This window comes from Cupriavidus sp. 2KB_3 (genome assembly GCF_052115685.1).
GTDB classification, from domain to species: domain Bacteria; phylum Pseudomonadota; class Gammaproteobacteria; order Burkholderiales; family Burkholderiaceae; genus Cupriavidus; species Cupriavidus campinensis.
In genome coordinates, this window is record NZ_JBFRHD010000019.1 from 57,672 (window position 1) to 115,342 (window position 57,671).

The 57,671-nt window shown below is 65.1% G+C and carries 48 protein-coding genes and 1 tRNA gene (2 of these 49 cut by a window edge); 40 read left to right on the plus strand and 9 right to left on the minus strand.

Translation table 11 applies throughout. The annotated features are described in order from the left end of the window. On the plus strand, positions 1-174 hold the final stretch of the coding sequence (locus AB4120_RS20150) for an adenylosuccinate synthase (protein WP_144200854.1). The gene continues 1,170 nt to the left of window position 1, outside the view; only the last 174 of its 1,344 coding nucleotides appear in the window; its start codon lies off the left edge, out of view; it ends in the stop codon at positions 172-174. 148 nt (positions 175-322) lie between these two features. Beyond that, positions 323-892 carry a phosphoribosyltransferase gene (locus tag AB4120_RS20155; RefSeq protein ID WP_144200852.1) on the plus strand — a complete coding sequence of 190 codons (570 nt, stop codon included), beginning with the start codon at positions 323-325 and terminating at the stop codon, positions 890-892. 47 nt (positions 893-939) lie between these two features. Here the strand turns inward: AB4120_RS20155 and AB4120_RS20160 are convergent, their stop codons facing one another. The 3 genes from AB4120_RS20160 to AB4120_RS20170 form a co-directional block, all read right to left on the minus strand. Beyond that, positions 940-1,551, minus strand: a complete 612-nt coding sequence (locus AB4120_RS20160) for an NAD(P)-dependent oxidoreductase (protein ID WP_441642742.1) — start codon at positions 1,549-1,551, stop codon at positions 940-942. A 62-nt stretch (positions 1,552-1,613) separates the two neighbouring features. Continuing rightward, positions 1,614-2,051 carry an Rrf2 family transcriptional regulator gene (locus AB4120_RS20165; protein WP_441642743.1) on the minus strand — a complete coding sequence of 146 codons (438 nt, stop codon included), beginning with the start codon at positions 2,049-2,051 and terminating at the stop codon, positions 1,614-1,616. 305 nt (positions 2,052-2,356) lie between these two features. Beyond that, a tRNA-Leu gene (locus tag AB4120_RS20170) sits at positions 2,357-2,443 on the minus strand. A 69-nt stretch (positions 2,444-2,512) separates the two neighbouring features. On the opposite strand from AB4120_RS20170, the gene rnr reads away from it, so the two are divergent. The 3 genes from rnr to AB4120_RS20185 are packed head-to-tail and all read left to right on the plus strand — an operon-like array spanning position 2,513 to position 6,650. Further along, positions 2,513-5,119, plus strand: coding sequence for a ribonuclease R (gene rnr / locus AB4120_RS20175; RefSeq protein WP_149135725.1), 2,607 nt, complete (start codon positions 2,513-2,515; stop codon positions 5,117-5,119). A 42-nt stretch (positions 5,120-5,161) separates the two neighbouring features. Then, positions 5,162-5,905 carry a 23S rRNA (guanosine(2251)-2'-O)-methyltransferase RlmB gene (gene rlmB / locus AB4120_RS20180; RefSeq protein ID WP_149135726.1) on the plus strand — a complete coding sequence of 248 codons (744 nt, stop codon included), beginning with the start codon at positions 5,162-5,164 and terminating at the stop codon, positions 5,903-5,905. 16 nt (positions 5,906-5,921) lie between these two features. Further along, positions 5,922-6,650, plus strand: coding sequence for an SIR2 family NAD-dependent protein deacylase (locus AB4120_RS20185; RefSeq protein ID WP_187645131.1), 729 nt, complete (start codon positions 5,922-5,924; stop codon positions 6,648-6,650). A gap of 18 nt (positions 6,651-6,668) precedes the next feature. Here the strand turns inward: AB4120_RS20185 and tal are convergent, their stop codons facing one another. After that, positions 6,669-7,625, minus strand: coding sequence for a transaldolase (gene tal, locus AB4120_RS20190; protein WP_441642744.1), 957 nt, complete (start codon positions 7,623-7,625; stop codon positions 6,669-6,671). Between the two features lie 145 nt (positions 7,626-7,770). On the opposite strand from tal, the gene rpiA reads away from it, so the two are divergent. Further along, complete coding sequence (rpiA, locus tag AB4120_RS20195) at positions 7,771-8,457, plus strand: ribose-5-phosphate isomerase RpiA (RefSeq protein WP_144200840.1); 687 nt, start codon at positions 7,771-7,773, stop codon at positions 8,455-8,457. Positions 8,458-8,556: 99 nt separating this feature from the next. Here rpiA and AB4120_RS20200 read toward each other — a convergent pair whose 3' ends face one another. Beyond that, positions 8,557-8,829: an oxidative damage protection protein gene (locus AB4120_RS20200; protein WP_144200838.1), complete on the minus strand. Its 273-nt coding sequence runs from the start codon at positions 8,827-8,829 to the stop codon at positions 8,557-8,559. A 127-nt stretch (positions 8,830-8,956) separates the two neighbouring features. After that, complete coding sequence (argA, locus tag AB4120_RS20205) at positions 8,957-10,426, minus strand: amino-acid N-acetyltransferase (protein ID WP_441642745.1); 1,470 nt, start codon at positions 10,424-10,426, stop codon at positions 8,957-8,959. A gap of 23 nt (positions 10,427-10,449) precedes the next feature. On the opposite strand from argA, the gene hrpA reads away from it, so the two are divergent. From hrpA to AB4120_RS20235, 6 genes are all read left to right on the plus strand, one after another. Then, positions 10,450-14,472: an ATP-dependent RNA helicase HrpA gene (hrpA, locus tag AB4120_RS20210; RefSeq protein ID WP_441642746.1), complete on the plus strand. Its 4,023-nt coding sequence runs from the start codon at positions 10,450-10,452 to the stop codon at positions 14,470-14,472. A gap of 128 nt (positions 14,473-14,600) precedes the next feature. Then, the gene (locus AB4120_RS20215; RefSeq protein ID WP_149137494.1) at positions 14,601-15,587 is read left to right on the plus strand and encodes a YVTN family beta-propeller repeat protein; all 987 of its coding nucleotides are present in this window, start codon (positions 14,601-14,603) and stop codon (positions 15,585-15,587) included. Positions 15,588-15,600: 13 nt separating this feature from the next. Beyond that, positions 15,601-16,419, plus strand: a complete 819-nt coding sequence (locus AB4120_RS20220; protein WP_149135728.1) for a polysaccharide deacetylase family protein — start codon at positions 15,601-15,603, stop codon at positions 16,417-16,419. Then, a complete protein-coding gene (locus tag AB4120_RS20225; protein ID WP_149135729.1) occupies positions 16,419-17,411 on the plus strand; it encodes a sterol desaturase family protein in 993 nt (330 codons plus the stop codon). Before AB4120_RS20220 ends, AB4120_RS20225 begins: the two co-directional genes overlap by 1 nt. Before the next feature lie 80 nt (positions 17,412-17,491). Continuing rightward, positions 17,492-18,367 carry an EI24 domain-containing protein gene (locus tag AB4120_RS20230; RefSeq protein ID WP_149135730.1) on the plus strand — a complete coding sequence of 292 codons (876 nt, stop codon included), beginning with the start codon at positions 17,492-17,494 and terminating at the stop codon, positions 18,365-18,367. 12 nt (positions 18,368-18,379) lie between these two features. Next, a complete protein-coding gene (locus tag AB4120_RS20235) occupies positions 18,380-19,180 on the plus strand; it encodes a competence/damage-inducible protein A (RefSeq protein ID WP_149135731.1) in 801 nt (266 codons plus the stop codon). Positions 19,181-19,448: 268 nt separating this feature from the next. On the opposite strand, the gene AB4120_RS20240 is transcribed toward AB4120_RS20235, so the two are convergent. Further along, positions 19,449-19,913: a rhodanese-like domain-containing protein gene (locus tag AB4120_RS20240; protein WP_144200824.1), complete on the minus strand. Its 465-nt coding sequence runs from the start codon at positions 19,911-19,913 to the stop codon at positions 19,449-19,451. Positions 19,914-20,425: 512 nt separating this feature from the next. Between AB4120_RS20240 and AB4120_RS20245 the strand changes: the two genes are divergently transcribed. From AB4120_RS20245 to ntrC, 4 genes are all read left to right on the plus strand, one after another. Continuing rightward, a complete protein-coding gene (locus AB4120_RS20245) occupies positions 20,426-21,841 on the plus strand; it encodes a 3-hydroxylaminophenol mutase (RefSeq protein ID WP_149135732.1) in 1,416 nt (471 codons plus the stop codon). Between the two features lie 202 nt (positions 21,842-22,043). After that, positions 22,044-22,571, plus strand: a complete 528-nt coding sequence (locus AB4120_RS20250) for a DUF4124 domain-containing protein (protein WP_149137495.1) — start codon at positions 22,044-22,046, stop codon at positions 22,569-22,571. Positions 22,572-22,581: 10 nt separating this feature from the next. Continuing rightward, positions 22,582-23,721, plus strand: a complete 1,140-nt coding sequence (glnL, locus tag AB4120_RS20255) for a nitrogen regulation protein NR(II) (RefSeq protein WP_441642747.1) — start codon at positions 22,582-22,584, stop codon at positions 23,719-23,721. Positions 23,722-23,832: 111 nt separating this feature from the next. Next, positions 23,833-25,407, plus strand: a complete 1,575-nt coding sequence (gene ntrC / locus AB4120_RS20260) for a nitrogen regulation protein NR(I) (protein WP_144200818.1) — start codon at positions 23,833-23,835, stop codon at positions 25,405-25,407. A gap of 64 nt (positions 25,408-25,471) precedes the next feature. Here the strand turns inward: ntrC and AB4120_RS20265 are convergent, their stop codons facing one another. Next, complete coding sequence (locus AB4120_RS20265) at positions 25,472-26,269, minus strand: HAD-IIB family hydrolase (protein ID WP_149137496.1); 798 nt, start codon at positions 26,267-26,269, stop codon at positions 25,472-25,474. A 237-nt stretch (positions 26,270-26,506) separates the two neighbouring features. Between AB4120_RS20265 and ugpB the strand changes: the two genes are divergently transcribed. The 18 genes from ugpB to AB4120_RS20355 all read left to right on the plus strand — a co-directional run bounded on the left by ugpB (position 26,507) and on the right by AB4120_RS20355 (position 47,297). Beyond that, positions 26,507-27,817, plus strand: coding sequence for a sn-glycerol-3-phosphate ABC transporter substrate-binding protein UgpB (gene ugpB / locus AB4120_RS20270; protein ID WP_441642748.1), 1,311 nt, complete (start codon positions 26,507-26,509; stop codon positions 27,815-27,817). 117 nt (positions 27,818-27,934) lie between these two features. Beyond that, positions 27,935-28,816, plus strand: coding sequence for a sn-glycerol-3-phosphate ABC transporter permease UgpA (gene ugpA / locus AB4120_RS20275; RefSeq protein WP_149135734.1), 882 nt, complete (start codon positions 27,935-27,937; stop codon positions 28,814-28,816). An 18-nt stretch (positions 28,817-28,834) separates the two neighbouring features. Next, complete coding sequence (gene ugpE / locus AB4120_RS20280) at positions 28,835-29,683, plus strand: sn-glycerol-3-phosphate ABC transporter permease UgpE (RefSeq protein ID WP_144200811.1); 849 nt, start codon at positions 28,835-28,837, stop codon at positions 29,681-29,683. Between the two features lie 30 nt (positions 29,684-29,713). Then, positions 29,714-30,835 (plus strand): sn-glycerol-3-phosphate import ATP-binding protein UgpC, encoded by a 1,122-nt coding sequence (locus AB4120_RS20285; RefSeq protein ID WP_441642749.1) that lies wholly within the window; start codon positions 29,714-29,716, stop codon positions 30,833-30,835. After that, positions 30,832-31,605 carry a glycerophosphodiester phosphodiesterase gene (gene ugpQ / locus AB4120_RS20290; protein WP_441642750.1) on the plus strand — a complete coding sequence of 258 codons (774 nt, stop codon included), beginning with the start codon at positions 30,832-30,834 and terminating at the stop codon, positions 31,603-31,605. Before AB4120_RS20285 ends, ugpQ begins: the two co-directional genes overlap by 4 nt. 302 nt (positions 31,606-31,907) lie before the next feature. Then, positions 31,908-34,760, plus strand: a complete 2,853-nt coding sequence (locus AB4120_RS20295; RefSeq protein WP_144200805.1) for a 2-oxoglutarate dehydrogenase E1 component — start codon at positions 31,908-31,910, stop codon at positions 34,758-34,760. An 87-nt stretch (positions 34,761-34,847) separates the two neighbouring features. Further along, the gene (odhB, locus tag AB4120_RS20300) at positions 34,848-36,104 is read left to right on the plus strand and encodes a 2-oxoglutarate dehydrogenase complex dihydrolipoyllysine-residue succinyltransferase (RefSeq protein ID WP_092289624.1); all 1,257 of its coding nucleotides are present in this window, start codon (positions 34,848-34,850) and stop codon (positions 36,102-36,104) included. Between the two features lie 93 nt (positions 36,105-36,197). Then, positions 36,198-37,622 (plus strand): dihydrolipoyl dehydrogenase, encoded by a 1,425-nt coding sequence (gene lpdA / locus AB4120_RS20305; protein WP_149135737.1) that lies wholly within the window; start codon positions 36,198-36,200, stop codon positions 37,620-37,622. A 110-nt stretch (positions 37,623-37,732) separates the two neighbouring features. Further along, the gene (gene zapE / locus AB4120_RS20310; RefSeq protein WP_149135738.1) at positions 37,733-38,830 is read left to right on the plus strand and encodes a cell division protein ZapE; all 1,098 of its coding nucleotides are present in this window, start codon (positions 37,733-37,735) and stop codon (positions 38,828-38,830) included. Positions 38,831-39,098: 268 nt separating this feature from the next. Next, complete coding sequence (locus AB4120_RS20315) at positions 39,099-41,642, plus strand: heavy metal translocating P-type ATPase (protein WP_149135739.1); 2,544 nt, start codon at positions 39,099-39,101, stop codon at positions 41,640-41,642. A gap of 2 nt (positions 41,643-41,644) precedes the next feature. Beyond that, positions 41,645-41,791: a cbb3-type cytochrome oxidase assembly protein CcoS gene (ccoS, locus tag AB4120_RS20320; protein ID WP_092289615.1), complete on the plus strand. Its 147-nt coding sequence runs from the start codon at positions 41,645-41,647 to the stop codon at positions 41,789-41,791. A gap of 158 nt (positions 41,792-41,949) precedes the next feature. Then, positions 41,950-43,410, plus strand: coding sequence for a cytochrome-c oxidase, cbb3-type subunit I (gene ccoN, locus AB4120_RS20325; protein ID WP_149135740.1), 1,461 nt, complete (start codon positions 41,950-41,952; stop codon positions 43,408-43,410). An 18-nt stretch (positions 43,411-43,428) separates the two neighbouring features. Next, positions 43,429-44,094, plus strand: a complete 666-nt coding sequence (gene ccoO / locus AB4120_RS20330; protein ID WP_441642751.1) for a cytochrome-c oxidase, cbb3-type subunit II — start codon at positions 43,429-43,431, stop codon at positions 44,092-44,094. 5 nt (positions 44,095-44,099) lie between these two features. Beyond that, a complete protein-coding gene (locus AB4120_RS20335; RefSeq protein WP_441642752.1) occupies positions 44,100-44,270 on the plus strand; it encodes a cbb3-type cytochrome oxidase subunit 3 in 171 nt (56 codons plus the stop codon). After that, positions 44,267-45,181, plus strand: coding sequence for a cytochrome-c oxidase, cbb3-type subunit III (ccoP, locus tag AB4120_RS20340; RefSeq protein ID WP_149137498.1), 915 nt, complete (start codon positions 44,267-44,269; stop codon positions 45,179-45,181). The genes AB4120_RS20335 and ccoP overlap by 4 nt, the downstream gene beginning before the upstream one ends. A 55-nt stretch (positions 45,182-45,236) precedes the next feature. Next, positions 45,237-46,787 carry a cytochrome c oxidase accessory protein CcoG gene (ccoG, locus tag AB4120_RS20345; RefSeq protein WP_149135741.1) on the plus strand — a complete coding sequence of 517 codons (1,551 nt, stop codon included), beginning with the start codon at positions 45,237-45,239 and terminating at the stop codon, positions 46,785-46,787. 40 nt (positions 46,788-46,827) lie between these two features. Next, complete coding sequence (locus AB4120_RS20350; protein ID WP_149135742.1) at positions 46,828-47,055, plus strand: hypothetical protein; 228 nt, start codon at positions 46,828-46,830, stop codon at positions 47,053-47,055. Continuing rightward, positions 47,052-47,297 carry a hypothetical protein gene (locus AB4120_RS20355; RefSeq protein ID WP_149135743.1) on the plus strand — a complete coding sequence of 82 codons (246 nt, stop codon included), beginning with the start codon at positions 47,052-47,054 and terminating at the stop codon, positions 47,295-47,297. The genes AB4120_RS20350 and AB4120_RS20355 overlap by 4 nt, the downstream gene beginning before the upstream one ends. 28 nt (positions 47,298-47,325) lie before the next feature. Here the strand turns inward: AB4120_RS20355 and fnr are convergent, their stop codons facing one another. After that, on the minus strand, positions 47,326-48,051 hold the full coding sequence (fnr, locus tag AB4120_RS20360; RefSeq protein ID WP_144200782.1) for a fumarate/nitrate reduction transcriptional regulator Fnr: 726 nt from the start codon (positions 48,049-48,051) through the stop codon (positions 47,326-47,328). Between the two features lie 84 nt (positions 48,052-48,135). Between fnr and AB4120_RS20365 the strand changes: the two genes are divergently transcribed. From AB4120_RS20365 to infB, 6 genes are all read left to right on the plus strand, one after another. After that, positions 48,136-48,894, plus strand: coding sequence for a sulfite exporter TauE/SafE family protein (locus tag AB4120_RS20365; protein ID WP_149135744.1), 759 nt, complete (start codon positions 48,136-48,138; stop codon positions 48,892-48,894). A 637-nt stretch (positions 48,895-49,531) separates the two neighbouring features. After that, positions 49,532-50,455: an SMC-Scp complex subunit ScpB gene (scpB, locus tag AB4120_RS20370; protein ID WP_441642753.1), complete on the plus strand. Its 924-nt coding sequence runs from the start codon at positions 49,532-49,534 to the stop codon at positions 50,453-50,455. Between the two features lie 28 nt (positions 50,456-50,483). Continuing rightward, positions 50,484-52,445: a 23S rRNA pseudouridine(2605) synthase RluB gene (gene rluB, locus AB4120_RS20375; protein ID WP_149135746.1), complete on the plus strand. Its 1,962-nt coding sequence runs from the start codon at positions 50,484-50,486 to the stop codon at positions 52,443-52,445. A 339-nt stretch (positions 52,446-52,784) separates the two neighbouring features. After that, positions 52,785-53,273: a ribosome maturation factor RimP gene (rimP, locus tag AB4120_RS20380; protein WP_144200913.1), complete on the plus strand. Its 489-nt coding sequence runs from the start codon at positions 52,785-52,787 to the stop codon at positions 53,271-53,273. Next, positions 53,270-54,745: a transcription termination factor NusA gene (gene nusA, locus AB4120_RS20385; RefSeq protein WP_144200774.1), complete on the plus strand. Its 1,476-nt coding sequence runs from the start codon at positions 53,270-53,272 to the stop codon at positions 54,743-54,745. Before rimP ends, nusA begins: the two co-directional genes overlap by 4 nt. 82 nt (positions 54,746-54,827) lie before the next feature. After that, positions 54,828-57,671: the 5' portion of a translation initiation factor IF-2 gene (gene infB / locus AB4120_RS20390; RefSeq protein WP_441642754.1), read on the plus strand. The gene runs 51 nt beyond the window's last position; only the first 2,844 of its 2,895 coding nucleotides appear in the window; it begins with the start codon at positions 54,828-54,830; its stop codon lies off the right edge, out of view.

The following is a 57,671-nucleotide window of genomic DNA, read 5'->3' on the forward strand; positions in this document are numbered from 1 at the left end:
CCGGGCTGGAACGAATCGACCTTCGGCGTAAAGCAGTGGGACGCGCTGCCCGAGGCGGCCCGCGTGTACCTGAAGCGGATCGAGGAAGTGGTCGGCATTCCGATCGACATGATCTCGACCGGCCCGGACCGCGACGAAACGATCCTGCTGCGCCACCCGTACCAGGTGGCCTGACGTATCGGTATTACCTGTGAGCATGACCGCGGCGCCACGAGTGCCGCGGCCTCACCAAGCCAATCGGCCCGCGGAATGCGGGCCGAAGCTTTATCGGCTTTGTCTATCGGTCATCGACCAGAGACCTGACCTGAGAGAAGAACAGATCATGAACCTGCCTACCAATGACGAAGAGAACCTGTGGGTCTCTTGGGATGATTACCACCGCCTGATCGCGCGGCTGTCGCTGAACGTGCACGAGTCGGGCTGGAAGTTCGACAAGATCCTGTGCCTGGCGCGCGGCGGCCTGCGCGTGGGTGACCAGATGTCGCGGATTTTCGACGTGCCGCTGGCCATCCTGGCCACCAGTTCGTACCGCGAGGCGGCCGGCACGCAGCAGGGCGATCTCGACATCGCCCAGTACATCACGATGACGCGCGGTGAGTTGTCAGGCAAGATCCTGCTCGTGGATGACCTCGTCGATTCCGGCGTGACCCTGGAGCGCGTGGGCCGCCACCTGAAGGAGCGCTACCCGGCCGTGACCGACGTGCGATCGGCCGTGCTCTGGTACAAGGCGTGTTCGAAGGTGGAGCCGGATTACCACGTGACGTTCCTGCCGTCGAACCCCTGGATCCACCAGCCGTTCGAGGAATACGACACGCTGCGTCCGCACAACCTGGCCGCCTGGCTCAAGCGCGGCAAGCGCGCGTCGCTGCTGGACGACGACTCGGCGGCCTGAGCCGGCCGAGCCATCGACACGTCGGCTGCGCCGTCCGCGAACCGGGCTCAGTAGCCGACTGTGAAGCGCTGGCGCACATGTGCCGGTGCTTCGATCTCGTCGAGCATCGCGATCGCGTAATCCTCCATCGAGATCGAACTCTTGCCGGCCGCATCGGCCAGCAGGTCCTCCCCGCCGAGCCGGAACTTGCCCGTGCGTTCACCCGGCAGGAACAGGGCGGAGGGTGACAGGAACGTCCAAGCCAGCGCGGTCTCGCCGCGCAGCGCATTCAGGAAGTCACGACCCGCGGCGGCCTCGTCCTTGTACTGGGCCGGGAACGTCGGCGTATCGACCAGTTGCACGCCGGGCGCCACGAACAGGCTGCCCGCGCCACCCACCACCAGCAAACGCTCGACCCCAGCGGCCTTCACCGCATCGACGATCTGCGGCGCCTTGGCCTGCAGGAACCGCACGGTGCTGATGACGGCATCGTGGCCCGTCAGGGCGGCGGCCAGGGCGGCGCCGTCGGCCACATCCACATTGCGTGTTGTCGCGCCGGCGCGGTCCGGCAGGCTGCTGGCCTGGCGGGCGAGGGCGGTCACGGTGTGGCCGCGGCGCAGCGCTTCGTCGATCAGGCGGATGCCCACGTTGCCGGTGGCGCCGATGATGGCAATCTTCATGGTTGTTGCTCCTTCGCAGTGGCGATATGAAACCAAAGTGGTTACATATCGAGGTAAAAAAATCAGCGCTTGCGGCGCTGCGCGGTGGCGTGTTCGACATCTTCGAGCATGCCGGCAATGGTGATATCCGCGAGCGTGGCGTCCATGGCGGCTTGCGCCCGGTCTGCCACCTGACGTAACGCCCCGGTAATTTCGCGGCCGACCATGCAGGCCGGGTTGGGCGCGCTCTGGTGCAGCGTGATCATCGACGGTGTTTCCACGGCCCGGAACACTTCGAGCAGCGTAATGGCCGATGCGGGCCGCGCGAGCGTGGCGCCGCCGATGCTGCCCATCGTCGTGGCCACGAAGCCAGCGTCGGTCAAGGCGCCGATCATGCGCCGGATCAGCGCCGGGTTCGTGCCCACGCTGCCGGCGATCATCGACGACGGCACGGGGCCGTCGCTCTGCGCGAGCAGGGTCAGGATATGAACGGCGACGGCAAACCGGCTGCTGGTACTCATGGGGGGAATCTCAATGTGAAACCATCATAGTTACAGATACCCGGGCTGTCAACGCGGTAAATGGCCATTGTTGCCGTTTGTTTTTCGCCAAGGGTGGCCGAATCGTGCCGGATAATGCTGGAATCGGCACTGAAACTGATACACTCATCGACGGCGCCATGCCGCCAATGAATTCACAGCCGGTAAGGCATAGAGGGGAGTGCGGATTTGCAGGTTTCTCGGATCAGCGTCGGCAGCGCGAAAAACAAAGCGATGCCGCAAAACAAAAAGCCCGCAACTTGCGTTGCGGGCTTCTCGCTGAAACCTGGTGCCCAGGAGAGGACTCGAACCTCCACAGTGTTGCCACCGCTAGGACCTGAACCTAGTGCGTCTACCAATTCCGCCACCTGGGCAGGTGTCGAAACAACCGAAGCCGCCATTATAGCGACCGTAAAACGTTTGTCAAATAGTTTCCAGAAAAATTGAATCAGAACAACTATCCGATCCCTAGCCGGGAAGAAATCCTCGGCGTGCTGAGAACTTCGGGGTCGCCGCAATCGGCAGGCGATATCGCCAAGGCCCTGGCCGTTACGCGCAAGGAGCACGACGGTTTCCAGAAGCGCCTCGCCGCCATGGAGCGCGACGGCCAGATCGAACTGAACCGCAAGGGCCGCTACGAGTTGGCCCATCAACCGAATTTCATCGTCGGCCGCGTGCAGGGGCACCGCGACGGTTTCGGTTTCCTGATTCGCGATGACGGCGAGGACGACATCTTCCTGCCCGAGCGCGAACTCCAGAAGGCGATGCACAACGACCGTGCGCAAGTGCGCGTGGTGGGCTACGACCGCCGTGGCCGCCCGGAAGGGCAGATCGTCGAGATCGTCGAGCGCGCCAATCGCTATGTGATTGGCCGCCTGCTGTCCGAGAACGGCGTGCTGGTGGTAGCGCCCGAGGACAAGCGCATCGGTCAGGACATCCTGATTCCGCCCAAGCAGCAGGGCAAGGCCCGCGTGGGGCAGGTGGTCAGCGTGGAACTGATCGAGTATCCGGACCGCTACGTGCAGCCTGTAGGCCGCGTGGTGGAAGTGCTGGGAGATATCGACGATCCCGGCATGGAGATCGAGATCGCCGTGCGCAAGTACGGCGTGCCGCATGAGTTCTCGCCGGCCGCCGCCAAGGAAGCGCAGGGGCTGCCGGACGAGGTGCGCGAGGCTGACCTCGACCATCGCATCGACCTGCGCGACATCCCGCTGGTCACCATCGATGGCGAAGACGCGCGCGACTTCGACGATGCCGTCTACTGCGAGCCGGTCAAGATTGGCCGGGCCAAGGGCTGGCGCCTGATCGTGGCGATTGCCGACGTGTCGCACTATGTGCGACCCGGCACGCCACTGGACGCCGATGCGCTGGATCGCGCCACATCGGTCTACTTCCCGCGCCGCGTGATTCCGATGCTGCCCGAGAAGCTGTCCAACGGCCTCTGCTCGCTGAACCCGCAGGTGGACCGCCTGTGCATGGTCTGCGACGCGGTGATCACGGCCAAGGGCGAGCTGAAGGGCTACCAGTTCTACCCGGCGGTGATGCACTCCAAGGCGCGCCTGACCTACAACGAGGTCTGGGCCGTGCTGTCGAACACCAAGGGTCCCGAGGCGCACAAGCGCGGCGACCTGGTGCCCCACCTGCAGAACCTGTACGAGCTGTTCCAGGTCCTGCTCAAGGCGCGCCGCGAGCGCGGGGCAATCGACTTCGACACCACCGAGACCTACATCGTCTGCAACGCGCAGGGCAAGATCGAGCAGATCCTGCCGCGCACCCGCAACGACGCGCACCGGCTGATCGAGGAGTGCATGCTGACGGCCAACGTCTGCGCGGCCGACTTCCTCGAGCGCTTCAAGCATCCGACGCTGTACCGCATCCACGCGGGCCCGAGCGAGGAAAAACTCAAGAATCTGCGGGAGTTCCTGCGCACTTCCGGCCTGTCGCTGGGCGGCGGCGACAAGCCGCAGGCATCGGACTACGCCGAGGTGATGGACAAGATCAAGTCCCGCCCAGACGCGGCGATGCTCCAGACCATGCTGCTGCGCTCGATGCAGCAGGCGGTCTACAGCCCCGACAACATCGGCCACTTCGGCCTCGCGTATGAGGCTTATGCCCACTTCACGAGCCCGATCCGCCGCTATCCCGACCTGCTCGTGCACCGCGCGATCAAGGCCGTGCTGGCGCACACCAAGTATCAGCCGGCGTTCCCGCCTGGCACCGAACTGAACACGGCGGTCTCGCCCAAGGCGCGCCGCATGAATGCGGCAGACGCCGAGAAGAAGGCGCTGAATTCGGCCGCCCGGGCCAAGCGCAATGAGGCGATCTGGGACGAACTGGGCCTGCACTGCTCGGCGAACGAGCGCCGGGCCGACGAGGCCTCGCGTGACGTGGAAGCCTGGCTGAAGTGCTACTTCATGCGCGACAAGCTCGGCAGCGACTTCGCCGGCACGGTCAGTGCGGTCACCTCGTTCGGCATCTTCGTGCAGCTCGACGAACTCTATGTCGAAGGGCTGGTGCACGTGACCGAACTGGGCAGCGACTACTTCCAGTTCGACGAGGCGCGTAACGAACTGCGCGGCGAGCGCACGGGTATCCGCTACCGGTTGACCGACCGCGTGCGCGTGCAGGTGTCGCGCGTGGATCTGGACGCCCGCAAGATCGATTTCCGCCTGGTGCAGGAGCCGTCGGCCAAGACGCTGCGCGCCCGCACGACGGGACCCGAGGTGCAGCCGCGTGTGCCGGCCGCCCACGCGGTGCCCGCGCGCAAGAAGGGCCGCCAGCTGGCGGCGCTGCTTGGCGGCACGTCGAAGCCCGAGGAGTCGTTCGACGAGACGCTGGACCGCGTGATCGAGGAGCAGCCGGTATTCGAGGCCGTGATGACGCCGCTGAAGCCGCATGTGGGCCATGCGCCGCATGGCAAGACCGGCGGCAAGCCGGCCAAGCACGCGGCCAAGCCCAAGCCCACGCACCTCGAGAAGCCGCGCAAGCCTACTGCCAAACGGACCGCCAAGGCAGCGGCCAAGACCGCCCGCCCGGCACGCAAGCGTTAAAACACGCGGCGCCGGAATGGCCATGGCGGGTACAATCCCGCCATGGCCAAACACAAACTCCTGATCGGCTTTCATGCCGTGAACGCACGCCTTCGCCAAGACGCGAAGAGCGTGTCCGACATCTATATCGAATCCAACCGGCGCGACCGCCGCATGCAGGACTTCATCCGCCTCGCGGAAAGCCTGAACGTGCGCCTGCACCCGGTGGATGCCGACCGCCTGCGCGGCATGGCCGGCACCGATCGCCACCAGGGCGTGGTGGCGCGTGCCGACGACATCTCGCTGGCACTCAATCTGGACGAATTGCTCGATAGCATCGAAGGCACGCCGCTGCTGCTGGTGCTCGATGGTGTGACCGATCCGCACAACCTCGGCGCCTGCCTGCGCGTGGCCGATGGCGCCGGCGCGCACGCGGTGATCGCCCCGAAGGACCGCAGCGTCGGGCTGAACACCACGGTGGCCAAGGTGGCCAGCGGCGCGGCCGAAACCGTGCCCTACATCACCGTGACCAACCTCGCGCGTACGCTGCGCGAGCTGCAGGAACGCGGCATCTGGGTGGTCGGCACGGCTGACGGCACCGAGAAGACCCTGTACGACGTGGATCTCAAGGGCCCGATGGCGATCGTCATGGGCGCCGAAGGCGAGGGCATGCGCCGGCTGACCCGCGAGACCTGCGACGAACTGGTCGGCATTCCGATGGCGGGCGGCGTGGAAAGCCTGAACGTCTCGGTGGCGAGCGGCGTCTGCCTGTACGAAGCGGTACGCCAGCGCCGGCTGCCGCGCTGACATCGGCATATCGGCGATGATTCTGGACGCGGCATTGCTCGCCCAGGCGCGCGACCGGATCGCGGCGGCTAGCCAGATCTTCGTGCTGACCGGCGCCGGGGTCTCGGCGGAATCGGGCGTGCCGACGTTCCGTGACGCGCTGACCGGCCTCTGGGCCCGCTTCGACCCCGAAGAGCTCGCCACCGAGGCCGCGTACCGGCGCCAGCCGGCGTTGGTCTGGCAGTGGTACGAGCACCGCCGGGCGATGGTTTCTGCCACCCAGCCCAATCCGGCGCACTTCGCACTGGCGCAACTGGCCGACCAGAAGCCGGTCACGCTGGTCACGCAGAATATCGACGGATTGCATCAGCAGGCCGGCAGCCAGCATGTGATCGAGTTGCACGGCAACCTGTTCGCCAATAAATGGCTGGATGGCTGCGGACGTTGCGACACGGTGCCGCCAGTGCCGGGCGAGCCGCCCCATTGCGCGCTGTGCGGCGCGATGATGCGGCCCGGGGTGGTTTGGTTTGGCGAGGATCTGCCGCGCGTGGCGCGCTATCGCGCCGAGCACGCGGCGGAAACCTGCGATCTGTGCCTGGTGGTCGGCACGTCGGGGCTGGTGTACCCGGCGGCGGCGCTGCCGGGCATGGCCCGGGAGAACGGGGCGTTCGTGATCATGGTCAATCCGCAGCCGTCGGCGCTGGACGCCACCGCGGATCTCGTGCTGGCGGCGCCAGCAGGGCAATGCCTGCCGGCGCTGTGGTGACCGCGCTGTGGTGACAGGCTAGGCGGCCAGTTCTCCCACCAGCTTTTCCAGCTTCACCGCATCGGCCGCGAACAGGCGGATGCCTTCGGCCAGCTTCTCGGTGGCCATCGCGTCCTCGTTCAGTTGCCAGCGGAAGGCCGGCTCGTCGGCCACGACGCACGCCACATTCGCCGCCTGCGCATGCTCCACCGACAGCTTGCGCTCGACCGTGCCGCGCCCGGCCGCCAGTTGCTCGAGCAGTTCCGGGCTGATGGTCAGCAGGTCGCAGCCGGCCAGGGCCAGGATCTGGCCGGTACTGCGGAAGCTCGCGCCCATCACCTCGGTCGCATGGCCGAAACTCTTGTAGTAATCGTAGATCTGCCGCACCGACCGCACGCCCGGGTCGTTGTCGCCGGCATTGGCATTGGCGTCCCACTTGTCGCCGGCCTGCTTCTTGTACCAGTCGAGGATGCGGCCCACGAATGGGGAGATCAGCTGCGCGCCGGCCTCGGCGCAGGCCACAGCCTGCACCAGCGAGAACAGCAGCGTCATATTGCAGCGGATGTTCTCGCGCTGGAGGATTTCCGCGGCCTTGATGCCTTCCCAGGTGGAGGCGATCTTGATCAGCACGCGCTCCCGCGCCACGCCGCGCTGCTCGTACAGCCCGATCAGGTGGCGCGCCTTGTCCACGGTGGCCTGGGTATCGAACGAGAGCCGCGCATCAACCTCCGTGGACACGCGGCCCGGCACGATGGCCAGGATCTCGCAGCCGAAGGCGATCAGGAGCTGGTCCATCACGGCGTCCAGGCCCGCGCTGCCATGATGGTCGCGCACGGCCTGCTCGAGCAGGGGCCGATATTCGGCCTTCTGCACCGCCTTGAGAATCAGGGACGGATTGGTGGTCGCGTCCTGCGGCATGTACTGCTTCATCAGCTGGAAGTCGCCGGTATCGGCCACTACCGTGGTGAATTGTCTCAGTTGCTCTAGCTCGGTCATGATCTGTTCCATCCGGTTCCGTCAGTTGCCGCCCGCGTGGGAAGTCAGCATTCATTGTAACGGCGCTGGCACGGTTGGAAACACCGCCGTCACACGCCGATCCGCTACACTACGCGTTTCCCCCAAGCAATCAGGCTGTTTTCACATGACGCAGGATGAACTCAAGGCGCTGGTGGCGCAAGCCGCCGCCGACTACGTGAAGCAGGAAGTGCCTCAGGGCGCCGTACTCGGCGTGGGCACCGGCTCCACCGCCAATCTCTTCATCGACGCCATCGCGGCGTTCAAGGAGCGCTTCTCGGGCGCGGTGTCCAGCTCGGAGGCTTCCACGCGACGCCTGCAGCAGCACGGCATCCAGGTGCTGGACCTGAACGAAGTGGACGAGATTCCCGTCTACGTGGACGGTGCCGACGAGATCGACGCCTCGGGCGCCATGATCAAGGGTGGCGGCGGCGCGCTGACGCGCGAGAAGATCGTGGCCGCCGTGGCTGGCCGCTTCGTCTGCATCGCCGATGGCAGCAAGCTCGTGGACACGCTCGGCGCCTTCCCGCTGCCGGTGGAGGTGATCCCGATGGCACGTGCGGCCGTGGCGCGCAAGCTCGCCGCGCTGGGCGGCCAGCCGCGCCTGCGCATGACCAAGGAAGGCGGCATCTACAAGACTGACAACGGCAACGTGATTCTGGACGTCTCGGCGCTGCGCATCAGCCAGCCGAAGGACATCGAGCAGCAGATCAACCAGATCCCCGGCGTGGTGACGGTGGGCCTGTTCGCGCTGCGTGGCGCGGATGTGCTACTGCTGGGCACGGAGCAGGGCGTGCAACGCACGGACTACTAATAGGATGTGTGGCCCGAGCGGCCCGAGCCGCTCAGCCGGTCGCCCATGAAAAAGGGGTGCTTTATCAAGCACCCCTTTTCGTTTTTCCAGACTGGCGAATCAGTTCGCCGGCGGCACGTAGCCGGCGGCAGCATCGGCGCCTTCGCCGAAGAAGTATTTTTCGGTCTGCTTGAGCAGGTACTGGCGTGCGCGGGCGTCGGCCATGTTCAGACGATTCTCATTGATCAGCATGGTCTGATGCTTGAGCCAACCGGCCCAGGCTTCCTTCGACACGCTTTGCCAGATCTTCTTGCCAAGTTCGCCCGGCAGCGGCGGGAAGTCGAGGCCTTCGGCTTCCTTGTTCAGCTTGATGCAATGGACCATGCGGGCCATGTGAAACTCCTTGTTCGTGGCGCTTTTGTGGTACGAGGGGACGCCGAGTCGTGATGCCGGTTCTGGGCGGCTGCGTGGCCGCTATTGTAGCCAAGCCCGGCCAAGGCTGGGCTTGGCCCTGCCGGCGTTACAGTTTCTTCATCAGCACCATCGACTTGCGCTGCCAGTTATAGAGCTTGCGCTTGTCCTCGGGCAGGTCGTCCACGGTGGCGTGCACGAAGCCGCGCTTCAGGAACCAGTGCTCGGTGCGCGTGGTGAGCACGAACAGCCGGTCCAGCCCCAGCGCGCGGGCGCGGCGCTCGATGCGCTTGAGCAGCCGCTCGCCGTCGCCGGTGCCCTGGGCCTCGGACGAGACCGTGAGGCAGGCCATTTCGCCCATGTTCTCGCGCGGGAATTCGTAGAGCGCGGCGCAGCCGAACAGCACGCCATCGTGCTCGATCACCGAGAAATTGCCGATATCCCTCTCGATCAGGTGACGTCCACGTGGCACCAGCGTGCCATCGGCCTCGAGCGGTGCAATCAGTTGCAGGATGCCGCCCACGTCGTCGAGCGTGGCCTCCCGCAGGCTTTCCAGGTCGGTATCGGACACCATGGTGCCCACGCCATCGTGCAGGAACAGTTCCAGCAGTACCGAGCCGTCAAGCGAATAGGGGATCAGGTGCGCGCGCGGCACGCCGCCCTTGAGCGCCTTGACCAGATGTTCGAGGTAATAGGCCACGTCCGGCGGCAGGTGGTTGTTCTGCAACCGCTCCACGGCCGTGCGCAGCGACATCTCCTTCATCAGCTTGCCCACCGGGTCCGGCACGCCGGGCACTTCGGTGATGAAGATCAGCTTGTCGGCCTTCAGCGCGCTGGCGGTGGCGCTGGCCACGTCTTCCATCGACAGGTTGAACGCCTGCCCGGTGGGCGAGAAGCCCAGCGGCGACAGCAGTACTACCTTGCCGTGCGAGAGCGACATGTGCATCGAGTCGTAGTCGATCTTGCGCACCAGCCCGGTGTGCTGGTAATCGACACCATTGACGATGCCCACCGGCCGCGCGGTGATGAAGTTGCCGGAGACCACCGACAACTGCGCGCCGGCCATCGGCGTATTCGGCAGGCCCTGGCTGAAGGCGGCCTCGATGTCCAGCCGCAGTTCGCCGGCGGCCTCCTTGGCGCATTCGAGCGCGGCGTTGTCCGTAATGCGCACGCCGTCCGCGTACTGGGATTCCACATGGCGCAATGCCAGCTGCTCTTCCACCTGCGGGCGGGAGCCGAAGACCAGCACGATCTGCATGCCCATGGCGTGCAACAGCGCCACGTCGTTGACGAGCGCGTTGAGCACGCCGGCCTTGACCATCTCACCGCTGAAGGCGATTACGAAGGTCTTGCCGCGGAAGGCGTGGATATAGGGGGCGACGGCGCGCAGCCAGTCCACGAACTGCTGGTGGTCCGGGCCGCTGGCCTCGGTCAGCTCGGCGGCGGCCGTGGCAGACGGGATGGGCGTGGCGGGTTCGGCGACGGGAAGGGGGGCTGCGCTCAGGGCAGCGGGGGCATCTTCGTCGGGGGCGACAGGGGCCGGAGCAGGCGCCTGCGCATTGGAGGTTCTGGCGTTCATGCCGCGGATTATAATCCCGGCCAATGTCAGCACAACGCCCCGTCAAACCTGTTTCCCGGCCGCCACGCCCGCCCCGTCCATCCCATGAGGCGCGCCCGGCGGGCCAGCCACCCGAGCAGCGGCCCCAGGAGCCTTCCGAGCAGCGGCCCGAGCAGCGGCCCGAGCGCGCGCCGCGCCCCCCGCGCGACGCCCAGCCCCCGCGCGAGCCGCGTCAGCCGCGCGCGGAGCGCCCGGCGCGTCCGGTGCGTCCGGTGCGCCTGGCCAATCCGCTGCCCGAGATCACCTTCCCCGAGGCGCTGCCGGTTTCCGGGCGCCGCGAAGAGATCGCCGCCGCGCTGCAGGCCAACCAGGTGGTCATCGTGTCCGGCGAGACTGGCTCCGGCAAGACCACCCAGCTGCCGAAGATCGCGCTGTCGATCGGCCGTGGCCCGGCGCGGGAAGGCAAGGAAGACGGCGGCCTGATCGGCCACACCCAGCCCCGGCGGATCGCCGCCACGTCCACCGCCAAGCGCATTGCCCAGGAACTGGGCACGCCGCTGGGCCAGAACGTCGGCTATCAGGTGCGGTTCAACGACACGATGTCCGCCGGCGCGTCCGTCAAGCTGATGACGGACGGCATCCTGCTGGCGGAGACCCAGAACGACCCGCTGCTGCGCGCCTACGACACGATCATCATCGACGAGGCGCACGAGCGCAGCCTCAACATCGACTTCCTGATCGGCTACCTGCGCCAGATCCTGCCCAAGCGGCCGGACCTGAAGGTGATCATCACGTCCGCGACGATTGACGCCCAGCGGTTCGCCGAGCACTTCGCCCGCAACGGCAAGCCGGCGCCGGTGATCGAGGTCAGCGGGCGGCTGTATCCCGTGGAAGTGCGATACCGGCCGATCCAGTCCGATGCGCCGCCCGACGCCGCGCCGAAATCCGCCCAGGCCCGCGAGCGCGACCTCTACGACGGCATCGTCGAGGCCGTGGATGAGCTGTGCCGGCTCGGTCCGGGCGACGTTCTCGTCTTTCTGCCAGGCGAGCGGGAGATCCGCGAGGCCGCCGAGGCGCTGCGCAAGCACCATCCCCCGCATACCGAAATCCTGCCGCTGTTCGCGCGGCTCTCGGTGCAGGAGCAGGAGCGCGTGTTCAAGCCGTCCAACGCGCGGCGCATCGTGCTGGCGACCAACGTGGCCGAAACCTCGCTGACCGTGCCGGGCATCCGCTATGTGGTGGATACGGGGCTTGCGCGCGTCAAGCGCTACTCGTACCGCAACAAGGTGGAGCAGTTGCAGATCGAGCCGGTTTCGCAGGCCGCCGCCAACCAACGCGCCGGCCGATGCGGCCGGGTGGCCGATGGCGTCTGCATCCGTCTATACGAGGAATCTGATTTCATCGCCCGCGCGCGCTTTACCGATCCGGAAATCCTGCGTTCGTCGCTGGCGGCGGTGATTTTGCGCATGAAGGCGCTGCGGCTGACCGACATCGAATCGTTTCCGTTCATCGAGCCGCCGCTGGGCCGGGCGGTTGCCGATGGCTACCAGCTCCTGCAGGAACTGGGCGCCGTGGACGAGGCTAACCAGCTCACCGGCACGGGCCGCCAGTTGGCGAAGCTGCCGCTGGACCCGCGTGTGGCGCGCATGATCCTGGCCGCGCGCGAGCAGCATTGCCTGCGCGAGGTGCTGATCATCGCCAGTGCATTGTCGGTGCAGGATCCGCGCGACCGTCCGCAGGAGGCGCAGGAAGCCGCCGACCAGGCCCATCGAAAGTTCATGGACGAAAAGTCCGAGTTCCTGGGCTGGGTCAAGCTGTGGAAGTGGTTCGAAGAGGCGGTGGCGCACAAGAAGACCAACCGGCAACTGCAGGACCAGTGCCGCGCCAACTTCCTCTCGCACGTGCGGCTGCGTGAGTGGCGAGATGTTCACTCGCAACTGCTGACGACGGTGACCGAGCAGGGCTGGCGCCTGAATGAGACGGAGCCGACGTTCGAGCAAGTCCACAAGGCGCTGCTGACCGGCCTGCTCGGGAACGTCGGCCTGAAGCTGGACGAGGCCGACGGGCGTGGGCGCGAGTACCTGGGCGCGCGCGGCATCAAGTTCCACCTGTGGCCGGGCTCGCTGATCGCGCGCAAGGTGGGCCGCTGGATCATCGCCGCCGAACTGGTCGAGACGAGCCGGCTGTTCGCACGCACGCTGGCGCGGATCGAGCCGGAATGGATCGAGCAGGTGGGCCGTCATCTGCTGAAGGTGAGCTGGAGCGACCCGCACTGGGAAAAGAAGGCCGGCCAGGTGCTGGCGATGGAGCGCGGCACGCTGTACGGCCTGCCCATCTACCAGCATCGGCGCGTGCACTATGGGCCGATGAACCCCGCCGAGGCGCGCGAGCTGTTTATCCGCCGCGCGCTGGTGGAGGGCGAATTCGACACGAAATTGCCGTTCTACGCCCACAACCAGCGGCTGCGGCGCGAAATTGAGAATCTGGAGCACAAGTCGCGCCGGCAGGACGTGCTGGTGGACGACGAACTGATCTACGCGTTCTATGACCGCGCGATTCCGGCGGACATCCACAACCAGACCAGCTTCGAGACCTGGTACCAGGCGGAGAGCGCGAAGGATCGCAAGCTGCTGTACCTGAACCGTGACGAACTGATGCGGCACGAGGCGGCCGGCATCACGACTGACCTGTTCCCGAAGCTGCTGCCGATTGCCGGCGTGGACATGGGGTTGTCGTACCACTTCGAGCCCGGCAGCCACCGCGACGGCGTGACGCTGACCGTGCCGCTGTACGCGCTGAACCAGGTGCAGCCCGAGCGCACCGAATGGCTGGTGCCCGGCATGATCAAGGAGAAGGTGCACCTGCTGCTGAAGTCCTTGCCGCAGAAGCTGCGCCGCCACTGCGTGCCGCTGCCCGAGTATGCGGGCGGGTTTGTCGACCGCCAGCCGTTTGGCGAGGGCGAACTGATCGACGTGCTGATTGCCGACATCCGCGAGCAGACCGGCACGATGGTACGGCGCGCCGACTTCAAGCTGGAGACCCTGCCCGCCCATCATTCGATGAACTTCAAGGTCATCGACGAGCATGGCCGGCAGCTCGAAATGGGGCGAAATCTGGCGCAGTTGCGAGCCGAGTTCGGCGGACAGGCGCAGCAGTCATTCCAGAACATTGCCGCCCGCGACGTGCCGGCGGCCGAGGCCGGACAGTACGAAAACCTGACGTCGTGGTCGTTCGGCGAACTGCCCGAGCTGCTGGAAATCCGCAAGGGCAACCAGACCCTGTTCGGCTATCCGGCCCTTGTGGATCATGGCGACCATTGCGATGTGGAGGTCTTCGACGACCCGCAGGAAGCGGCGCGCATCCACCATACCGGGCTGCGCCGGCTGTTCGCCATCCAGCTGCGCGAGCCGGTGAAGTTCATCGAGAAGAACATCCCGAATCTTCAGCAAATGGCGATGCAGTACATGACGCTGGGCACGCAGGAGGAACTGCGCAACCAGATCGTGATGGTCACGCTGGAGCGTGCCTGCATGCAGGCGCCGCTGCCGCGCAACGAGGCCGAGTTCAACGCCCGCAAGGATGAGGGGCGCGCGCGGCTGTCGTTGCTGGCGCAGGAGATGGCGCGGCTGGTGGGCGCGATCCTGGCCGAATACGCGGGGCTGCCGCGCAAGCTGCTCCAGGCCAAGCCGTTCGGCTCCGCCCATCAGGACATGGAGGCGCAGCTGGCGCGGCTGATGACGAAGTCGTTCGTGATCGATACGCCATACACGCAGCTGGTGCACTTTCCGCGCTATCTGAAAGGTATGGCGATGCGCGTGGACAAGCTCAAGGGCGACCCCGGCCGCGACAGCCAGCGTACCCAGGAAATGGCGCCGCTGGTGCAGCAGTGGCAGCGCGCCGAGAAGCAGCTCCGCACGCAGGGCAGGGGGGCTGAGGATGCCCGGCTGGACGAATTCCGATGGATGCTTGAGGAGTTGCGCATCGCGCTGTTCGCGCAGGAGTTGCGCACGCCGGTGCCGATGTCGGTCAAGCGCTTGCAGAAGGTGTGGGAGTCGATGCAGCGCTGAAGCGGGGGTTTGTGTCGAAAACCACGATTTGTGTCGGAATGCCCGGCGAAAGATAAATTCGCGCAAACGGTCAGCGGAACCCCCGGCTCAAACGTTAGAATGCCCGATTCCTCATGGTTGACGGTCTTATGCTCTCGTTGCGTCGTGTTGTGGCTAGCGTGGTGTCGGTTGGCGCGCTGGCTTTGGCTGTGGTGTCCGCCCCCGCACGCGCGGAGGTTGTGACGATCCTTAATTCGGGTGATGCAACAGTCACCTTGATCGACAAGGACACGCAGAAGGTGCTGGAGACCTTCCCCGTCGGCAAGGAGCCGCACCACCTGATCGCCACGCCGGACGACAAGTCGCTGATCGTGGCCAACGCGGTCGGCAACGACCTGGTGTTCCTGGACCCGGTGACCGGCAAGGTGCAGCAGCGCGTGCCGAACATCGACGATCCGTACCAGATTGGCTTCTCGCCGGACCAGAAATGGTTCGTGACGACGGGCAACCGACTCGACCGCGTGGACGTCTACCGCTGGGACGGCCGCCAGCTCAAGATCGCCAAGCAGTTTCCGCTGCCCAAGACGCCCAGCCATATCGCGTTCACGGCGGACAGCAAGATCGCCTTCATCACCCTGCAGGACAGCGACCAGATCGCCGCGATCGATCTCAATACGCTGACCGTGCTCTGGACCATGGACGCCGGCTCGGCGCCGGCCGGGATCTGGGTGACGCCGGACCAGAAATACCTGCTGGTGGGCATGACGGGCGCCGACTACGTGGCCGTGATCGACTGGCGCACGCGCACCGTGGTCAAGCAGATCCAGACCGGCAAAGGCGCGCACAACTTCCGTGCAGTGGGCGACAAGCGCCACCTGTTCCTGACCAATCGCGTCTCGGGGTCCATCAGCATCATCGACCAGCAGACGCTGTCGAAGGTGGGCGACATCACCGGCCTGCTGCCGGGCCCGGACGACATGGAGTTGACTGCAGACGGCAAGACGCTCTGGGTGACGTTCCGCTGGGCGCGCTCGGTGGGGCTGATCGACGTGGCGAGCCGCAAGCTGGTCAAGACCATCCGCGTGGGCAAGTCGCCGCACGGCATCTACTTCCGCACGCGGGCGCCGCTCTATTGATGCAGGGTTCGACATGGCTCGGCTGCTGATTCGTATTCTGGCCACGCTGGCTTCGATGCTGGCGCTGGCCGGCGCTGCCTGGGCGGCGACGGACACCGGCGCCAATTGCCGCGCCGGCACGCTGTACCTGACCTTCGACACCGGCAGCATGAGCCAGGCGGAGCTGATTGCCCGCACGCTGCGCCGGCACCATATTCGCGCTACGTTCTTCCTGGCCAGCGAGCCAACCGTCAATCACGACAACTCCCTCGATCCGACCTGGGCCCCTTACTGGAAGGCGTTGGCCGCCGACGGGCACGTGTTCGGCTCACATACGTTCGATCACGTCTACCTGCGCGGGGTGCACGGAGACAAGGTGACGATGCGTCCGCAGTTTGGCGCGCAGGGCGGCAAGGACGTCGCGATGACCGCCGACGCGTTCTGCACGGAGCTGCGCCGCAGCGCCCAGGCGTTCCAGTCGATGACCGGGCAGCCGATGGCGCCGATCTGGCGCGCGCCGGGCGGCCGCACCGCCCCGCAGACGCTGGCCTGGGCCGAGCAATGCGGCTTCCGGCATGTAGGCTGGGCGCCGGCCGGCTTCCTCGGCGATGAGCTGTCGTCCGAGAAATTTCCGAATCAGGCATTGCTGGACCGCGCGTTGCGCGACCTCCGGGATGGCGATATTACGATGGCACACCTTGGCATCTGGTCGCGCAAGGACGCCTGGGCGCCGGGTGTGCTCGAACCGCTGCTGACCGGCCTCGAACAGAAAGGATTCTGCTTCGCCACGCTGCGCGAGCATCCCCGCTACAAGGACTGGTTCCAGCAGCACGGGGCGGAGGGCAGGCGGTAATGTGGGACGCATTCACTAACTGGATCAGCCTCTGGGTGGGCCAGGTGGAAGCTACGGTATTCCAGGACGTGGTGCTGCCGGTGGTCTACCAACTCGGTTTCGGCGGCTACGCCGAGGACGCCTTCACGGGCACCGAATGGCTGCTGGTGGGGGTGGTGCAGATCGCAGTGATGGCGTTGATACTGGGGCCGCTGGAGAAATTGCGACCCGTGGAGCCGGTGACGGACCGCGCCGCCGTGCGCACCGACATGCTCTATACGATGATCCATCGCCTGGGCCTGTTCCGGCTCGCGATGTTTTTCGTGCTCGCGCCGCTGATGGATGGCCTTGAGGGCCATCTGCGCCTGCTGGGCTGGCAGCGGATCAATGTAGAGGACTGGTGGCCCGGCGTGACGTCGATCCCGCTGGTCAGCTTCTTCGTCTACCTGCTGCTGTTCGACCTGCTCGACTACTGGTATCACCGGCTTTCGCATACCTACCGCTGGTGGTGGAGCCTGCACGCCACCCACCACAGCCAGCGCCAGATGACGCTCTGGAGCGACAATCGCAACCATCTTCTGGACGATATGCTACGTGACGCGGTCTTTGCGACCGTGGCGCTGGCGGTGGGCGTGGAGCCGTCGCAGTACGTGTTGCTGGTGGCGCTTTCGCAACTGCTGCAAAGTCTCCAGCATGCCAACCTGCGGCTGCATTTCGGCTGGCTTGGCGAGCGGCTGCTGGTCTCGCCGCGCTTCCATCGCACGCACCACGCGGTAGGGCTTGGCCATGAGCAGCAGACGGCAGGCAAGCCGGTGCGGCTTGGCGGCTGCAACTACGGCGTGATCTTTCCGTGGTGGGACATGCTGTTCCGGACGGCCCGGTTCGTCGATGCCTACCACCCGACGGGCATCCGGGACCAGCTTCCGCCCCCCACCGGCCACGGCCGCGACTACGGCGCGGGATTCCTGTCCCAGCAGTGGCTGGGCGTGAAGCGGCTGCTGCGCCTGCGCTGATCGGGAACGCCGTCGGCGTGGGATCTTTTCGGCCTGTGCTAGGCTCTGAAGGTTTCTCCGACCGCTTTCCTCTTTCCTGAATGAACGATATCTTCCGCTCGTTTGGCCGTGCCCTGATCAGCCAGCTGCATCCGCGCATGCTGATGCTGACGCTGGTGCCATTCGTCCTCGCCACCGTGCTCTGGGGCGGCCTGATCTGGTGGGGCTGGGACCCGATCATGGGCGGCGCGCGCGCCATCCTCGAAGGCTCCGTCTTCACGAGCTGGATCTACTCCGCGCTGGATTGGCTCGGCCTGCAGTCGCTGCGCACCGTGGTGGCGCCGCTGTTCGTGCTGACGCTGGCCGTGCCGCTGGTCATTGCTTCGATGCTGATCTTCATCAGCCTGTTCTCGGTGCCGGCCGTGGTGAAACACCTGGATCGCAGCTACCCGGGGCTGGTCAAGGCGCGCGGCGGCAGCGTCGCCGGCAGTGTGTTCCAGGCGCTCGGCAACACCGTGGTGTTCCTGCTGCTGGTGCTCGTGACGATGCCGCTTTGGCTGATTCCGCCGTTCTTCGCGCTGATTCCGCCCGTGCTGTGGGGCTGGCTCACCTACCGTGTGATGACTTACGACGCCCTGGCCGAGCACGCCACGGCCGAGGAGCGCAAGACACTGATGAAGCGCCATCGCACCTCGCTGCTGATGATCGGCGTGGCCGTGGGCCTGCTCGGCTCCGCGCCGACCTTGCTGTGGGTCTGGTCGGCTGTCATCATCTTCCTGTTTCCGGTGGTGCTGGCCGGCACACTGTGGCTGTACGTGCTGATCTTCATCTTCTCGGCGCTCTGGTTCGGCCATTTCTGCCTGCGGGCATTGGCCGAGTTGCGCGCCGAGCGCGACGCCGCGGCACCCCCGCCGCCGCCAGCTACCGACGTGATCGACCTGGCGCCGGGCGACGTGCGCCGCATTGAACAATCCTGAGCGAGGAACACCATGGGTTTCGGTTTGATTGTCATCGGCGATGAGATCCTGTCCGGACGGCGCGAGGACAAGCATATGCGCCGGACTATCGGACTGCTTGGCGCACGCGGCCTGTCGCTGGACTGGGCCGAGTACGTGGGCGACGAGCGCGAGCGCATCACCGCCACGCTGCGCCGCACGCTGGCGGGGCCAGACGTGGTCTTCTGCACGGGCGGCATCGGCGCCACGCCGGATGACCACACGCGCCAGTGCGCGGCGGCCGCGCTGGGCGTGGAACTGGCGCTACACCCCGAGGCGCGCGAGCAGATTGCGCTGCGCATTGCCGAGACCGCCAACGGCGACCCGGTCAAGGCGGACCTGAACCTGCCCGAGAACCAGCATCGCTTCAAGATGGGCGAATTTCCGGTCGGGGCGCGCATCATCCCCAATAGCTATAACCGCATTCCGGGCTTCTCGGTGGCCGACCATCATTTCATGCCCGGCTTCCCGGTCATGGCGTGGCCGATGATGGAATGGGTGCTGGACCACTATTACGCTCACCTGTTCCACCTGGAAGTGGCGCAGTCACGCGCCTTCTATGTGTTCGAGGCGCCCGAGTCCACCCTGACACCGCTGATGGAGCAGGTGGAGGCCGCATTCGCCGGCATCCGCGTATTCAGCCTGCCATCCGTGGGCGATGTGAGCCGGGGCGACCGCTTCGCGCGGCGCCACATCGACCTCGGGGTGAAGGGGCCGGCAGAACAGATCTCGCCGGCCTATGCGATGCTGCTCGAGGGCGTCCGCGCCATGGGGTACGAGATCGTCGAGCAGTAAAAACCCGTCCAGGCCTTGATCTGGGTCGGATCGAGATCAACGCGACCCGTGACAGCGTGTGCAGCTTTCGACAGTCTGGCTGCTCCGCAGCTCTCACGCATGAACCGTGTCCTTCGAGCGTTCGGCCGCGCAATGCTATGCATGCTGCATCCGCGCATGGTGATGCATGCCATCGTGCCGCTGGTCCTGGGCTGGCTAGTCAATATGGTAGGCATCGGGCCCATGGCAGTCCTCATTCTGCTGCCGGTGGTCCTGTTGATGGCGCCCCTTAGGCCCCGTGCCACGGCAGGTTGCGCTTGCACCAGCCTTCCACGGTCTTGCGGTGGTATTCCTCGTCGCGGGCGCCTTCGAAGCCTTCCAGCACATCCATCGCATACGAATAGCCGGCCTCGGCCGCCAGCCGGGCCGCGTGCTTCGAGCGCGCGGCGCTGCGGCACAGGAACAGCACCGGCGCATCGGTCGGGACGCGGGCCTTGAGTTCCTCGATGAAATTCGGGTTTTGCTTGCCGCCGGGGTAGCTATTCCATTCCACGTGGGCGAATTGCTCGTCCGGCAGGTTCACGCCGCCTACCCAATCCAGTTCAGCCTGCGTACGTACGTCCACGAGTACGGCCTTCGGGTCGGCCTGCAGCAGTTCATAGGCTTGCTGCGGGTCCAGTGCGCCGAAGTACGCAAGCTGGTTCTGTTGCTGGCGCGCGTGCGCTGCCTGAAGGAGGTCGTCTCGGGTAGTCATCTTCTGTGACGGAGTCAATAAGGGAAGCGGGGGAAAAGTGGGTTCGCTGTGCCGGGGCAACAGCGTCGCCCGGCATCTGGCGCGGCACTGGGATGTCGCCGCGTTCGGCGCTATTCTAGCGCGCAGCCACGGCCATCCCCGGAAAATCGGTGCTCGCGGCGCATGCCCGCCTTCGGTGCGCATTTTGGTGCGACAGCACTAAAATAGTGCGTTTCCTTGCTTCGTGCACCGTAATGGTGTTTTATGAAGTCGCTGTATGGCGGTGCGCAAGTGGATCGTTCGCCGCGCCAGCACGGCAAGGTCGAGTTGTATGCAATCTGCGACCCCCGCCACGGTGCGGCGTGACCGATCACTGCACATTTTTCGGGATGGCGAGGGCAAATGAGGGCGTCGGTTGGCATGCTTTCTGCTAACATTCCTCGTCCCTTTTGGGGCGGTTCCCGCGAGGGTTTTCCGGGGCCGGACCCAACAATGGCTTTCCCAGACTCAGCCCGAATTTCCAGGAGATAGGCATGGCCCACAGCGTTGCAGATGTGATGAAGCTCGTGAAGGAAAACGACGTCAAGTTCGTCGATTTCCGTTTCACGGATACCAAAGGCAAGGAGCAACACGTGTCTGTGCCCGTGTCGCACTTCGACGAAGACAAGTTCGAGAGCGGCCACGCCTTCGACGGTTCCTCGATCGCCGGCTGGAAGGGTATCGAAGCTTCGGACATGCTGCTGATGCCGGATTCGAACACGGCCCACATCGACCCGTTCTACGAAGAGCCGACGCTGGTGCTGACCTGCGACGTGATCGAGCCGTCGGACGGCAAGGGTTACGACCGCGATCCGCGTTCCATCGCGAAGCGCGCCGAAGCCTACCTGAAGAGTACCGGCCTGGGCGACACCGCCTTCTTCGGTCCGGAACCCGAATTCTTCATTTTCGACGGCGTGACCTGGAACGTCGACATGCAGGGTTGCTCGGTGAAGATCCAATCCGAGGAAGCCCCGTGGTCGTCGGGCAAGGAATTCGAGCACGGCAACAGCGGTCACCGTCCGGGCAAGAAGGGCGGCTACTTCCCGGTTGCCCCGATCGACACGTTCCAGGACATCCGTTCGGAAATGTGCCTGATCCTCGAATCGCTCGGCATCCCCGTTGAAGTCCACCACCACGAAGTGGCTGGCCAGGGCCAGAACGAAATCGGCACGCGTTTCAGCACGCTGGTGCAGCGCGCCGACTGGACCCAGCTCCAGAAGTACGTGATCCAGAACGTGGCGCACACCTACGGCAAGACGGCGACGTTCATGCCGAAGCCGGTGGTGGGCGACAACGGCTCGGGCATGCACGTGCACCAGTCCGTGTGGAAGGATGGCCAGAACCTGTTCGCAGGCAACGGCTACGCCGGCCTGTCGGAATTCGCGCTGTACTACATCGGCGGCATCATCAAGCACGCCCGCGCCCTGAACGCGCTGACCAACCCGGGCACGAACTCGTACAAGCGTCTGGTGCCGGGCTTCGAAGCCCCGGTGAAGCTGGCCTACTCGGCCCGCAACCGCTCGGCCTCGATCCGCATTCCGTACGTGGCGAACCCGAAGGGCCGCCGTATCGAGACGCGCTTCCCGGATCCGCTGATGAACCCGTACCTGGGCTTCTCGGCGCTGCTGATGGCCGGCCTGGACGGCGTGATGAACAAGATCCACCCGGGCGAAGCTGCCGACAAGAACCTGTACGACCTGCCGCCGGAAGAGGATGCAAAGATCCCGACCGTCTGCTCGAGCCTCGATCAGGCCCTGGAATACCTCGACAACGACCGTGAGTTCCTGACCCGCGGCGGTGTGTTCTCCAACTCCATGCTCGATGCCTACATCGAACTGAAGATGGAAGAAGTCACGCGTTTCCGCATGACGACGCACCCGATCGAGTTCGAGATGTACTACTCGCTGTAATCGCGTCCGGTTGCCAGGTTGTCACCGGGCAACAGTTGCACCAGGAAGGGGCGGCTTCGGCTGTCCCTTTTTGTTTTGCGGGCGGGTTGATCGCTAGAATGGGGCTCCTTCCCTAACCTTCATGCCGATGTTCATGAACGCGATGTCAAATCAGGTCATGCGTAGCCGCCAAGGCGGGCTGTCGCACCAGGGTTCATACCGGATGACGCACCAGATCCGGGTGGGATTCCCCATTCTGGTGATGGCCATGGCGCTGGGGCTTGGCGCCTGGAGCCGGCCCGCGCCGGCGCAGTCATCGGATGTCTATATGTGCAAGGGCCCGAACGGCGTGCCCGAGTACCGCAACGGCAATCCGGGCGGTAGCAAGGACTGCAGGAAGCTGAGCCTGCCTGACGTGATCACGGTGCCGGGCACGCGCACTGCCAGCTCGGGCGGCGGCAAGTCGGCCGCGCCGGCGGCGTCCCCTGCAGCCTTCCCGCGCGTGGACAGCGCCACGCAGAAGAACCGCGATGGCGAGCGCCGCGCGGTGCTGGAGCAGGAACTCCAGAGCGAAGAAGCCAAGCTGGCCGGGCTGCGCGCCGAGTACAACAACGGCGAGCCCGAGCGCCAGGGCAACGAGCGCAATTATCAGAAATATCTCGATCGCACGGCGCGCCTGCGTGACGACGTCGCGCGCAGCGAGGCCAACGCCGCCTCCCTGCGCCGTGAGTTATCGAACCTGAAGGAATAGTGAAATGGCCATGGGTCGCCTGATTCGCGGAGTGTCGCGCAAAGTCACCGGAGCAGACCGCAAGGCGGAAGCTGAGGTTGTGCCGTTGGGCGACACGGCGTTCCACCCCGGCCTGGACGTGGTGGCCAACCCGGTGCTGCTGGTGCGCCAGCCGGGGCTGCAGGTGGTCTACGCGAATCCGGCCGCCGAGGCCAGCTTTGCGCTGTCCCGCCGGGCAATGGTGGAGCTGACGCTGCCTGACCTCTTCGGCCAGATCGATGAGCTGGACAGCATGATCGAGACGGTGATCGCGCGGCAGGTCGATGTGCGGCGCCAGGACCTCGTGCTGCGCCCCCCGCTGCAGGAGCCGATGCATGCCCACGTCGTGATCGGGGCGATCGAAGGTCATGCCAGTACGGTCCTGGTTGAGATTCTTCTGAACGAGCAGAAGGTGCGCAGCGACCGCGAAGAGCGCATCCTCGACCTGACCTCGGCCAACAAGGAATTGATCCGCAACCTGGCCCACGAGATCAAGAATCCGCTCGGGGGCATCCGTGGCGCGGCCCAACTGCTTGAGTTCGAGTTGCCCGAACGGTCCTTGCGCGAGTACACGCAGGTCATCATCAAGGAGTCGGACCGCCTGCAAACGCTGGTGGACCGGCTGCTGGAGCCGCACCGGCACCCGCATATCGTCTCCGACCTCAATATCCACGAGGTCCTGGAGCGGGTGCGCTCGGTGGTGCTGGCCGAATTCCCGAACGGGCTGGAGATCGTGCGCGACTACGACGCAAGCCTGCCCGACCTGCGCGGCGACATGGAGCAACTGATCCAGGCCGTGCTGAACATCGTGCATAACGCTGCCCAGGCGCTGCACGAGCGCATCGCGCGTGGCGATGCCCAGATCGTATTGCGGACGCGGGTGGCACGACAGGTGACGATTGCCAAGCGATTGTTCAAGCTGGCATTGGACTTGCATGTCATCGATAACGGCCCGGGCATCCCCGAGGACATCCGCGAGCGCATCTTCTATCCATTGGTATCGGGCAGGGACGGCGGCAGCGGACTCGGTCTCACACTCGCTCAAACCTTCGTGCAGCAGCACGAGGGCTTGATCGAATGCGAGAGCCGGCCGGGCTGTACCGACTTCCGTATCCTGCTGCCGCTGCACTGACGTCCACGCCTTCTGACCGGCCAGGATGTGCGAGCGGTGCGGGACCTGCCTGATTGGGAACATGGCGGGACAACGGGAGACCACATGACACCGAGCAGACAAGCGACGCACATGAAGCCGATCTGGATAGTCGACGACGATCAATCAATCCGCTGGGTCCTCGAGAAGGCCCTTGCCCGTGAAAGCCTGCTCTCTCGCAGTTTTACCAACGTCCGCGACGTGCTCGCGGCGCTGGAGGATGACGAGCCACAGGTCCTGATTTCCGATATCCGCATGCCGGGCGGCTCGGGCCTGGACCTGCTGCAGGCCATCAAGGCGCGGCACCCGGGCCTGCCGGTCATCGTGATGACCGCGTATTCCGATCTGGACAGCGCCGTGGCGGCCTTCCAGGGGGGCGCGTTCGAATACCTGGCCAAGCCATTCGATGTGGACAAGGCCGTCGAACTGATCCGCCGCGCGCTGGAAGAGAGCCTGCGCGAGGAGGAAATGGACGATCGGCTAGTCGACGCCCCCGAGATCCTCGGCCAGGCCCCGGCGATGCAGGACGTGTTCCGTGCCATCGGCCGCCTGTCGCAGTCGAACGTGACGGTGATGATTACCGGCGAGTCCGGTACCGGCAAGGAACTCGTCGCCCGGGCGCTGCACAAGCACAGCCCGCGCGCCAACGGGCCATTTATCGCACTCAACACGGCGGCGATTCCGAAGGATCTGCTGGAATCCGAGCTGTTCGGCCACGAGCGCGGCGCGTTCACGGGTGCGCAGACGATGCGGCGCGGCCGCTTCGAGCAGGCCGAGGGCGGCACGCTGTTCCTCGACGAAATCGGCGATATGCCATTCGATCTGCAAACGCGGCTGTTGCGCGTGCTGTCGGACGGCAACTTTTATCGCGTGGGTGGCCACAACCCGTTGCGCGCCAATGTCCGCGTGATCGCGGCCACGCACCAGAACCTCGAGACGCGCGTGAAGGAGGGGCTGTTCCGTGAGGACTTGTTCCACCGCCTGAACGTCATTCGTCTGCGGCTGCCGCCGCTGCGCGAGCGGCCCGAGGACATCACGCTGCTGGCGCGCCATTTCCTGCAGAAGAGCGCCAAGGAGCTTGGCGTGGAACCCAAGCGCATGTCCGACGAGGCGCTGGCCTACGTCAGCACGCTACCGTTCCCGGGCAACGTGAGACAGCTTGAGAATCTGTGCAACTGGCTGACCGTGATGGCGCCGGCGCAGACCATCGAAGTCAAGGATATGCCACGGGAGATGATCGGCACGTCCCAGGCGGAAAGCACCGGTTCGTCGATGCGTGCGCCGGGCGGCGAGCCGCGCATGGCGGGTGGCGACTATGACGCGATCGAGACGTCGGACTACGGCATGGGCACGCCGGCAGGCGAGGGCGACACGATGGTTGCCACACGTCCGCCGATGACCGCGACGGCGCCAGGCATGGCGTCCGCCCCGGCCTTCGCAGGCAATGCGGTGTCCGCAAGCTGGGAATCGCTGCTGGCCGGCGAGGCCAAGTCAATGCTGGAAGCCGGCCAACCCGAGGTCATGGATGTGCTGACGCGGCGCTTCGAGAAAGCCGTGCTAGAAGCCGCGCTGGGCGTCACGCGCGGGCGTCGCGTGGAAGCGGCCACCCGGCTCGGTATTGGGCGGAATACGATTACCCGCAAGCTGCAGGAGCTGGGATTCGATTGATGTCCAGGGATTGAGACGTTTCTCTCCTCTCCTGGTGCGGGGGAGGAGAGAAGCAAGAACAATCTCAGCCGTTGCCGCGTACCGCCAACAGTCGCTCCGCCATCTCGGCGAAGCCTTCACCGCCGGCCGCCTCCGTGACGTAGGCGGGCGCCACCGGCAACTGATCGAGAATCTCCCGCACGTTCGCCACGCCCACCGACAATGGGAAGTGGCCGAACATCGCCGCGTCATTGGCCGAGTCGCCAATGAACAGCCATTCGTCGCGCGAGGCGTCGACGTCATCCCCCAGCAACTCCCGCACGCAAAGCCGGCTCATTGACAGCTTGTCATGGTCGCCGAACCAGCCGTTCACATGGATCGAGCTGACCGTGGCCGTCATGCCGGCCTCGCGCATCAGCGCCGCAATGCGGTCCACCGCCGGCTGGGGCAGGGGTGCCACGTCCTCGGCATGGTCGATGGCAAGGTCCGCCGCGTGCCATGCCTGGTCCGAGGCCAGCGCGCAGCCCGGCACTTCCCGCAAGATCCGCTCGCCAAGTGCGTGGATCTTCTCAAGATTGCTGGCGCGTGTCGGCGCATCGTCGAGGAAGCGCGTGATCAGCTTGTTATCGCGCAAATGCGAGAAGAAGGCGCCGTTTTCGCCGATGATGGCATCGACCGGCCAGAGCCGCACGAGGATCTCAGCCCACGCAATGCAGCGCCCTGTGACGGGTACGACATGTAGTCCGGCCCGGGCTAGGCGGTCCAGTGCGAGATAGGTGGGGGCTGGCAGCCGGCCATCGGTCGTCAGGGTGCCGTCGATGTCGGTCAGAATGCCGCGCACGCGGCGCAGGGCGGCGTCCGGCAAGGTGGCGAAGGGTTTCATCGTGCTCATGGGCGAGAATTGTACGCAAACGTCCCCCGGCGCGGCATGGCCGATTGTGTGACATCAATGTGTCGTCAAAATGCAGCAATATTCGCACCGCAAGGCGGGTTTGCCCGGTTTGCGGCGAGGTGCGACGGGCGTAACATGCCGCTGTCACAAAAAATGCATACAGTCGGTCGCTTTTTCTCATTTCTTGCCCGATTTGCCCGACTGATAACAGCCTCAGGAGAGAAGTCCATGTCCTTTCCACGCATCGCCCTGAAATTCGCTGCCGTCGCCGCCCTGGCCATGGCTGGCACCGCCCATGCGGCGGTGGAGATCCAATGGTGGCACGCCATGCAGGGCGCGCTGAACGACAAGGTCAACGAGATCGCCAACAAGTTCAACGCGAGCCAGACCGAATACAAGATCGTGCCTGTTAACAAGGGCAATTACGACGAAACCATGGCGGCCGGCATCGCTGCGTTCCGCGCGGGCGGCGCGCCGGCGATCCTCCAGGTGTTCGAAGTGGGCACCGCCACGATGATGAGCGCCAAGGGCGCCATCAAGCCGGTTTCCACGGTGATGAAGGACGCGGGCGAAAGGTTCGACCAGAAGGCCTACATCCCCGCCGTGGCTGGCTACTACACCTCGTCGAAGGGCGAGATGCTGTCGTTCCCGTTCAACAGCTCGACCACTGTCTTCTATTACAACAAGGACGCCTTCAAGAAGGCGGGCCTGTCCGAGCCGCCCAAGACCTGGCCTGAAGTGATGCAGTATTCGGCCAAGTTGAAGGCATCGGGTACGAACTGCGCCTATACCACCGATTGGCAGGGCTGGGTGCATCTGGAAAGCTTCTCGGCCTGGCATAACACGCTGTTCGCCTCGAAGAACAACGGCTTCGGCGGCACCGACGCCCGCCTGGTCTTCAACAGCCCGCTGCACGTGAAGCACATCAGCAATCTGCAGGAGATGGTGAAGAAGGGGTACTTCAGCTACGGCGGCCGCAAGGCGGAGTCGCAGGCCAAGTTCTTCAACGGCGAATGCGCGATGTTCACGGGCTCGTCGGCATCGCTGGCCAACATCCGCAAGAACGCCAAGTTCCAGTTCGGTGTGTCGCAACTGCCGTACTACCCGGACGTGCAGGGTGCCCCGCAGAACACGATCATCGGTGGCGCGTCGCTGTGGGTGATGGGCGGCAAGAAGGCCGAGGAATACAAGGGCGTGGCCAAGTTCTTCACGTTCCTGTCGCAGCCTGAGATCCAGTCCGACTGGCACCAGGCCACTGGCTACCTGCCGGTGACGATGGCGGCCTACGATCTGACCAAGAAATCGGGTTATTACGACAAAAACCCGGGTGCCGATGTGTCCGTGCAGCAAATGGTCGTGAAGACCACGGACAAGTCGCGCGGCGTGCGCCTGGGCAACCTGGTGCAGATCCGTACCGTGGTGGACGAGGAACTGGAAGCCGTCTGGGCCGGCAAGAAGGAGCCGAAGGCCGCGCTGGACACGGCGGTGGCGCGCGGGAACGAGTTGCTCGAGCGCTTCCAGAAGACCGCGAAAGAGTAAGACAGGGGCGCCGCGCGGCCTGGCCGGTATGACCGGTCCCGGCTGGCGGGCGCCAGACGTGCGGCAGGCGGGCGGCGGCGAAACCGTCGCCCGCTTGCGTTATGAAGAGGCTTGACGATGGAAAAACGCGTCGTTTTCCGGTCGCCGTGGCTGCCGTATCTGCTGGTGTTGCCGCAGATTGCCATCACGATGATCTTCTTTTTCTGGCCAGCCGGCCAGGCGCTGTGGCAGTCGATGCTCCAGCAGGATGCCTTCGGCATCAATCTCGAATTCGTGGGATTCGACAACTTCATGACGCTGTGGGCAGACCCGCAGTATATGGAGTCGTTCGAGGTCACGGCCATATTCGCCATCGGCGTGACGGTGGTCGGCCTTTCGGTGGCGCTGCTGCTGGCCTACTTCGCCGACCGTGTGGTGCGCGTGGCCACCGGGTACAAGACGCTGCTGATCTGGCCGTATGCCGTAGCGCCGGCCGTGGCGGGTGTGCTCTGGATGTTCATGTTCAACCCGACGCTGGGCGTGGTGTCGTACGCGCTGCGCAAGGGCGGTGTGGACTGGAACTTCCTGCTTAATGGCAACCAGGCGCTGACGCTCGTGGTGCTGGCCGCGGCGTGGAAGCAGATCAGCTACAACTTCCTGTTCTTCCTGGCCGGGCTGCAAAGCATTCCGCGCTCGCTGATCGAGGCGGCCGCTATCGACGGGGCCGGGCCGTGGAAGCGCTTCTGGTCCATCATATTTCCGCTACTTTCGCCGACCACGTTCTTCCTGCTGGTCATCAACGTGGTCTACGCATTCTTCGATACCTTCGCCATCATCGATGCTGTGACACATGGCGGCCCGTTCAATTCGACGAACACGCTCGTCTACAAGGTGTTCCACGACGGCTTCCGCGGCATGGACATCGGCGGCTCGGCCGCGCAGTCGGTGGTACTGATGGTGATCGTCATTGCGCTGACCGTGGTGCAGTTCCGGTTCGTGGAACGCAAGGTCCAGTACTGACACGAAAGGCGCCCAAAAATGGTAGAACGTCGTCCAATTCTTGATGTCATCACCCACGTGGTGCTGATCCTCGGTATCGTCGTCGTGGCGTTTCCGGTGTACCTGACCTTCGTGGCGTCCACGCTGACGGCCGAACAGGTGCTCGATTCGCCCATGACGCTGATCCCCGGAAGCCACCTGATTGAGAACTTTCGCACCGTGCTGTTCCAGGGCGTGGGGGAGGCCGCCTCGCCGGTTGCCACCATGATGAAGAACAGCCTGATCATGGCGCTGGGTATCGCGCTCGGGAAGATCGCGATCTCGATCATTTCGGCCTTCGCCATCGTTTATTTCCGATTTCCGCTGCGCAAGACTTTCTTCTGGCTGATCTTCATCACGCTGATGCTGCCTGTGGAAGTGCGGATCCTGCCGACCTACAAGGTGGTGTCGGATCTCGGCCTGCTGGACAGCTACTTCGGCCTGACCATTCCGATCATCGCATCGGCCACGGCCACGTTCCTGTTCCGCCAGTTCTTCCTGACGATTCCGGACGAGCTGGCCGAAGCCGCGCGCATCGACGGCGCCGGCCCGCTGCGCTTCTTCTGGGACGTGGTGCTGCCGCTTTCGCGCACCAGCATCGCGGCGCTGTTCGTGATCCAGTTCATCTATGGCTGGAACCAGTACCTGTGGCCGCTGCTGATTACCACGCAAAAATCTATGACCCCGGTGGTGGTTGGCGTGACGCAGATGATTTCGCGCTCGGGCGATGCCGCGACGGACTGGAATCTGGTGATGGCCACGGTGATGCTGGCGATGATCCCGCCGGCCGTGGTGGTGGTGCTGATGCAGAGGTGGTTCGTCAAGGGCCTGGTCGAAACGGAAAAGTAAGCGAAAAAATAAGCGAATTACGAGAAAGCCATGGCAAAACTGTCACTTCGCAACGTTCAGAAAACCTACGCCGGCGGCACGCAGGTCGTGCACGGCATCGACATGGAAATCGCCGATGGCGAGTTCATCGTCATCGTCGGCCCCTCGGGCTGCGGCAAGTCCACGCTGCTGCGCATGGTCGCCGGGCTGGAAACCATCACCGGTGGCGAGGTCCATATTGGCGACAAGGTGGTCAACGACCTCGAGCCGGCCGAGCGCGACATCGCAATGGTGTTCCAGAACTACGCGCTCTACCCGCACATGACCGTGTACGACAACATGGCTTATGGGCTGCGCATCCGCGGTATGTCCAAGGCCGAGATCGACCAGCGCGTGAAGCATGCGGCGGGCATTCTGGAGCTGGGCGCGCTGCTCGAACGCAAGCCGCGCGCGCTCTCGGGTGGCCAGCGCCAGCGCGTGGCGATGGGCCGCGCCATCGTGCGCGAGCCGGCCGTGTTCCTGTTCGATGAGCCGCTGTCCAACCTCGACGCCAAGCTGCGCGTGCAGATGCGGCTCGAACTGAAGGACCTGCATCGCCGCCTGGGCACCACCAGCCTGTACGTCACCCACGATCAGGTCGAGGCCATGACGCTGGCCGACCGCATGATGGTGCTGAACGGCGGCCGCGTGGAGCAGATCGGCACGCCGCTCGAGGTTTACTCGCGCCCGGCCAGCACCTTCGTGGCCAGCTTCATCGGCTCGCCGCCGATGAACCTCGTGCCGGTGGTGCGCACCAACGCTGCCCAGGGCGAGGCGCAGATGCGTGTGGTGCCGAAGGCGAATGGGGCCGGCGAGGGGCAGGGCGCACCGGCCACGCTTGGCCATCTGCCGATGGGCCTGCACTTGCCCGAGCAGGCGCTGATGGGGCTGCGTCCCGAGCATATCGAGCCCTGCGCGGCCCATGACGCCATCGCCCACGTCGATGTGCGTGTGGTGGAGGCGCTGGGCGCCGACTCGTTCGCTTATGGTTCGCTGGGTGGACAGCCGATCGTGGTCCGGCTGGACAGCCACATGCCGGTGCGTGCCGGCGACCGGCTGCCGGTGACGGCTTCGGCCGATCATCTGCACTTCTTCGATACGACGTCGGGCAAGCGTATCGAGGCGTTGGCATGAGTGCGACAACCGGCACTTTTCCTGTGATCGGCGCGGCCAACTGGCCGTATCCGCACCATATCGCGCACCGTGGCGCCGGCAAGCTCGCGCCCGAGAATACGCTGGCCGCGTTCCGGCACGGCGCGTCGTTCGGTTACCGGATGTTCGAGTTCGATGTGAAGTTGTCGGCCGACGGCAAGCCGGTGCTGATGCACGATGCGACGCTGGACCGCACCACGTCGGGCAAGGGCCGTGTCGACGCGCTGACGCTGGGCGAACTGGCCGCGCTGGACGCCGGCGGCTGGCACAGCCCGGCCTATGCCGGCGAACCAGTGCCGACGCTGGCAGCCGTCGCCCGCTATACGCGTGCCAACGGCTTCCACGTCAATATCGAGATCAAGCCGGTGCCGGGTACCGAATGGCGCACGGGTGCGGCAGTGGCGATTGACGCACTTTCACTTTGGCAGGGCGCCGACGTGCCGCCGCTGCTTTCGTCGTTTTCCGAGGAGGCGCTCGACGCCGCGCGCCAGGTTGCGCCCGGCCTGCCGCGCGCGCTGCTGCTCGACAAGCTGCCCGCCGACTGGCCCGAGCGTCTGCGCCGGCTGGGCTGCGTGGCGCTCGACGCCAACCATCGCGAACTGGATGCAGCCGTCATCGCCCGCGCCCATGCGGAGGGTTTTCAAGTGTTGTGCTACACGGTGAACGACGAGTCCCGGGCCGCCGAGCTATTGTCCTGGGGGCTGGACGGACTGATCACGGACGCGGTCGATCGGATCGAGCCGGCCGGCTGACTGGCGTGGCGCCGATGTCTGCCGACAACGGTCATGATTTTGCATCACGAAAAGTCCCCACTGTCGTTGGGCAAACGTGCTATGCTTTTGCGAGTGAAGACTAAGGTCCTTCCCCGCACAACTTGCCCTTTCGGGCTGTCGGTGAGACCCAAGACAGACGGCACCTTTGCGGTGCCGTTCGTTCAAGGTAGCGCTGTCTGGCTCCCAAGAGTTGTTTGCAATCCGCTAACCGGTCAAGCCGTGTCGCGGAAGGTTGATGAACCCGCTTAACTCCGGCATTCCCGGAGAATAGTGAGCGCCCCATGATGCAGCAGTATCAGAGCAATTCGTACCTCTTCGGCGGCAACGCCCCCTATGTGGAAGAGCTGTACGAGGCCTATCTCCAGAATCCCAGCTCGGTTCCCGACAACTGGCGCGCGTATTTCGACGCGATGCAGAATGTCCCGGCTGTGGATGGTTCCAACTCCCGCGATATTCCCCACGCACCGATCGTCGCCTCGTTCGCCGAGCGCGCCAAGCAGGGCCCCATCAAGACCATCGTTGCCTCGGCCGATTCCGACATGGGCCGCAAGCGCGTTGCTGCGACCCAGCTGATCGCTGCCTACCGCAACATCGGTTCGCACTGGGCCGACCTCGATCCGCTGAAGCGCCAGGAGCGTCCGCCCCTGCCTGACCTGGATCCGGCGTTCTACGGTTTCTCCGAGGCCGACCTCGACATCGTCTTCAATGCCAGCAACACGTATTTCGGCAAGGAGTCGATGAGCCTGCGCGAGCTGCTCAACAACCTCCGCGAGACCTACTGCGGCACCATCGGCGCCGAGTTCATGTACGTGAGCGACCAGGCGCAGAAGCGCTGGTGGCAGGAGCGCCTGGAAACCACGCGTTCCAAGCCCGTGTTCACGCTGGAAAAGAAGAAGCACATCCTGGACCGCCTGACGGCGTCCGAGGGCCTTGAGCGCTTCCTCCACACCAAGTACGTCGGCCAGAAGCGCTTCTCGCTCGAAGGCGGCGAGAGCTTCATCGCCGCGATGGACGAGCTGATCCAGCACGCCGGTTCGAAGGGTGTGCAGGAAATCGTGATCGGCATGGCCCACCGTGGCCGTCTGAACGTGCTGGTCAACACGCTGGGCAAGATGCCGGCGGACCTGTTCGCCGAGTTCGAGGGCAAGCACGTCGATGACCTGCCTGCCGGCGACGTGAAGTACCACAAGGGCTTCTCGAGCGATGTCTCGACCGAAGGCGGCCCGGTTCACCTGTCGCTTGCGTTCAACCCGTCGCACCTGGAAATCGTCAACCCGGTGGTCGAGGGTTCGTCGAAGGCCCGCCAGGAACGCCGTGGCGAAGCCGGTCACAAGGAAGTGCTGCCGGTGCAGGTGCACGGCGACGCCGCCTTCGCTGGCCAGGGCGTGGTCATGGAGACGTTGAACCTGGCGCAGACCCGCGGCTACGGCACGGGCGGCACCATGCACATCGTCATCAACAACCAGATCGGCTTCACGACGTCTGACCCGCGCGACGCGCGTTCCACGCTGTATTGCACGGACGTGGTCAAGATGATCGAGGCCCCGGTGCTGCACGTGAACGGCGACGATCCCGAAGCCGTGGTGTACGCCATGCAGCTGGCCACCGACTTCCGCATGGAATTCAAGAAGGATGTCGTGGTTGACATCATCTGCTTCCGGAAGCTGGGCCACAACGAGCAGGACACGCCGGCTGTGACGCAGCCGCTGATGTACAAGAAGATCTCGCAACACCCGGGCACGCGCAAGCTGTACGCCGACAAGCTGGCCGCGCAGAACCTGGTGCCCGCCGACTTCGGCGACCAGCTGGTCAAGGAATACCGTGCCGCGATGGACGCGGGCAAACACACGGTGGACCCGGTTCTGTCGAACTTCAAGAACAAGTTCGCAGTGGACTGGATGCCGTTCCTGAACCGCAAGTGGACCGACGCCGCCGACACCGCCGTGCCCGTGACCGAGCTGAAGCGCCTGGCCGAGCGGATCACGACGATCCCCGAGCACCTGAAGCTGCACCCGCTGGTGGAAAAGGTCATCAAGGACCGCGCCAACATGGGCCGTGGCGACCAGCCGCTGGACTGGGGCATGGGCGAGCACCTGGCGTTCGCATCGCTGGTGGCCTCCGGCTATCCGGTGCGGATCACCGGTCAGGATGCTGGCCGTGGCACCTTCACGCACCGTCACTCGGTACTGCACGACCAGGCGCGCGAGCGCTGGGATGCCGGCAGCTACGTGCCGCTGCAGAACGTGTCCGAGAACCAGGCCCCGTTCACCGTGATCGACTCGGTGCTGTCCGAAGAAGCCGTGCTCGGCTTCGAATATGGCTACTCGACCGCGGAACCGAACGCGCTGGTGATCTGGGAAGCCCAGTTCGGCGACTTCGTGAACGGCGCCCAGGTGGTGATCGACCAGTTCATCTCGTCGGGTGAAGTGAAGTGGGGCCGCGCCTCGGGCCTGACGATGATGCTGCCGCACGGCTACGAAGGCCAGGGTCCGGAACACAGCTCGGCGCGTATCGAGCGTTTCCTGCAGCTTTGCGCGGACCACAACATGCAGGTTGTGCAGCCGACCACGCCGGCACAGATCTTCCACCTGCTGCGTCGCCAGATGATCCGTCTGTTCCGCAAGCCGCTGGTGATCATGACGCCGAAGTCGCTGCTGCGTAACAAGGATGCGGTGTCGCCGCTGTCCGACCTGGCCAAGGGTCACTTCGAGACGGTTATCCCCGATCACGAAGAACTGAACGCCAGCAAGGTCAAGCGCGTGATCATGTGCTCGGGCAAGGTCTACTACGACCTGGTCAACACCCGCAAGGAGCGCGGTGCCACCGACACGGCGATCATCCGCCTGGAACAGCTGTACCCGTTCCCGCACAAGGCAGTGGCCGCCGAGCTCAAGAAGTACCCGGGCGTGACCGAAATCCTGTGGTGCCAGGACGAGCCGCAGAACCAGGGTGCCTGGTTCTTCGTGCAGCACTACATCATGGAAAACATGACGGAAGGCCAGAAGCTCGGTTATGCCGGTCGTCCCGCCTCGGCTTCGCCGGCGGTGGGCTACTACGCAAAGCACAACGAGCAACAGAAGGCGCTGCTGGACGCTGCGTTCTCCAAGCTCAAGGGCTTTGTGCTGACCAAGTAATAAGACGGCCGGCCCGGCGCGCAGTGGTGCGCGCCGGGCTTCGGCCTGTTTGAACATACACGCATACATCGAGGAAAATTTCTCACCATGGCTATTGTTGACGTCAAGGTTCCGCAACTGTCTGAATCGGTCGCCGAAGCGACCATGCTGAACTGGAAGAAGAAGCCGGGCGAAGCCGTTGCCCAGGACGAGATCCTGATCGAGATCGAGACCGACAAGGTCGTGCTGGAAGTGCCGGCCCCCGCCGCTGGCGTGCTGTCGCAGATCATCAAGAACGACGGCGATACCGTCGTGGCCGATGAACTGATCGCCAAGATTGATACCGAAGCCACCGCTGGCGCCGCCGCTCCGGCTGCCGCCGCCCCGGCTCCGGCCGCTGCACCTGCCGCCGCCGCACCGGCACCCGCTGCCGCTACCGGCGCCAGCGGCATCGCCATGCCGTCGGCTGCCAAGCTGATGGCCGAAGGCGGCCTGTCCGCCGGCCAGGTTGCTGGCACCGGCAAGGATGGCCGCATCACCAAGGGTGACGTGCTGGCCGCCGGCTCGGCGCCCGCACCGGCCGCCAAGGCCGCCCCGGCACCGGCTCCGGCCAAGCCGGCCCTGCAGCAGGTGTCCGCCCAGGTGGACTTCGCCGCGCTGGGCGACCGCCCGGAAGAACGCGTGCCGATGAGCCGCCTGCGCGCCCGTATCGCCGAGCGCCTGGTGCAGTCGCAGTCCACCAACGCCATCCTCACCACGTTCAACGAGGTGAACATGAAGCCGGTGATGGACCTGCGCAACAAGTACAAGGACCGCTTCGAGAAGGAACACGGCGTGAAGCTGGGCTTCATGTCGTTCTTCGTCAAGGCTGCCGTGCACGCCCTGAAGAAGTACCCGATCATCAACGCCTCGGTGGATGGCAACGACATCGTCTATCACGGCTACTTCGACATCGGTATCGCGGTGGGTTCGCCGCGTGGCCTGGTGGTGCCGATCCTGCGCAACGCCGACCAGATGAGCCTGGCCGACATCGAGAAGAAGATCGCCGAGTTCGGCGCCAAGGCCCGTGACGGCAAGCTGTCGCTGGAAGAGCTGACGGGCGGCACGTTCTCGATCTCGAACGGCGGTACGTTCGGTTCGATGCTGTCGACGCCGATTATCAACCCGCCGCAATCGGCCATCCTGGGCGTGCACGCCACCAAGGACCGTGCCGTGGTGGAAGACGGCCAGATCGTGATTCGCCCGATGAACTACCTGGCCATGTCCTACGACCACCGGATCATCGATGGTCGCGAGGCCGTGCTGGGCCTGGTGGCGATGAAGGAAGCGCTGGAAGATCCGGCCCGCCTGCTGCTGGACCTGTAAGCGTCCGTCTCCTCCCTCTGAATTGAAGGACACCCGTTCCCCGCCGCCCGTTGAATCGGGCGGGTGGGAGCAGGCCGTCCAGAAGGAAACTCCATGAGCAAACAATTCGACGTGCTGGTGATCGGCGCCGGCCCCGGCGGCTACATCGCCGCCATCCGCGCAGCCCAACTGGGCCTGAACGTGGCCTGCTGCGAAGGCAACGCCTATGACGATCCCAAGGGCGAGCCGCGCCTGGGTGGCACCTGCCTGAACGTGGGCTGCATCCCGTCCAAGGCCCTGCTGGCTTCCTCGGAAGAGTTCGAGAACGCCTCGCACCACCTGGCCGACCACGGCATCACCGTGGGTGACGTCAAGGTGGACGTGCCCAAGATGCTCAAGCGCAAGGACGACATCGTCGGCAAGATGACCAAGGGCATCGAGTTCCTGTTCCGCAAGAACAAGGTGACGCTGCTCAAGGGCTACGGCAAGTTCGCCGGCAAGGCCGCCGAAGGCTTCCAGGTGGATGTGGCTGGTGAGGTCGTGACCGCGAAGCAGGTCATCATCGCCACCGGTTCGAAGGCCCGCCACCTGCCGGGCATCACCGTGGACAACAACCTCGTCAGCGATAACGAGGGCGCACTGAAGTTCCCGACTGTGCCGAAGAAGCTGGGCGTGATTGGCGCCGGCGTGATCGGCCTGGAACTGGGCTCGGTGTGGCGCCGCCTGGGTGCCGAAGTGACCGTGCTGGAAGCACTGCCTGCGTTCCTGGGCGCCGCCGACGAAGGCGTGGCCAAGGAAGCGCAGAAGCTGCTGACCAAGCAGGGCCTGCAGTTCAGCCTCGGCGTGAAGGTCAACGAGGTCAAGACCGGCAAGGACAGCGTCACCGTCAGCTATGACGACAAGGACGGCAAGGCCCAGACGCTGGAAGTGGACCGCCTGATCGTGTCCGTCGGCCGCGTGCCGAACACCGACAACCTGAACCTGGAAGCGGTGGGCCTGGGCGTGGACGCGCGCGGCTTCATCGAGGTGGACGACCACTGCCAGACCAAGGTGCCGGGCCTGTGGGCCATCGGCGACGTGGTGCGTGGCCCGATGCTCGCCCACAAGGCGGAAGACGAAGGCGTGGCCGTGGCCGAGCGCATCGTCGGCCAGAAGCCGCACATCGACTTCAACACGGTTCCGTGGGTGATCTACACCTTCCCGGAAATCGCGTGGGTCGGCAAGACCGAGCAGCAGCTGAAAGCCGAAGGCCGCCAGTACAAGTCGGGCCAGTTCCCGTTCATGGCCAACGGCCGTGCGCTGGGCATGGGCGCTTCGGACGGCTTCGTCAAGATGCTGGCCGATGCCAAGACCGACGAGATCCTGGGCGTGCACATCGTGGCGGCCAACGCGTCGGACCTGATCGCCGAAGCGGTGGTGGCCATGGAGTTCAAGGCCGCCAGCGAGGATATCGGTCGCGTCTGCCATCCGCACCCGTCGATGTCCGAAGTCATGCGCGAAGCCGCGCTGGCCGTGGACAAGCGCCAGCTCAACATGTAAGGCTGATGCCTGCCATTGCGTGAGCACCGGCGCGCCGCAACCTGCGGCGCGCCGTTTTCACTTGCAGCACCCGCGCATCTCGCGTCGGTCGCCCCCAGCGTGAACCCAGCATGAACGTCACCGAGTTTTACGAGAAAGAACTGCAACAGCGCGGCTATCAGTCGGACGAGGCGCAACTGCGCGCCGTGGCACGGCTGCAGCAGTGCTACGACGAATGGGTGGCCTACAAGAACCGGCGCAACAACGCGCTGAAGAAGCTGCTCGTGCACCCCGAGGTGCCCAAGGGCGTCTATCTGTGGGGCGGGGTGGGGCGCGGCAAGTCGTTCCTGATGGACAGCTTCTATTCCTGCGTGCCCGTGGTGCGCAAGACGCGGCTCCATTTCCACGAATTCATGCGCGAAGTGCATCGCCAGTTGGAGGAATTGCGAGGTCGGCCCGACCCCCTCGACGAACTGGCCAAGCGCATCGCGCGCAAATACCGGCTGATCTGCTTCGACGAGTTCCACGTCAGCGACGTGGCGGACGCCATGATGCTGCACCGCCTGCTGGACCAGATGTTCGCAAATGGCGTCCAGTTTGTGATGACGTCGAACTATCGCCCGGACCTGCTGTATCCGGATGGCCTGCACCGCGAACGGGTGCTGCCTGCGATCGACCTCCTCCAGGAGAAGCTCGATGTGCTCAATGTGGACGCGGGCATCGACTACCGCAAGCGTGCCCTGGAGCAGGTGGAGGCGTACCACACGCCGCTGAACCGTGAAGCCAGCGCTGCGCTGCGCGATGCCTTCGTCGCCATCGCCGGCACGGCCGATGAATCGCCGATCCTGCATATCGAGCACCGTGAACTGAAGGCGCTGCGCAAGGCGAATGGCGTGGTCTGGTTCGACTTCGCCACGCTCTGCGGCGGCCCGCGCTCGCAGAACGACTATCTGGAACTGGCGTCGGAATTCCATACGGTGATCCTGTCCGATGTGCCGAAGATGACGCCGCGGATGTCGTCGGAGGCGCGCCGATTCACCTGGCTGATCGATGTGTTTTACGACCACAAGGTCAAGCTGCTGATGTCCGCCGAGGTGCCCGCCGACGAGTTGTATACCGAAGGCCAGATGGCCGGCGAGTTTCATCGCACGGTGTCGCGGATCATCGAAATGCAGTCGCGGGAGTACCTGGAGTCCGAGCGACGGACGATGGATACCTCGCTGACCTGACCCGCGCTGAGCGGCCCGGGCGGGGGACCCGCAAGCTGTTGTCGGACAGGTGCGAATCCGACCTATTTGATCTGCATCAAGGCGTATGGTGTGTGCGCTACCTACTATCCGTGGGTATTAAAAGCGCACCATGCCGTCCCCGTCCCTACCCACTCCCTCACTCTTGCCGGCTGGTGCCCCCCCTGGGGCGCTGCCGGCGACCGCAGCAACGTTATCACCGCCATCCGCCGTCCGGCGCGGGTTTCCCGCGACGCCTCCGGCAACCACGATGACGGGCGCTTCGCCATCCCGATCGAATTCCACGCACGCAGACGGCCATTGCTTCCACTGCGGCCAACCGCTGACGCCGGCTGAGCCGGCATTCATTGCCGATATCGAAGGCAGCGCGCGCAGCTTTTGCTGCGGCGGCTGCCAGACATTGGCGCAGACGCTCCACGCTGCCGGGTTCGGCCATCTGTATGGCGACACCTCGCGCTTCTCGCGGCCCATTGACGACGCCGCGCGCCGGGAAGCCGAGCCGGTCTGGGCCGCCTACGACACGCCCGAGCTACGTCAGCAGTTCGTCCGTGCGCTTGGCGATGGCAAGGCCGAGGTCACCCTGGCGCCGGAAGGTATCCGCTGCGCGGCCTGCGCGTGGCTGATCGAACAGCGCCTGGGCCAGCTGCCGGGTGTGGAACTGGCGGTGGCCAACGTGGCAACGCGCCGCGTGGTGGTGCGCTGGCGGGAGTCGCAGCAATCCGTGTCTGCCTTGCTCGGCGCGCTGGCGGACATCGGCTATATGGCGTGGCCGTTCGAGGTGTCCCGCAGCGACCGCCAGGACCGCCGCGAGCGGCACGGGCTGCTGATGCGGATGGCCGTGGCGATGCTCGGCATGATGCAGGTCATGATGTACGCGTGGCCGATCTACACGCATGAAGCCACGATCGATCCCGGCCAGTTGCAACTAATGCGCTGGGCCAGCTTGGCGCTGACGCTCCCAGTCGTTTTCTATTCCGCTTCCCCGATCTTTGCCGGCGCCTGGCGCAGCCTGCGGCAACGCGCGATGGGCATGGACGTGCCCGTGGCCATCGGCGTGGCCGCGGGCTTTCTGGCCAGCGCAGCTGCCACGGTGCGTGGCGTGGGAGAGGTGTACTTCGATTCCGTGACGATGTTCGTGGCGTTCCTGCTGCTGGCGCGGTATCTCGAACTGCGCGTGCGTCAGGCGTCCCGAAGCGGCGCCGAGATGCTGGCGCGTCAGTTGCCGGCCACCTGCGAGCGCCTGACCGAGGGGGGAACCGTCGAGCGCGTGCCGGTGGCTCGCCTTGGCGCCGGCGACCGCATCCGGGTCAAGGCCGGTGAAATCGTGCCCGTGGACGGTGTAGTGCTGGCAGGCATCAGTGAGCTCGACGAATCGATGCTGACCGGCGAGGCCCGGCCGGTGCGACGGACTATCGGTGACGCCGTGCTCGCCGGGTGTTTCAACACAGCCAGCCCGCTCGAGGTGCGCGTGGGGCGCATCGGCGCCAATACGCGACTGGCCGAGATCGTGGCGGTGCTGGATCGTGCCCTCGCGGAAAAGCCACGGCTGGCGCTGCTGGCCGACCGCGTCGCGGGGTGGTTTGTCGGCGCGCTGCTCGCAATGGCGGCGGTGACCGGCATCGTCTGGGCTGGCTGGATCGATCCGTCGCGCGCGCTGTTGGTGACGGTGGCGGTGCTCGTGGTGAGTTGTCCTTGCGCGCTGTCGCTGGCCACGCCTGCGGCGCTGGCGGCGGCCGGAGCGTCGCTGTCGCGGCGCGGCGTGCTGCTGACGCGGTCTCACGCCATCGAAACCCTCGCACGCGTCACCGATATCGTGCTCGACAAGACCGGAACGCTGACCGAGGGGCGCTTCGCGGTGGTACTGACCGAGGCCACCGGCCGCCTCGAAGCGGACGCCTGCCTGGCGATTGCCGCGGCAATGGAGCAGGGCGGGGAGCATCCGATAGCCCGGGCATTCCGCGACGCCGCCACGCCATCAGCCGGGCGAGTGCAGCCGTCGGTGGACGCGCTGCGCAATGCGCCGGGGCAGGGCGTCGAAGCCTGTATCGACGGGCGGCGCATGCGACTTGGCCGGCGCGACTTCGCGGCTGCGCTGGCGCTGGAAGCTGGCGTTTGGGTCGGCGATGACACGGTCTTCAGCACCTCCGGCAACCTCCATCGGGGCGCCACCGAGGTCTGGCTAGGGGCTTCAGAGGGCCTGCTCGCACGGTTTTGCCTGTCCGACGTCGCACGTGCGCAGACGCCGGCGCTGCTCGACGCGCTCGACCTGCTTGGCGTCCGCACCCATCTGATATCTGGCGATAACGTCGAGGCCGTGCGCTGGTGGGCGGACTATTTCGGCATGGAAACCGCGCAGGGCGCCGTGACGCCCGAGGGCAAACGCGCTTATGTGGCCGCGCTGCAACGCGACGGCGCCGTGGTCCTGGCCGTGGGCGACGGCATCAACGACGCGCCAGTGCTGGCGCAGGCACAGGTTTCCATCGCCATTGGAAGCGGCGCGCCGTTGGCCCAGGCCGGTGCCGACGCGGTTCTCACGCATGGAGGCGTGGCCGAGATTGCCAGCGCCATCGGCGCAGCGCGCCGTACGCGCCGCGTGGTGCGCCAGAACCTCGGGTGGGCTTTCCTCTACAACATCGTGGCCATACCGCTGGCCGCCACCGGGCTCGTCACGGCCTGGATGGCAGGCATTGGCATGTCTGCGTCGTCGCTGCTTGTCGTCGCCAATGCCTGGCGCCTGCTGCATGTCCCTAATAAGACACTTGTGCCGCACCCGACATCACGCGAGGAGCGCTGACCATGGAAACCCTTTACCTGCTCGTGCCGATGAGCCTGGTGCTTGTGGCGCTGATCGCCGGCGCGCTCTGGTGGGCGCTTAATGCGGGGCAGTACGACGACCTCGACCGGCCCGGCGAAGCCATCCTGCTCGATAACGACAAGCCATGAATTGCAAGCTTTTTACGAGCCCTGGTGGCGCGCGGCCGCAACAGTTCCTTTCGTTGAATTGCGACTTGACCGGGATCAACACGCGGGTGGCGGCGGCTTTCTAAAGTCACACCAACACTAGGGTTAAACGATCTTTACTTCTGTATTTGGGGGTCTGAATGGATGTCTCTACCGCGTCTCCACGCGTCGACACCTTTAACTACGGCGTCGTGCGGCAGTTTGCCGTGATGACCGTGGTCTGGGGGATCGTTGGCATGGCCGTCGGCGTTCTGCTGGCGGCGCAATTGATCTGGCCGGATCTAAATTTCAACACCCCGTGGCTGTCGTTCGGGCGCCTGCGGCCGCTGCACACCAACGCGGTGATCTTCGCCTTCGGCGGCAGCGCGCTGTTTGCCACGTCGTACTACGTCGTGCAGCGTACCTGCCAGGCGCGCCTGTTCTGCGGGCCACTGGCGGCGTTCACGTTCTGGGGGTGGCAGATCGTCATCGTGGCGGCGGTCATCACGCTGCCGCTCGGCATCACGACTTCCAAGGAATACGCGGAACTTGAATGGCCGATCGACATCCTGATCACCCTGGTCTGGGTCGCCTACGCGGTGGTGTTCTTCGGCACCATCGTCAAGCGCAAGACGCGCCATATCTATGTGGCGAACTGGTTCTTCGGCGCGTACATCGTGACCATCGCCATCCTGCATATCGTGAACAACATCGAGATGCCGGCGTCGATATGGAAATCGTATTCCGCCTATGCGGGCGTGCAGGATGCGATGGTCCAGTGGTGGTACGGCCATAACGCCGTGGGTTTCTTCTTGACCACCAGCTTCCTTGGGATGATGTATTACTTCATCCCGAAGCAGGCGGGACGTCCGATCTACTCATACCGACTCTCCATCGTCCACTTTTGGGCGCTGAACTTCACCTATATGTGGGCCGGCCCCCATCATTTGCTGTACACCTCGCTGCCGGACTGGACGCAGTCGCTCGGCATGGCGTTTTCGCTGATCCTGCTTGCGCCGTCCTGGGGCGGGATGATCAACGGGATCATGACCATGTCCGGTGCCTGGCACAAGCTCCGCACGGACCCCATCCTCAAGTTCATGGTGGTGGCGCTGTCGTTCTACGGCATGGCCACTTTTGAAGGATCGATGATGTCCATCAAGACCGTGAACTCACTGTCGCACTACACGGACTGGACGATTGGCCATGTCCACTCGGGTGCGCTGGGCTGGGTCGCGATGATTTCGGTTGGCTCGTTGTATTACCTGTTTCCGCGCCTGTTCGGGCAGAAGGAGATGTTCAGCGTCAAGCTGATCGAGTGGCACTTCTGGATCGCGACGATTGGCGTGGTGCTTTACATCGCCTCGATGTGGATCGCCGGCGTAATGGAAGGGCTGATGTGGCGCGCCACGCAGCCGGACGGCACGCTGACCTACGCGTTCGTGGAAGCGGTCAAGGCGAAGTACCCGTTCTACCTGATCCGCCTGATCGGTGGCCTGTGCTTCCTGACCGGCATGCTGGTCATGGCCTACAACGTGGTGCGTACGATCGCCGGCAAGCCCGCCACGGACGCGCCGATCCCGGTCAGCCTGCCGGCTTCCGCCCAGGTTTCCGCACACTGACCGCCGAGGATTGCTGAGATGTCACAAAAACAAGGATTCTTCACCCACGAAACGCTTGAGAAGAACGTCGGCTGGCTGATCATCGCCACGATCATCGTGGTGAGCATTGCGGGCCTGGTGCAGATCGTGCCGCTGTTTTTCCAGCATTCCACGACCAAGCCCGATGCGGGCATCGTGCCGTATTCGCCGCTGCGCCTGATGGGCCGCGACATCTATATCCGCGAGGGCTGCGTCGGCTGCCATTCGCAGCAGGTGCGCACGCTGCAGGCCGAGACCGAGCGCTATGGCCATTTCTCGACGGCTGGCGAGTCGGTGTATGACCATCCGTTCCTCTGGGGCTCCAAGCGTACCGGGCCGGATCTCGCCCGCGTGGGCGGGCGGTATTCGGATGACTGGCAACGCATCCACCTGCGCAATCCGCGCGATGTGGTGCCGGAATCGGTGATGCCGTCGTATCCGTGGCTCGAGAAGGCTGCGCTGCCGACTGATGATATCCAGGGGCGGATGCGCACGCTGCAGCGACTGGGTGTGCCGTACACGGAGGAGCAAATCGCCCACGCCCCCGAGGAACTCGCCGGCAAGACCGAAGAGGACGCGATGGTGGCGTACCTGCAAGGCCTCGGCCTGAACCGCCGCAACGTGCGTGTGGACGCCACCACGGCGGCTACTGCCCCGAAGGAGTGAGCGCCATGGCTATCTTGACTTCCGCTGCCACCGTGCTGTCGATGCTGGCTTTCCTCGCCATCTGCTGGTGGGCCTGGTCGACGCCCCGCCAGGCCGCCAACGAGGAGTCGGCCATGCTGCCTTTCGCGTTGCCCGACGAGACCACGATAACGACAAGCCGGAACCCACAGCCATGAGCGATTTCATTTCCGATTACTGGAGTTACTACATCACGGCCATCTCGCTGATCGGCATCGCGTGGTGCGTGTGGCTGCTGTTCTCGCAGCGCCGGGTGCCGAAAATCCAGGTTGCGACCGAGGATACCGGCCATGTCTGGGACGGTGACCTGCGCGAACTGAACAACCCGCTGCCGCGCTGGTGGATGTGGATGTTCCTGCTGGCCTGCATTTTCAGCTTGGGATATCTGGTTCTGTATCCGGGCCTGGGTTCCTACGCAGGCGTGCTGGGCTTCTCCTCGCAGGGCGAACTGGCTGCGCATCGCCAGGCCGCCGAGAAGATTCAGAACGAGATCTACGGGAAGTACATGACGATGGACGTCACGAAGGTCGCAGTCGACCCTGAGGCTCGCGAGATCGGCCAGCGCCTGTTCCTGAATTACTGCGCGCAATGCCATGGCTCCGACGCGCGCGGCAGCCGCGGTTTCCCGAACCTGGCTGATAACGACTGGCTCTATGGCGGCGACCCCGACACGATCCGTCAGACGATCGCCAAGGGCCGCAACGGCATGATGCCGCCGTTCGCCGGCACCATCGACGCCAAACTCGCCGGGGACACGGCCCAGTATGTGCGCTCGCTGTCGGGCCTGGCGTCCGACCCGATCCGTGCGTCGCGGGGTGAAGGCACCTTCAAGACCACGTGCGCGGCCTGCCATGGGGCAAGCGGCAAGGGGAATCAGGCGCTTGGCGCGCCGAACCTGTCGGACAGCGTCTGGCTCTACGGCAGTTCGGAAAATGCCATCGTCGAGGCGATCCTGAAGGGCCACAACGGCCACATGCCCGCGCACGAGGAAATCCTGACGCCCGAGCGTATCCGCATGCTGACCGCCTATGTGTGGGGTCTCTCCAACACTGGAGCGGCCGGACAATGATCAACAGCCCCCGGGCAGGGCGGCAAGCCGCCTGCCGGGGCGCGAGGAACACCAGATGAACGCGCCCCCCAATGCTGCACAGCCCGTGGCGGACGACGCCGCCACGCCGGAGCCCTCACGGCCGGACGACAGCCCGCCATGGCGCCCGGCAGCCGCGCCTCGATCCGCGCAGCCTGCCCAGCCCGCCCAATCGGCTGAATCTTCTGAAGAGACGCTCTACGAGGTTCGGCGCAAGATCTATCCGCGCTCGGTCGCGGGCGCCTTCTCGAGCTGGCGAGTCTGGCTCGTCATCCTCACCCAGCTGGTCTATTACGGCACGCCGTGGCTGCAATGGAACAACCGCCAGGCGGTGCTGTTCGACCTCGGCGCCCGCAAGTTCTATATCTTCGGCCTCGTGCTGTGGCCGCAGGACGTGATTTACCTCGCGGTCCTGCTTGTCATCTCGGCCCTGGCGCTGTTCCTGTTCACTGCTATTGCGGGCCGGCTGTTCTGCGGCTACGCGTGCCCACAGACCGTCTACACCGAGATCTTCATGTGGATCGAGCGGCGCGTGGAAGGCGACCGCATCGCCCGTATCCGGCTGGACGGCGACCCGTGGAGTCTGCGCAAGCTGCGACTCAAGGCGACCAAGCACGCGCTCTGGGTGGTGATCGCCCTGTGGACCGGCTTCACCTTTGTCGGCTACTTTTCTCCGATCCGCGAGCTGGGCGGGCAGGTGGTCGATTTCTCGCTGGGGCCGTGGCAGTCGTTCTGGATGCTGTTCTATGCGTTCGCCACCTGGGGTAACGCGGGCTTCATGCGCGAACAGGTGTGCAAGTACATGTGCCCGTACGCGCGCTTCCAGAGCGTGATGGTCGACCGCGATACCTTCGTGGTGACCTATGACGTAGGTCGAGGCGAGCCGCGCGGCAGCCGATCGCGCAAGGCGGACCGGCACACCGCCGGCATTGGCGATTGTGTCAATTGCAGCATCTGTGTGCAGGTCTGTCCGACCGGGATCGACATCCGCGACGGATTGCAATACGAGTGCATCGGCTGCGGAGCTTGCATCGACGCCTGTAACCAGGTCATGGACAAGATGGCCTATCCGCGCGGCTTGATCCGCTACACCTCCGAGAACGCAATGCGCAAGGGCCTGTCGGCGGTGGCGGCGCGCAGGCGGCTGTTCCGCACGCGGACGATCATCTACGCGGTGATCTGGTCGGTGCTGGTAGGAGGCTTTATCGGGTCGCTGGCGATGCGCGCACCACTCAAGGTCGATGTCATCCGCGATCGGGGTGCCTTGGGTCGCGAGGTCGAAGGTCGATGGATCGAGAACGTGTACCGGCTGCAACTGATCAATACCACCGAGGCTCCGATGCGCGTCCGGGTACAGGCGACGAGCGCGGCGCTGCAAGGGCTGACCATTGAGTACGACAAGTCGGCGGAAACGCTTGCGCCCACGTCGAACCGCCTGTTGCCCGTGCGCATCCGTATCCCGATCGACCACGCGCCGCAGGGCACGCACAAGATCCGCATCACGGTCACGGGGGAGGGCATGGACGATGCGCGGGAGCGCGCGCAGATCCAGGAAGCGACCAGCTTCATCGTGCCGCGCGGACTGTAGTGCGGGTCATCCAGGAAATTATCGACGCAAGGAGTAGGCAATGACAGCGCAACAAATCAAGCCGTGGTGGAAGGAACCGTGGCCGTGGTTGCTGATGAGTGGCCCGCTGGTGGCGATGATCGGCTGTGGTGTGACGATCTGGCTCGCCAATACCCACGCCGACGTGCCGGTGCGCGATGCTGCGCGGCATGGGCTGGTGGTGGAAAAGTTGGATGGGTCCGCCGCGCGCGCCGCCGCCCATGTCAATGAGACGGCGAGGCGGCCATGAGACTACGCTGGCTGATGTGGGTGATGTGGCCAGCGTTTCTGATCGGCGGCGTGGCTACGGCAACGGTGTTCTCGATTGTGGATCCCAGTGACCTGAGCTTCTTCGGTCATCCGGTCGACGCGTCGCGCGAAGCGGTCTACACCGTGGGATTCTTGCTGGCGTGGCTGTTCTGTGCCTTGTCGAGCGGCTTGACGCTCTACACCATGCCGACGCCGCTCAGCGATACCGATGAACTCGAGTAGCCCGCGCACCACCGCTGGCGAGGCGGCCTCAGCAGGATCGGTTGTAGATCTGCTTGATGCCGGCCATGTCGATGAGCTTGACGTGGCGCTGGCGGATCTGGATCAGGCCCGCCTCGGCAAATCGGGAGAACAGGCGGCTCACGGTCTCCAGTTTCAGGCCCAGATAGCTGCCGATCTCCTCGCGGCTCATGCGCAACACGAACTCGCTAGACGAGTAGCCACGCGCCGACAGGCGCTCGGAAAGATTGACGAGGAACGCGGCGAGCCGCTCCTCGGCGCGCATCGAGCCCAGTGTCATCAGCATGACCTGGTCCTGCGAGATTTCCTTGCTCATCAAGCGCAGGAACTGGGTTTGCAGCGAGGGCAGGTCACCCGAGAGCGCCTGCAGCTCGCTGAAGCGTACGACGCAGACTTCGGCGTCCTCGAGGGCCGTGGCATCGGAGGCATGCTGCATCTCGCCAAGGCCATCCAGGCCGACGATCTCGCCGGGCAGATGGAAGCCGGTGATCTGCGAGCGGCCATCCTCGAGCGTCACGTGCGTCTTGAGCGTGCCGAAGCGCACGGCATAGACGGCGGTGAGCGGATCGCCCATGCGATACAGCGTTTCGCCCTTGTGCACGCGCACGCGTTCCTGCACGAGCGTGTCCATCTTCAGGAGGTCCTGCTGCGACATGCCTACCGGCAGACAAAGCTGGCCCATCCCGCACGTGGAGCAACGGGGCGAGATCTCGGTGACGGGAATGGAGGTAAGCAATTGAGGGCTCTTGGTGATGCGCATTGCAGCAGGGGCGCGACAAATCAATTTTACCGCGTGAAGTGACGCCGAAGCGAGGGACCGTTGCCATTTGGTGTGCTTTTCAGCGTTTTTATCGTTGCGTTGTTTGGTGGCGTCCACTGTGCCGCGATGTGCGGCGGCATTGCGATGGCGGCCGAGCAGCGCGCGCCGGTGCGCGTGCCAGTGACGATCCATCGCTCGCCACGTGGCTGGCTCGTCGAATTGCTGGCGATGCACGCCGGACGCCTGACTACCTACGCGTTGCTGGGGGCCGTCATGGGTGCCGTCGGCGCCACCGCATGGAAGCAGGACTATCTGCCCGTGCAGCGGTGGCTCTATGGCGCAGGCGGGGCGATGCTGGTGATGTCGGGCTTCTGGTTGTTGCGTGGGCGCACCATGCGGGCGGCGGGCCTCGAGGCGCTTGCGGTGCGCGTGGCCCAGGGAGCGGTCGGCCGCGTGGGCGCGCTCGGTATCCGCCTGCCCGCGGGCTTGGCCCGGCATACGCCGCTCATGAGACGCTTCGGCTTGGGGCTCGCCTGGGGGATCGTGCCGTGTGGGATGGTCTATGGGGCACTCGCGATGGCGCTGCTGGCCGGCAATGCGGCGTCCGGCGCGCTGGTACTGTTCGCCTTCGGGCTGGGAACGCTGCCAAACCTGCTGGTGATTTCGGGGCTTTCAGGCTATGTGCGCCATTTGTCGCGCCGGCCGCTGCTCCGGGCGGTGGCGGGGGTGCTGATCATCGGCTTCGGCATCGTGGGCGTGGCGCGGGCGGTCTGGCTGCCCGAGACGCTGGCGGCGCATGGGTTTTGCGTGGTGTTTTGAGACAATTCCGAGTGGGGGGGCAGGCCAGCCGGGTTCATGCCATTTGCCACGTCGGGTGGCGGGCGGGTTGCGGACGGGGCCGGGAATGCCATACAATCGCGAGAACCACGGTATCGCGCCACGTAATTCCCTGGCGTCGCCGGGCCGGCATCCCTGATCTGGGATGCGTGTCCATGGGTCCGAGGCAGCGTTGGCTTGCCGGATCCGTCCCCACAGTTCATCCGGTTCAAAAGATCTGGTTTAAAAGGCCGGGCGGCCTTGTGGAGTGGTGGCGCAGGCGCAGGACGAAGCTTGTCCGGGCCGATATCCGTTTTTTCTTGCCGCCTTGGCAATCTGATTGTCCTGGCGAATGTCCGCTCCAAGGGGAAGGGTTCCGCCTGCGAGGGTAAAGGCGAGAGCGCGACGCAAGAGGTTCGACTCCCGGCGAAGCCAGCCGGATTCGGACGATCTCCTGCCGGAACGACCCGGCAAATCGATGCAAAAGAACGAAGTGCACCGCTTGGCTGCCTGGGCTGCGACAGGCTGCGAGTTGGCTGCGCAATGAGATGGCGGTGGCATCGGTACCGCTGTATCCGAAATCTCCAGTGCTCCGGGATTCGTCCGGGAGCAGGTGCAAAGACAGGCTGCACACAATCACATGAATACCCAAGAGGCGAAGATCGTCCTCGAGACCGCGCTGATTTGTGCGCAGGAGCCCCTGCGCCTCAACGATCTGCGCCGTCTTTTCGCCGACGATATCGGCGCCGACACCATCCGCGCCCTGTTGGACGAATTGCGACAGGACTGGCAGCAACGCGGTGTGGAACTCGTGGCCCTGGCCAGCGGCTGGCGTTTCCAGAGTCGACCCGAGATGCGTGAGTTCCTCGATCGGCTCAACCCGGAAAAGCCGCCCAAGTATTCGCGCGCCGTGATGGAGACACTTGCCATCATCGCCTATCGCCAGCCGGTGACGCGCGGCGATATCGAGGAAATCCGCGGCGTGACGGTCAGCACGGACGTGATCAAGAAGCTTGAGGATCGCAGCTGGATCGAGGTGATCGGGCACCGGGATGTGCCGGGCCGGCCCGCGCTCTACGCCACGACCAAGGCGTTTCTGGACGATCTGGGGCTGCGCACGCTGGATGAGCTGCCGCCGCTCGAGGACGCCCAGGCCCAGGTCCAGGCTGCCCTGCTGGACCAGCAGGCGATAGATTTTGAGGAAGTTGCCACGGCCAACCCGCCGGCTGGCGACGAAGAGGCCTTTGCCGAGCCCCAGCCCGTCGAGACCGCTGCCGAGGCGGTGGAAGCGGAGGTCGTGGCTGCGGCGGAGGGCGACCATGCGGAGCCGGTGGAGACGGAAGCCCACGGCGCCGATACCGAACAGAACGACACGCCGCACCCGCAAGACAACAGCGTTGCGCAGTGGCCCGCCGATGGCGGCCAGGACGACGACGCGCCGCTGGCCCACGCCAACGGTTTCCACGTGGACACAGCTGCTTCCTCCCCGGAAGCGGCCGACGATTCGGTCCGGGACGGCAACGCGCCGCATCCTGCTGAGGACGACGAACGCGTGTCCAACTGAATAACACGCAACATCGATAGTGAATACTTTGTCTGATTCCGCTGAGCAAGACGTCCGGCAACCGGACGCGCCGGGCGATACCGGCGCCGCGCCCGACGCGGGCAACGGCACCGACGGCGCGCCGCGCCGCAAGGGCCTGCGCCGTGGCCTGCGCAATCTGGTGGCGTCGCGCCGCCAGTCCGCACAGGACCGTGAGGGTGGCCGTGGCGAGGGCGATGCCGCTGCGCCGATGCAGGCCGACGCGCCGCAGCCCGACGCAGCCGCACCGGCCGGCCGCGAGCCGCGCCCCCGTGGTCGCCGCAAGCCGGTAGCCGATCGCGATACCCGCGACGTCCGCGAACCGCGTGCCGAGGCGAGTGACGCCGACGGCCAGCCCGCGCAGCCGCAGGGCGCCGGCGCGCGCAAGCGCCGCCAGCAGCCCCAGCGCAAGGCCGCGCTGGTCGATGGCGACAACAAGCCGGCAGCCCAGCAGCCCGGCCGGCGCGACAAGCGCGGTCAGGGTAGCCAAGGTGGCCAGGGTGGTCAGGGCCAACGCAAGGGTCAGGCGGGTGCCGCAGGTGGCAAGCCTTCGGAAAAATTCGAGCAGCGCGCCGGTGACAAGCCGGCCCGGGGCGCGAAGGGCGGCAAGCCTGCAGGCAAGCCAGCCGGCGGTGCCGAGGACGTCTTCAAATTCGTGATTTCGGAACAATTCGATCAGGAAGAGATGGCGTTGCCGCGCACCAAGGCCAAGCCGGTGCGCGAACTGTCCGCCGACGATGATGCGCCCAAGCTGCACAAGGTGCTGGCCGAAGGCGGCCTCGGCTCGCGTCGCGAAATGGAACAGCTGATCCTCGAGGGTCGTGTCTCGGTGAACGGCCTGCCGGCCCACATCGGCCAGCGGATCCTGCCGACCGACCAGGTGCGTGTGAACGGCAAGCTGATCCATCGCAAGGTGTCGTCCAAGCCGCCGCGCGTGCTGCTGTATCACAAGCCGTCAGGCGAAATTGTGAGCCAGAGCGATCCGGAAGGCCGTCCGACCGTGTTCGACAGCCTGCCGCGCATCAAGGCCGGCAAATGGGTGGCGGTTGGCCGTCTCGACTTCAATACCGAAGGCCTGCTGATCTTCACGACCTCGGGCGACATCGCCAACCGGTTCATGCACCCGCGCTACGGCGTGGAGCGCGAATACGCGGTGCGCACGCTGGGCGAGTTGGCCGAAGCCGATCGCCAGGCGCTGCTGCACGGGATTCAGCTGGACGATGGCGAGGCGAACTTCCTGCGCATTGCCGATGGCGGTGGCGAAGGGGTGAACCAGTGGTATCACGTGGCGCTGACCGAAGGCCGCAACCGCGAAGTGCGTCGCATGTTCGAGGCCGTCGGCCTGACCGTGTCGCGCCTGATCCGCACGCGCTATGGTCAGTTCCTGCTGCCGCGCGGCCTCAAGCGTGGCCGCTGGCAGGAGCTGGACCCGACCGACGTGCGCGCGCTGATGGCCAATATCGGCCTGAAGGCGCCGGCGAAGGGCGAGCAGGGCGGCAAGGGCGCCACCAAGGTGGGCGGCCGCAAGGCGCGCACCGAGGCGGCTATCGCCGGCATGCCGATGCACACCGGCATGGACGGTCTGCCGCGCTATGAGAAGGGTGGCGCGCGCGGTAACGGCGGTGCTGGCCGTGGCCAGCCGGATCCGATGCAGACCTCGATGGGTTACATCCCGACCGGCCCGGCGCCGCTGACGTCACACACCACCAAGTTCAGTGGTGGCGCTGCCGGCGGTCTGCGTGGCGGTGGTGCCGGTGGGCGCGGCGGCAATCGCGGCGGCCTCGGCGGCGGTGGTGGTATGGGTGGTGGCATGGGCGGTGGCGGCATGGGTGGCCAGCGCGGCCAGCAGCGTCGCGGGGGTGGCGAGGCCAACGGCAATGTGATGCCGAAGGCAACCAAGGGCGGCGGCAATGCCGGCGGCCCGCGTCGTCCGCGCGGTCGCGGCGGCAACCAGGGTGGCGGTCACCGCTAACTCAGGCAGGCGGCATGCAAGCCGGGGCTTGCCCAGGCCTGCATGCTGCCCGCGGATCCTGTCCGGCTTTTGCCTTTTGGACATAATCCGCGTATAATCAAAGTCTATTCAAAAGTGTCATCCTTAGCGAGGGTGGGCGAATGATGGGCATTGCGCCCATTTTTTTTTGGTTCGCCCGTTTTGTGCTTGTGGCCGCGACTGCGCCACGCCGGCGCCGGGGATGACGGGGCAGGCAAGGCAGCGGTTCGTTCCAGAACCTCGTTTCAGAACCTAGTTTCAGAACGGAAGTCGTTGTCCGGTGTCTGCCATGGTGTTGAAGGCCACTATTTCGGGAATACAGTGCATCTGGCAGATTTGATCGAAACCACCCTTAACGGCATGGGCTACGAGTTGGTTGAGCTCGAGCGTGCCCCGGCCGGACTGCTGCGTGTCTATATCGATCAGCCTGAAACCGGCATCGTCATTGAAGATTGCGAGAAGGTAAGCCGCCAGCTTACCCATGTGCTTACGGTCGAAAATGTCGACTACGAGCGCCTCGAGGTGTCCTCGCCCGGTCTGGACCGGCCGCTGAAGAAGCTGGCCGATTACGTCCGTTTTGCCGGCGTCGAGGCCAGGATCACGCTGCGCCTCCCGGTGAATGGCCAGAAGAATTTCGTCGGCATCATCCAGGCACCCACTGGCGATGCCGGAGCCGAGAAAATCGGCCTGGAATTCGAAGGACGCGACGGCCCGGCACTGCTGGAATTCGCCATATCCGACGTCGACAAGGCACGGCTCGTGCCAGTGATCGACTTCAAGGGAAATCAAAGAAAAGGGAACAAGCAATGAGCCGCGAAGTTCTGTTGCTCGTCGATGCGCTTGCGCGTGAAAAGAACGTCGACAAGGATGTGGTATTCGGTGCGCTCGAAGCAGCACTTGCTTCGGCCACCAAGAAACGCTTCGAGGAAGACGTGGATATCCGCGTCGCCATCGACCGTGAATCCGGTGAGCACGAAACGTTCCGCCGCTGGCTTGTCGTCCCCGACGAGCAGGGCCTGCAGGAGCCGGACAAGCAGATCCTGCTGTTCGAAGCCCGCGACCAGGATCCGGACATCCAGCTCGACGAGTTCGTCGAAGAGCAGATCGAGTCCGTGGAATTCGGCCGGATCGGCGCCCAGGCGGCCAAGCAGGTGATTTTGCAGCGTATCCGCGACGCCGAGCGCGAGCAGATCCTGAACGACTACCTGGATCGTGGCGAAAAAGTCATGACCGGCACGGTCAAGCGCGCCGACAAGAAGGGCCTGATCGTGGAATCGGGGCGCGTGGAAGCGCTGCTGGCCCGTGACCAGATCATTCCGAAGGAAAATCTCCGTACCGGTGACCGCGTGCGGGCGTATATCCTCAATGTGGACCGCGCCGCGCGCGGCCCGCAGATCGAACTGTCGCGTACGGCACCCGAGTTCCTGATCAAGCTGTTCGAGAACGAAGTGCCGGAAATGGAACAGGGCCTGCTCGAGATCAAGGCCGCCGCCCGCGACCCCGGCGTGCGCGCCAAGATCGCTGTGGTGGCCCATGACAAGCGCATCGACCCGATCGGCACCTGCGTCGGCGTGCGCGGTACCCGCGTGACGGCTGTGCGCAACGAGATCGGCGGCGAGGCCGTGGATATCGTGCTGTGGTCGGAAGACCCGGCTCAGTTCGTGATCGGCGCGCTGGCGCCGGCGCAGGTGCAGTCCATCGTGGTGGACGAGGAAAAGCACAGCATGGATGTGGTGGTGGATGAGGAAAACCTCGCCGTCGCCATCGGCCGCAGCGGCCAGAACGTACGCCTGGCGTCCGAGCTGACCGGCTGGCAGATCAACATCATGACGCAGGAAGAATCGGCGCAGAAGCAGGCCGAGGAAAGCGAAGTGGTACGCAAACTGTTCATGGCCAAGCTGGACGTGGACGAAGAAGTGGCGGACATCCTGATCGAGGAAGGGTTCTCCACGCTGGAAGAAGTTGCCTACGTGCCCATCAGTGAAATGATGGAAATCGAGGCCTTCGATGAGGACACCGTCACCGAGCTGCGCAACCGCGCACGCGATGCGCTGCTGACGATGGAACTGGCCCGGGAAGAAAAGGTGGAAGAGGTGTCGCAGGATCTGCGCTCGCTCGACGGCCTGACCCCCGAGCTGATCGGCAAGCTGGCCGAAGGCAATATCCACACGCGTGACGACCTGGCCGAACTGGCCGTGGACGAACTGGTCGAGCTGGCCGGCGTGGCGGATGAGGAAGCCAAGGCGCTGATCATGAAAGCACGGGAACATTGGTTTAACTGAGGGACACGTACGGGGCCAGGGGCCCCGGCGCTTTCCGCATACGATTGTCCCGACGTAGAAACCGAGCATTGAAAGGGTTTGAATGGCAAGCACAACAGTTGCCCAACTGGCCGCAGAACTGAGCCGCAGCGCAGCTGCCCTGCTGGAACAATTGCAGGCAGCTGGGGTGGGCAAAGCGACGCCGGAAGACATCATCACCGAATCGGACAAGACCCGACTCCTTGATTATCTCAAGCGGTCGCACGGTCAGGCCGACGACAGCGCACGCAAAAAGATCACGCTGACCAAGCGCGAGACGTCCGAAATCCGTCAGGCCGATTCCACCGGCAAGACCCGTACCGTTCAGGTCGAGGTGCGCAAGAAGCGCGTCCTGATCAAGCGTGACGAGGCCGCCGGGGATGTACACGCCGATGGCGTGGACGCCGCCGAAGCGGCTGAAGCCGCCGCCGAGCAGGCGCGCCGCGAGGAAGAGGAAAGCCGTCAGCAGGCCGAGGTGCTCGCGCGCCAGGAAGCCGAGCTGAAGGCTCGCCAGGAAGCCGCCGAGCGCGAGGAAGCCGAGCGCCGTGCGCGCCAGGAAGCCCTCGAGGCCGAGCAGCGCCGCCAGGCCGAACTCCTTGCCCGCAAGGCCGAGGAAGAGGCTGCGGCTGCCCAGGCGGTGAACAACGCCGCCGAGGACGCCGCCGTGCGCAAGAAGGCCGAGGACGACCAGGCCCGCGTGGCCGCCGAGCGCGTGCAGGTGCAGAAGGATGCGGACGACGCGAAGGCCGCGGCCGACAAGGCCCGTGCCGAGCAGGACGCCGCCCGCCGCCGCCGCGAGGCTGCCGAGGCCGAGGCCCGTGCGATCCAGCAGATGCTGAACGCCCCGGCCCGCGTGCTGAAGGCGCCGTCGGAACGCAAGGCCGAGGAAAAGAAGGCCGAGCAGACTGGCACGCTGCACAAGCCGGTGAAGCCGGCCGGCGCGACGACCGAAGCCAAGAAGGACGACAAGAAACCGGCCACGACCACCACCACGGCCACGACCACCGTCGACAAGAAGACCGGCAAGCCGGTCAAGACCGGTACGTGGCAGGACGAAGGCTCGCGCAAGAAGGGCAGCGGCCTGAAGACGCGCGGCGATACGTCGGGCGGTGTGGGTGGCTGGCGCGGTGGCCCGCGTGGCCGCGGCGGCAAGCAGCACGCTGACGATCGCAGCAACTTCCAGGCGCCGACCGAGCCGGTGGTGCGTGAAGTGCACGTGCCGGAAACCATCTCGGTGGCCGACCTGGCGCACAAGATGTCCGTGAAGGCGTCCGAGGTCATCAAGCAGATGATGAAGCTCGGCCAGATGGTCACGATCAACCAGGTGCTGGACCAGGAAACCGCCATGATCGTGGTGGAAGAAATGGGCCACAAGGCGTTCGCCGCCAAGCTGGACGATCCGGAAGCGCTGCTGGTGGTGGATGGCGAAGACCATACCGACGCCGAACTGCTGCCGCGTCCGCCGGTGGTGACCGTGATGGGTCACGTCGACCACGGCAAGACCTCGCTGCTCGACTACATCCGCCGCACCAAGGTTGCCGCGGGCGAAGCCGGGGGCATTACGCAGCACATTGGTGCCTACCACGTCGAAACCGAGCGTGGCGTGATCACCTTCCTGGACACCCCGGGTCACGAGGCCTTCACGGCCATGCGTGCCCGTGGCGCCAAGGCCACCGACATCGTGATCCTGGTGGTCGCGGCGGACGACGGCGTGATGCCGCAGACCAAGGAAGCGATTGCGCACGCCAAGGCTGCCGGCGTGCCCATCGTGGTGGCGATCAACAAGATCGACAAGCCCGAAGCCAACCCGGACCGCGTGAAGCAGGAACTGGTGGCCGAGCAGGTATTGCCGGAAGAGTACGGCGGCGATTCGCCGTTCGTGCCGGTGTCCGCCAAGACCGGCCTGGGCATCGACGACCTGCTCGAGCAGGTGCTGCTGCAAGCCGAAGTGCTGGAGCTGACGGCACCGGTGGACGCCCCGGCCAAGGGCCTGGTGGTGGAAGCCCAGCTGGACAAGGGCAAGGGCCCGATCGCGACGATCCTGGTCAGCAGCGGTACGCTCAAGCGTGGCGACGTAGTGCTCGCAGGCAGTGCCTACGGCCGCGTGCGCGCCATGCTGGACGAGAACGGCAAGCCGACGAAGGAAGCTGGTCCATCGATCCCGGTGGAAATCCAGGGTCTGTCGGAAGTACCGGCCGCCGGCGAGGAAGTGCTGGTGCTGCCGGACGAGCGCAAGGCGCGTGAAATCGCCCTGTTCCGTCAGGGCAAGTTCCGCGACGTGAAGCTCGCCAAGCAGCAGGCCGCCAAGCTGGAAACGATGCTCGAGCAGATGAGCGAAGGCGAAGTGCAATCGCTGCCGCTGATCGTGAAGGCCGACGTGCAGGGTTCGCAGGAAGCACTGGTGCAGTCGCTGCAGAAGCTGTCGACCGAGGAAGTGCGCGTGCAGATCGTGCACGGCGGCGTGGGCGGCATCTCGGAGTCGGACGTCAACCTCGCTGTGGCCTCGAAGGCGGTCATTATCGGCTTCAACGTGCGGGCCGATGCCGGCGCGCGCAAGCTGGCCGAGCACAATGGCATCGACATCCGCTACTACAACATCATTTACGATGCGGTAGACGAGATCAAGGCGGCGATGTCCGGCATGCTGGCGCCGGAGAAGCGCGAGACGACGATCGGCCAGGTGGAAGTCCGCCAGGTCTTCCGTGTGCCGAAGATTGGCGCCGTGGCCGGCTGTATGGTCACCGACGGCATGGTCAAGCGCAACTCGCTGGTGCGCGTGCTGCGCAACAACGTGGTGGTGCACACTGGCGAACTGGACTCGCTCAAGCGGTTCAAGGACGACGTCAAGGAAGTCAAGCAAGGCTTCGAGTGCGGTTTGTCGATCAAGAACTTCAACGACGTTCAGGAA

Excerpts from the sequence above, each read along its gene's own strand:
- AB4120_RS20155 (WP_144200852.1), top strand. The coding sequence starts at position 323 with ATGAACCTGCCTACCAATGACGAAGAGAACCTGTGGGTCTCTTGGGAT.
- AB4120_RS20160 (WP_441642742.1), bottom strand. The coding sequence starts at position 1,551 with ATGAAGATTGCCATCATCGGCGCCACCGGCAACGTGGGCATCCGCCTG.
- AB4120_RS20165 (WP_441642743.1), bottom strand. The coding sequence starts at position 2,051 with ATGAGTACCAGCAGCCGGTTTGCCGTCGCCGTTCATATCCTGACCCTG.
- rlmB (WP_149135726.1), top strand. The coding sequence starts at position 5,162 with ATGGCCAAACACAAACTCCTGATCGGCTTTCATGCCGTGAACGCACGC.
- AB4120_RS20185 (WP_187645131.1), top strand. The coding sequence starts at position 5,922 with ATGATTCTGGACGCGGCATTGCTCGCCCAGGCGCGCGACCGGATCGCG.
- tal (WP_441642744.1), bottom strand. The coding sequence starts at position 7,625 with ATGACCGAGCTAGAGCAACTGAGACAATTCACCACGGTAGTGGCCGAT.
- rpiA (WP_144200840.1), top strand. The coding sequence starts at position 7,771 with ATGACGCAGGATGAACTCAAGGCGCTGGTGGCGCAAGCCGCCGCCGAC.
- AB4120_RS20200 (WP_144200838.1), bottom strand. The coding sequence starts at position 8,829 with ATGGCCCGCATGGTCCATTGCATCAAGCTGAACAAGGAAGCCGAAGGC.
- argA (WP_441642745.1), bottom strand. The coding sequence starts at position 10,426 with ATGAACGCCAGAACCTCCAATGCGCAGGCGCCTGCTCCGGCCCCTGTC.
- hrpA (WP_441642746.1), top strand. The coding sequence starts at position 10,450 with ATGTCAGCACAACGCCCCGTCAAACCTGTTTCCCGGCCGCCACGCCCG.
- AB4120_RS20215 (WP_149137494.1), top strand. The coding sequence starts at position 14,601 with ATGCTCTCGTTGCGTCGTGTTGTGGCTAGCGTGGTGTCGGTTGGCGCG.
- AB4120_RS20220 (WP_149135728.1), top strand. The coding sequence starts at position 15,601 with ATGGCTCGGCTGCTGATTCGTATTCTGGCCACGCTGGCTTCGATGCTG.
- AB4120_RS20225 (WP_149135729.1), top strand. The coding sequence starts at position 16,419 with ATGTGGGACGCATTCACTAACTGGATCAGCCTCTGGGTGGGCCAGGTG.
- AB4120_RS20230 (WP_149135730.1), top strand. The coding sequence starts at position 17,492 with ATGAACGATATCTTCCGCTCGTTTGGCCGTGCCCTGATCAGCCAGCTG.
- AB4120_RS20235 (WP_149135731.1), top strand. The coding sequence starts at position 18,380 with ATGGGTTTCGGTTTGATTGTCATCGGCGATGAGATCCTGTCCGGACGG.
- AB4120_RS20240 (WP_144200824.1), bottom strand. The coding sequence starts at position 19,913 with ATGACTACCCGAGACGACCTCCTTCAGGCAGCGCACGCGCGCCAGCAA.
- AB4120_RS20245 (WP_149135732.1), top strand. The coding sequence starts at position 20,426 with ATGGCCCACAGCGTTGCAGATGTGATGAAGCTCGTGAAGGAAAACGAC.
- AB4120_RS20250 (WP_149137495.1), top strand. The coding sequence starts at position 22,044 with ATGACGCACCAGATCCGGGTGGGATTCCCCATTCTGGTGATGGCCATG.
- glnL (WP_441642747.1), top strand. The coding sequence starts at position 22,582 with ATGGGTCGCCTGATTCGCGGAGTGTCGCGCAAAGTCACCGGAGCAGAC.
- ntrC (WP_144200818.1), top strand. The coding sequence starts at position 23,833 with ATGAAGCCGATCTGGATAGTCGACGACGATCAATCAATCCGCTGGGTC.
- AB4120_RS20265 (WP_149137496.1), bottom strand. The coding sequence starts at position 26,269 with ATGAAACCCTTCGCCACCTTGCCGGACGCCGCCCTGCGCCGCGTGCGC.
- ugpB (WP_441642748.1), top strand. The coding sequence starts at position 26,507 with ATGTCCTTTCCACGCATCGCCCTGAAATTCGCTGCCGTCGCCGCCCTG.
- ugpA (WP_149135734.1), top strand. The coding sequence starts at position 27,935 with ATGGAAAAACGCGTCGTTTTCCGGTCGCCGTGGCTGCCGTATCTGCTG.
- ugpE (WP_144200811.1), top strand. The coding sequence starts at position 28,835 with ATGGTAGAACGTCGTCCAATTCTTGATGTCATCACCCACGTGGTGCTG.
- AB4120_RS20285 (WP_441642749.1), top strand. The coding sequence starts at position 29,714 with ATGGCAAAACTGTCACTTCGCAACGTTCAGAAAACCTACGCCGGCGGC.
- ugpQ (WP_441642750.1), top strand. The coding sequence starts at position 30,832 with ATGAGTGCGACAACCGGCACTTTTCCTGTGATCGGCGCGGCCAACTGG.
- AB4120_RS20295 (WP_144200805.1), top strand. The coding sequence starts at position 31,908 with ATGATGCAGCAGTATCAGAGCAATTCGTACCTCTTCGGCGGCAACGCC.
- odhB (WP_092289624.1), top strand. The coding sequence starts at position 34,848 with ATGGCTATTGTTGACGTCAAGGTTCCGCAACTGTCTGAATCGGTCGCC.
- lpdA (WP_149135737.1), top strand. The coding sequence starts at position 36,198 with ATGAGCAAACAATTCGACGTGCTGGTGATCGGCGCCGGCCCCGGCGGC.
- zapE (WP_149135738.1), top strand. The coding sequence starts at position 37,733 with ATGAACGTCACCGAGTTTTACGAGAAAGAACTGCAACAGCGCGGCTAT.
- AB4120_RS20315 (WP_149135739.1), top strand. The coding sequence starts at position 39,099 with ATGACGGGCGCTTCGCCATCCCGATCGAATTCCACGCACGCAGACGGC.
- ccoS (WP_092289615.1), top strand. The coding sequence starts at position 41,645 with ATGGAAACCCTTTACCTGCTCGTGCCGATGAGCCTGGTGCTTGTGGCG.
- ccoN (WP_149135740.1), top strand. The coding sequence starts at position 41,950 with ATGGATGTCTCTACCGCGTCTCCACGCGTCGACACCTTTAACTACGGC.
- ccoO (WP_441642751.1), top strand. The coding sequence starts at position 43,429 with ATGTCACAAAAACAAGGATTCTTCACCCACGAAACGCTTGAGAAGAAC.
- AB4120_RS20335 (WP_441642752.1), top strand. The coding sequence starts at position 44,100 with ATGGCTATCTTGACTTCCGCTGCCACCGTGCTGTCGATGCTGGCTTTC.
- ccoP (WP_149137498.1), top strand. The coding sequence starts at position 44,267 with ATGAGCGATTTCATTTCCGATTACTGGAGTTACTACATCACGGCCATC.
- ccoG (WP_149135741.1), top strand. The coding sequence starts at position 45,237 with ATGAACGCGCCCCCCAATGCTGCACAGCCCGTGGCGGACGACGCCGCC.
- AB4120_RS20350 (WP_149135742.1), top strand. The coding sequence starts at position 46,828 with ATGACAGCGCAACAAATCAAGCCGTGGTGGAAGGAACCGTGGCCGTGG.
- AB4120_RS20355 (WP_149135743.1), top strand. The coding sequence starts at position 47,052 with ATGAGACTACGCTGGCTGATGTGGGTGATGTGGCCAGCGTTTCTGATC.
- scpB (WP_441642753.1), top strand. The coding sequence starts at position 49,532 with ATGAATACCCAAGAGGCGAAGATCGTCCTCGAGACCGCGCTGATTTGT.
- nusA (WP_144200774.1), top strand. The coding sequence starts at position 53,270 with ATGAGCCGCGAAGTTCTGTTGCTCGTCGATGCGCTTGCGCGTGAAAAG.